The sequence below is a fragment of the Metallococcus carri genome (genome assembly GCF_011440275.1).
In the GTDB taxonomy this organism is placed as follows: Bacteria; Actinomycetota; Actinomycetes; order Actinomycetales; family Dermatophilaceae; genus Metallococcus; species Metallococcus carri.
The window spans coordinates 110,492-166,380 of record NZ_JAAOIV010000004.1; the positions used below are offsets into that span (position 1 = coordinate 110,492).

At 69.4% G+C, this 55,889-nt stretch carries 54 protein-coding genes, 1 tRNA gene, 1 pseudogene and 2 riboswitches (2 of these 58 running past the window's edge); of the genes and pseudogenes, 28 read left to right on the top strand and 28 right to left on the bottom strand.

Going from position 1 to position 55,889, the window contains the following annotated elements; genetic code table 11:
* From G9U51_RS07120 to G9U51_RS07135, 4 genes are all read left to right on the top strand, one after another.
* Nucleotides 1-749, top strand: partial view of a serine/threonine-protein kinase gene (locus tag G9U51_RS07120; protein WP_207948114.1) — the 3' end only. It extends 997 nt beyond the left edge of the window; the window shows 749 of its 1,746 coding nt (coding positions 998-1,746); its start codon lies beyond the left edge, outside the window; its stop codon occupies nt 747-749.
* Nucleotides 746-2,263 (top strand): threonine/serine exporter family protein, encoded by a 1,518-nt coding sequence (locus G9U51_RS07125; protein WP_166195283.1) that lies wholly within the window; start codon nt 746-748, stop codon nt 2,261-2,263. The genes G9U51_RS07120 and G9U51_RS07125 overlap by 4 nt, the downstream gene beginning before the upstream one ends.
* 124 nt (nt 2,264-2,387) lie before the next feature.
* Nucleotides 2,388-2,562: riboswitch (cyclic di-AMP (ydaO/yuaA leader) on the top strand.
* A 6-nt stretch (nt 2,563-2,568) separates the two neighbouring features.
* The gene (locus G9U51_RS17785) at nt 2,569-3,291 is read left to right on the top strand and encodes a transglycosylase family protein (protein ID WP_328823362.1); all 723 of its coding nucleotides are present in this window, start codon (nt 2,569-2,571) and stop codon (nt 3,289-3,291) included.
* A 106-nt stretch (nt 3,292-3,397) separates the two neighbouring features.
* A complete protein-coding gene (locus tag G9U51_RS07135; protein ID WP_166195286.1) occupies nt 3,398-4,042 on the top strand; it encodes a prepilin peptidase in 645 nt (214 codons plus the stop codon).
* 74 nt (nt 4,043-4,116) lie between these two features.
* On the opposite strand, the gene G9U51_RS07140 is transcribed toward G9U51_RS07135, so the two are convergent.
* From G9U51_RS07140 to G9U51_RS07150, 3 genes are read right to left on the bottom strand one after another with little or no spacing between them, the layout of a single operon-like run.
* Nucleotides 4,117-4,635 (bottom strand): acyl-CoA thioesterase, encoded by a 519-nt coding sequence (locus G9U51_RS07140; protein WP_166195289.1) that lies wholly within the window; start codon nt 4,633-4,635, stop codon nt 4,117-4,119.
* Complete coding sequence (locus G9U51_RS07145; protein WP_171715593.1) at nt 4,622-5,677, bottom strand: ribonucleotide-diphosphate reductase subunit beta; 1,056 nt, start codon at nt 5,675-5,677, stop codon at nt 4,622-4,624. Before G9U51_RS07145 ends, G9U51_RS07140 begins: the two co-directional genes overlap by 14 nt.
* Before the next feature lie 41 nt (nt 5,678-5,718).
* Complete coding sequence (locus G9U51_RS07150; protein WP_166195292.1) at nt 5,719-8,109, bottom strand: ribonucleoside-diphosphate reductase subunit alpha; 2,391 nt, start codon at nt 8,107-8,109, stop codon at nt 5,719-5,721.
* Nucleotides 8,110-8,238: 129 nt separating this feature from the next.
* Nucleotides 8,239-8,457: riboswitch (cobalamin riboswitch) on the bottom strand.
* Nucleotides 8,458-8,584: 127 nt separating this feature from the next.
* Here G9U51_RS07150 and G9U51_RS07155 point away from each other — a divergent pair.
* A complete protein-coding gene (locus tag G9U51_RS07155) occupies nt 8,585-8,986 on the top strand; it encodes a secondary thiamine-phosphate synthase enzyme YjbQ (RefSeq protein ID WP_166195295.1) in 402 nt (133 codons plus the stop codon).
* A gap of 7 nt (nt 8,987-8,993) precedes the next feature.
* Here G9U51_RS07155 and G9U51_RS07160 read toward each other — a convergent pair whose 3' ends face one another.
* Complete coding sequence (locus tag G9U51_RS07160; RefSeq protein WP_166195299.1) at nt 8,994-9,557, bottom strand: GNAT family N-acetyltransferase; 564 nt, start codon at nt 9,555-9,557, stop codon at nt 8,994-8,996.
* Nucleotides 9,558-9,675: 118 nt separating this feature from the next.
* On the opposite strand from G9U51_RS07160, the gene G9U51_RS07165 reads away from it, so the two are divergent.
* Nucleotides 9,676-10,251, top strand: coding sequence for a TetR/AcrR family transcriptional regulator (locus G9U51_RS07165; protein ID WP_166195302.1), 576 nt, complete (start codon nt 9,676-9,678; stop codon nt 10,249-10,251).
* Nucleotides 10,252-10,299: 48 nt separating this feature from the next.
* On the opposite strand, the gene G9U51_RS07170 is transcribed toward G9U51_RS07165, so the two are convergent.
* From G9U51_RS07170 to G9U51_RS17790, 5 genes and pseudogenes are all read right to left on the bottom strand, one after another.
* Nucleotides 10,300-10,372 (bottom strand) — tRNA-Thr (locus G9U51_RS07170).
* Nucleotides 10,373-10,403: 31 nt separating this feature from the next.
* The gene (locus G9U51_RS07175) at nt 10,404-10,790 is read right to left on the bottom strand and encodes a VOC family protein (protein ID WP_166195305.1); all 387 of its coding nucleotides are present in this window, start codon (nt 10,788-10,790) and stop codon (nt 10,404-10,406) included.
* A gap of 49 nt (nt 10,791-10,839) precedes the next feature.
* Nucleotides 10,840-11,412, bottom strand: a complete 573-nt coding sequence (locus G9U51_RS07180) for a LysE/ArgO family amino acid transporter (protein WP_166195697.1) — start codon at nt 11,410-11,412, stop codon at nt 10,840-10,842.
* Between the two features lie 50 nt (nt 11,413-11,462).
* Nucleotides 11,463-12,833, bottom strand: coding sequence for an allantoinase AllB (gene allB / locus G9U51_RS07185; RefSeq protein ID WP_407941428.1), 1,371 nt, complete (start codon nt 12,831-12,833; stop codon nt 11,463-11,465).
* 97 nt (nt 12,834-12,930) lie between these two features.
* Nucleotides 12,931-13,965, bottom strand: a pseudogene (locus tag G9U51_RS17790) (DUF6986 family protein); the annotation flags it as partial.
* Here G9U51_RS17790 and G9U51_RS17345 point away from each other — a divergent pair.
* The 4 genes from G9U51_RS17345 to G9U51_RS07205 all read left to right on the top strand — a co-directional run bounded on the left by G9U51_RS17345 (nt 13,957) and on the right by G9U51_RS07205 (nt 17,500).
* The gene (locus tag G9U51_RS17345; protein WP_235945660.1) at nt 13,957-14,115 is read left to right on the top strand and encodes a hypothetical protein; all 159 of its coding nucleotides are present in this window, start codon (nt 13,957-13,959) and stop codon (nt 14,113-14,115) included. The pseudogene G9U51_RS17790 and the gene G9U51_RS17345 overlap by 9 nt on opposite strands.
* A gap of 30 nt (nt 14,116-14,145) precedes the next feature.
* The gene (locus tag G9U51_RS07195) at nt 14,146-14,913 is read left to right on the top strand and encodes an IclR family transcriptional regulator (protein ID WP_166195311.1); all 768 of its coding nucleotides are present in this window, start codon (nt 14,146-14,148) and stop codon (nt 14,911-14,913) included.
* A 133-nt stretch (nt 14,914-15,046) separates the two neighbouring features.
* Nucleotides 15,047-16,465: a nucleobase:cation symporter-2 family protein gene (locus tag G9U51_RS07200; protein ID WP_328823363.1), complete on the top strand. Its 1,419-nt coding sequence runs from the start codon at nt 15,047-15,049 to the stop codon at nt 16,463-16,465.
* A gap of 12 nt (nt 16,466-16,477) precedes the next feature.
* Nucleotides 16,478-17,500: a GNAT family N-acetyltransferase gene (locus G9U51_RS07205; protein WP_166195315.1), complete on the top strand. Its 1,023-nt coding sequence runs from the start codon at nt 16,478-16,480 to the stop codon at nt 17,498-17,500.
* Between the two features lie 175 nt (nt 17,501-17,675).
* Here the strand turns inward: G9U51_RS07205 and G9U51_RS07210 are convergent, their stop codons facing one another.
* Together G9U51_RS07210 and G9U51_RS07215 are read right to left on the bottom strand one after the other, a co-directional pair.
* Nucleotides 17,676-18,440: a 3-hydroxyacyl-CoA dehydrogenase gene (locus tag G9U51_RS07210; RefSeq protein WP_166195318.1), complete on the bottom strand. Its 765-nt coding sequence runs from the start codon at nt 18,438-18,440 to the stop codon at nt 17,676-17,678.
* Nucleotides 18,441-18,459: 19 nt separating this feature from the next.
* On the bottom strand, nt 18,460-19,611 hold the full coding sequence (locus tag G9U51_RS07215) for an acyl-CoA dehydrogenase family protein (RefSeq protein WP_166195321.1): 1,152 nt from the start codon (nt 19,609-19,611) through the stop codon (nt 18,460-18,462).
* 110 nt (nt 19,612-19,721) lie between these two features.
* On the opposite strand from G9U51_RS07215, the gene G9U51_RS17795 reads away from it, so the two are divergent.
* The 3 genes from G9U51_RS17795 to G9U51_RS07230 all read left to right on the top strand — a co-directional run bounded on the left by G9U51_RS17795 (nt 19,722) and on the right by G9U51_RS07230 (nt 23,803).
* Nucleotides 19,722-21,836, top strand: coding sequence for a DUF6421 family protein (locus tag G9U51_RS17795; RefSeq protein WP_166195324.1), 2,115 nt, complete (start codon nt 19,722-19,724; stop codon nt 21,834-21,836).
* Entirely contained in the window at nt 21,833-22,594 is a 762-nt protein-coding gene (locus G9U51_RS07225) for an SDR family NAD(P)-dependent oxidoreductase (protein ID WP_166195327.1), read from the top strand. Before G9U51_RS17795 ends, G9U51_RS07225 begins: the two co-directional genes overlap by 4 nt.
* 153 nt (nt 22,595-22,747) lie before the next feature.
* Entirely contained in the window at nt 22,748-23,803 is a 1,056-nt protein-coding gene (locus G9U51_RS07230) for a threonine aldolase family protein (RefSeq protein ID WP_166195330.1), read from the top strand.
* On the opposite strand, the gene G9U51_RS07235 is transcribed toward G9U51_RS07230, so the two are convergent.
* From G9U51_RS07235 to G9U51_RS07265, 7 genes are all read right to left on the bottom strand, one after another.
* Complete coding sequence (locus tag G9U51_RS07235) at nt 23,796-24,173, bottom strand: thiol-disulfide oxidoreductase DCC family protein (RefSeq protein WP_166195333.1); 378 nt, start codon at nt 24,171-24,173, stop codon at nt 23,796-23,798. The two genes, G9U51_RS07230 and G9U51_RS07235, sit on opposite strands and share 8 nt — an antisense overlap.
* Complete coding sequence (locus G9U51_RS07240; RefSeq protein ID WP_328823376.1) at nt 24,170-25,162, bottom strand: sulfate/molybdate ABC transporter ATP-binding protein; 993 nt, start codon at nt 25,160-25,162, stop codon at nt 24,170-24,172. The genes G9U51_RS07235 and G9U51_RS07240 overlap by 4 nt, the downstream gene beginning before the upstream one ends.
* A gap of 236 nt (nt 25,163-25,398) precedes the next feature.
* On the bottom strand, nt 25,399-26,145 hold the full coding sequence (locus G9U51_RS07245) for an ABC transporter permease (RefSeq protein ID WP_328823364.1): 747 nt from the start codon (nt 26,143-26,145) through the stop codon (nt 25,399-25,401).
* A gap of 32 nt (nt 26,146-26,177) precedes the next feature.
* Nucleotides 26,178-26,927: a molybdate ABC transporter substrate-binding protein gene (gene modA / locus G9U51_RS07250; RefSeq protein ID WP_166195342.1), complete on the bottom strand. Its 750-nt coding sequence runs from the start codon at nt 26,925-26,927 to the stop codon at nt 26,178-26,180.
* 52 nt (nt 26,928-26,979) lie between these two features.
* Nucleotides 26,980-27,504: a PadR family transcriptional regulator gene (locus G9U51_RS07255; protein WP_166195345.1), complete on the bottom strand. Its 525-nt coding sequence runs from the start codon at nt 27,502-27,504 to the stop codon at nt 26,980-26,982.
* A 4-nt stretch (nt 27,505-27,508) separates the two neighbouring features.
* Nucleotides 27,509-28,285 carry an SGNH/GDSL hydrolase family protein gene (locus tag G9U51_RS07260; protein WP_328823365.1) on the bottom strand — a complete coding sequence of 259 codons (777 nt, stop codon included), beginning with the start codon at nt 28,283-28,285 and terminating at the stop codon, nt 27,509-27,511.
* On the bottom strand, nt 28,282-28,959 hold the full coding sequence (locus G9U51_RS07265; protein ID WP_166195351.1) for a uracil-DNA glycosylase: 678 nt from the start codon (nt 28,957-28,959) through the stop codon (nt 28,282-28,284). Before G9U51_RS07265 ends, G9U51_RS07260 begins: the two co-directional genes overlap by 4 nt.
* A gap of 56 nt (nt 28,960-29,015) precedes the next feature.
* Here G9U51_RS07265 and G9U51_RS07270 point away from each other — a divergent pair, with 56 nt between their 5' ends.
* Nucleotides 29,016-30,359, top strand: coding sequence for a pyridoxal phosphate-dependent decarboxylase family protein (locus tag G9U51_RS07270; RefSeq protein ID WP_166195354.1), 1,344 nt, complete (start codon nt 29,016-29,018; stop codon nt 30,357-30,359).
* 7 nt (nt 30,360-30,366) lie between these two features.
* Here the strand turns inward: G9U51_RS07270 and G9U51_RS07275 are convergent, their stop codons facing one another.
* Together G9U51_RS07275 and G9U51_RS07280 are read right to left on the bottom strand one after the other, a co-directional pair.
* Nucleotides 30,367-31,074: a hypothetical protein gene (locus G9U51_RS07275; protein ID WP_166195357.1), complete on the bottom strand. Its 708-nt coding sequence runs from the start codon at nt 31,072-31,074 to the stop codon at nt 30,367-30,369.
* Nucleotides 31,071-31,232, bottom strand: a complete 162-nt coding sequence (locus G9U51_RS07280; RefSeq protein ID WP_166195360.1) for a ribbon-helix-helix domain-containing protein — start codon at nt 31,230-31,232, stop codon at nt 31,071-31,073. Before G9U51_RS07280 ends, G9U51_RS07275 begins: the two co-directional genes overlap by 4 nt.
* A 140-nt stretch (nt 31,233-31,372) precedes the next feature.
* Here G9U51_RS07280 and G9U51_RS07285 point away from each other — a divergent pair, with 140 nt between their 5' ends.
* The 3 genes from G9U51_RS07285 to G9U51_RS07295 are packed head-to-tail and all read left to right on the top strand — an operon-like array spanning nt 31,373 to nt 34,773.
* Nucleotides 31,373-32,728, top strand: coding sequence for a uracil-xanthine permease family protein (locus tag G9U51_RS07285; RefSeq protein ID WP_166195363.1), 1,356 nt, complete (start codon nt 31,373-31,375; stop codon nt 32,726-32,728).
* A 3-nt stretch (nt 32,729-32,731) separates the two neighbouring features.
* The gene (locus G9U51_RS07290; RefSeq protein ID WP_166195366.1) at nt 32,732-34,072 is read left to right on the top strand and encodes an amidohydrolase family protein; all 1,341 of its coding nucleotides are present in this window, start codon (nt 32,732-32,734) and stop codon (nt 34,070-34,072) included.
* Nucleotides 34,069-34,773 carry a sulfite exporter TauE/SafE family protein gene (locus tag G9U51_RS07295; RefSeq protein ID WP_166195369.1) on the top strand — a complete coding sequence of 235 codons (705 nt, stop codon included), beginning with the start codon at nt 34,069-34,071 and terminating at the stop codon, nt 34,771-34,773. Before G9U51_RS07290 ends, G9U51_RS07295 begins: the two co-directional genes overlap by 4 nt.
* Here the strand turns inward: G9U51_RS07295 and G9U51_RS07300 are convergent.
* Nucleotides 34,747-35,793: a LacI family DNA-binding transcriptional regulator gene (locus tag G9U51_RS07300; RefSeq protein WP_166195373.1), complete on the bottom strand. Its 1,047-nt coding sequence runs from the start codon at nt 35,791-35,793 to the stop codon at nt 34,747-34,749. The two genes, G9U51_RS07295 and G9U51_RS07300, sit on opposite strands and share 27 nt — an antisense overlap.
* 121 nt (nt 35,794-35,914) lie before the next feature.
* Between G9U51_RS07300 and G9U51_RS07305 the strand changes: the two genes are divergently transcribed.
* Together G9U51_RS07305 and G9U51_RS07310 are read left to right on the top strand one after the other, a co-directional pair.
* Nucleotides 35,915-37,378, top strand: coding sequence for a hypothetical protein (locus G9U51_RS07305; RefSeq protein ID WP_235945666.1), 1,464 nt, complete (start codon nt 35,915-35,917; stop codon nt 37,376-37,378).
* 204 nt (nt 37,379-37,582) lie between these two features.
* Nucleotides 37,583-37,870, top strand: a complete 288-nt coding sequence (locus tag G9U51_RS07310; RefSeq protein WP_166195377.1) for a DUF3263 domain-containing protein — start codon at nt 37,583-37,585, stop codon at nt 37,868-37,870.
* Between the two features lie 70 nt (nt 37,871-37,940).
* Here the strand turns inward: G9U51_RS07310 and G9U51_RS07315 are convergent, their stop codons facing one another.
* Nucleotides 37,941-38,687: an SDR family oxidoreductase gene (locus G9U51_RS07315; RefSeq protein ID WP_166195380.1), complete on the bottom strand. Its 747-nt coding sequence runs from the start codon at nt 38,685-38,687 to the stop codon at nt 37,941-37,943.
* Between the two features lie 62 nt (nt 38,688-38,749).
* On the opposite strand from G9U51_RS07315, the gene G9U51_RS07320 reads away from it, so the two are divergent.
* Nucleotides 38,750-39,214, top strand: coding sequence for a tRNA (cytidine(34)-2'-O)-methyltransferase (locus tag G9U51_RS07320; protein WP_166195383.1), 465 nt, complete (start codon nt 38,750-38,752; stop codon nt 39,212-39,214).
* A gap of 18 nt (nt 39,215-39,232) precedes the next feature.
* On the opposite strand, the gene G9U51_RS07325 is transcribed toward G9U51_RS07320, so the two are convergent.
* Entirely contained in the window at nt 39,233-39,883 is a 651-nt protein-coding gene (locus G9U51_RS07325) for a TetR/AcrR family transcriptional regulator (protein WP_166195386.1), read from the bottom strand.
* A 118-nt stretch (nt 39,884-40,001) separates the two neighbouring features.
* On the opposite strand from G9U51_RS07325, the gene G9U51_RS07330 reads away from it, so the two are divergent.
* The 6 genes from G9U51_RS07330 to groL all read left to right on the top strand — a co-directional run bounded on the left by G9U51_RS07330 (nt 40,002) and on the right by groL (nt 49,197).
* Nucleotides 40,002-41,156 (top strand): CaiB/BaiF CoA transferase family protein, encoded by a 1,155-nt coding sequence (locus G9U51_RS07330; protein WP_166195389.1) that lies wholly within the window; start codon nt 40,002-40,004, stop codon nt 41,154-41,156.
* Nucleotides 41,153-42,367: an acetyl-CoA C-acetyltransferase gene (locus G9U51_RS07335; RefSeq protein WP_166195392.1), complete on the top strand. Its 1,215-nt coding sequence runs from the start codon at nt 41,153-41,155 to the stop codon at nt 42,365-42,367. Before G9U51_RS07330 ends, G9U51_RS07335 begins: the two co-directional genes overlap by 4 nt.
* A gap of 5 nt (nt 42,368-42,372) precedes the next feature.
* Entirely contained in the window at nt 42,373-44,535 is a 2,163-nt protein-coding gene (locus G9U51_RS07340; protein ID WP_166195395.1) for a 3-hydroxyacyl-CoA dehydrogenase NAD-binding domain-containing protein, read from the top strand.
* A complete protein-coding gene (locus G9U51_RS07345) occupies nt 44,532-45,674 on the top strand; it encodes an acyl-CoA dehydrogenase family protein (protein WP_166195397.1) in 1,143 nt (380 codons plus the stop codon). The genes G9U51_RS07340 and G9U51_RS07345 overlap by 4 nt, the downstream gene beginning before the upstream one ends.
* 164 nt (nt 45,675-45,838) lie before the next feature.
* A complete protein-coding gene (locus tag G9U51_RS07350) occupies nt 45,839-47,362 on the top strand; it encodes an HNH endonuclease signature motif containing protein (protein ID WP_166195400.1) in 1,524 nt (507 codons plus the stop codon).
* Between the two features lie 209 nt (nt 47,363-47,571).
* Nucleotides 47,572-49,197 (top strand): chaperonin GroEL, encoded by a 1,626-nt coding sequence (groL, locus tag G9U51_RS07355; protein ID WP_166195403.1) that lies wholly within the window; start codon nt 47,572-47,574, stop codon nt 49,195-49,197.
* 274 nt (nt 49,198-49,471) lie between these two features.
* On the opposite strand, the gene G9U51_RS07360 is transcribed toward groL, so the two are convergent.
* The 3 genes from G9U51_RS07360 to G9U51_RS07370 form a co-directional block, all read right to left on the bottom strand.
* Nucleotides 49,472-50,512: a hypothetical protein gene (locus G9U51_RS07360; RefSeq protein ID WP_166195406.1), complete on the bottom strand. Its 1,041-nt coding sequence runs from the start codon at nt 50,510-50,512 to the stop codon at nt 49,472-49,474.
* Nucleotides 50,509-51,006 carry a SigE family RNA polymerase sigma factor gene (locus tag G9U51_RS07365; protein WP_166195409.1) on the bottom strand — a complete coding sequence of 166 codons (498 nt, stop codon included), beginning with the start codon at nt 51,004-51,006 and terminating at the stop codon, nt 50,509-50,511. The genes G9U51_RS07360 and G9U51_RS07365 overlap by 4 nt, the downstream gene beginning before the upstream one ends.
* A 246-nt stretch (nt 51,007-51,252) precedes the next feature.
* Nucleotides 51,253-51,561, bottom strand: a complete 309-nt coding sequence (locus G9U51_RS07370) for a hypothetical protein (protein WP_166195412.1) — start codon at nt 51,559-51,561, stop codon at nt 51,253-51,255.
* Between the two features lie 14 nt (nt 51,562-51,575).
* On the opposite strand from G9U51_RS07370, the gene G9U51_RS07375 reads away from it, so the two are divergent.
* Nucleotides 51,576-51,746 carry a hypothetical protein gene (locus G9U51_RS07375; RefSeq protein ID WP_166195415.1) on the top strand — a complete coding sequence of 57 codons (171 nt, stop codon included), beginning with the start codon at nt 51,576-51,578 and terminating at the stop codon, nt 51,744-51,746.
* A gap of 278 nt (nt 51,747-52,024) precedes the next feature.
* Nucleotides 52,025-54,034: an NADPH-dependent 2,4-dienoyl-CoA reductase gene (locus tag G9U51_RS07380; protein ID WP_166195418.1), complete on the top strand. Its 2,010-nt coding sequence runs from the start codon at nt 52,025-52,027 to the stop codon at nt 54,032-54,034.
* A gap of 55 nt (nt 54,035-54,089) precedes the next feature.
* Here G9U51_RS07380 and G9U51_RS07385 read toward each other — a convergent pair whose 3' ends face one another.
* Both G9U51_RS07385 and G9U51_RS07390 read right to left on the bottom strand, forming a co-directional pair.
* Nucleotides 54,090-54,401: a WXG100 family type VII secretion target gene (locus G9U51_RS07385; protein WP_166195421.1), complete on the bottom strand. Its 312-nt coding sequence runs from the start codon at nt 54,399-54,401 to the stop codon at nt 54,090-54,092.
* 69 nt (nt 54,402-54,470) lie between these two features.
* Nucleotides 54,471-55,889 carry the 3' portion of a HelD family protein gene (locus tag G9U51_RS07390; RefSeq protein WP_166195424.1) on the bottom strand. Its footprint extends 675 nt past the window's final position, so only the last 1,419 of its 2,094 coding nucleotides appear in the window; its start codon lies off the right edge, out of view; the stop codon is at nt 54,471-54,473.

Below are 55,889 nucleotides of genomic sequence, written 5' to 3' on the forward strand. Positions count from 1 at the left end.
GCAATTCGCAGCCCACGACGCCCGCGCGACCGCGCCCGACGGTGGCCCCGGCATACGACCGGGGAGTGGCAGCGAGCCGCGCGGACGAGGCGGCATACCGCCCGCCGCCGATGGACCCGCGAATCGGTCAGCCGCCCCGCACGGGCACCCTCGCCGCGCTGCTCGCCGGTCTGGTCGCGCTCGGCGCGGTAATGCCGGTCTTCGCGTGGGCGCTGCTGTTTTGCTGGACCTTCGCGGCGAGGTGGGCCGACCGGTCGGTGACCTCGATGGTGCTGCGCTGGTATGCCGCGGGCCGCCGCAAGTCCGACACCGCGATCGCCGTGGTGCTCTCCCCGTGGCACGCGGTCCTGGCGGCGCTGTCGACCCTGCTCGTCGTGCTGCTGCCGGCCTTCCTCGGTGCGATCGCCGCGGCCCTCACCGCCGTCGGATGCTCGGCGCTCGGCTTCGACGGCTCGGTCATGGACCGGCCGATCCCGCTCGCCGCCGCGACCCTGGTCGCCGGCTGGACGGTGTGGTGGGGTCCGGGCGGCACCTCGACCCGCCGCGGCTCGCGCAGTCTCGTGCGGTGGACCGCCCGCAATGTGCCGATCACTCGCATCGTCGTGGGGCTCGCGCTCGCGCTGGCTGCGCTCTGCCTGCTCATCGCCTCGATCCAGCTGCACGAGGCGGCGAACTGGTGGCCCTATGCCGACAGCAGCCAGGTGCCCGGGGCTGGGCTCGTGCCCGGATTGCCGTCGCTCGGGTCATGAGCGAGCACGAGCCACGCCGACTGCCTCGCCCGCGCGAGTTCGGCCGGGAGTTGATGCGCGGTCGCACGCCGAGCGACCTGCTGCGCGGGCGGACGCCGAGCGAGCCCTTGCCCCTGTCGGAGTCCGCGCTGCGGCTCACGCCCTACCGCCACCTGCGCCCGGGAGCGCAACCCGAGCAGGACACCGGCGCGCGGCAGGCGCTCGAGCTCGCGGTGCGCGTCGGCGAGCTCATGCTGCGCTGCGGCGCCGGCACCCGGACGGTCGAGTCGACCGTCGTGGCCGTGGCGGCCGCCGCCGGGCTGCGCCGGCTGGAGGTCGACATCACCAACCAGTCGCTGCTCGTCCAGGCGCCCGCCCCGAGCGGTGAGCCGCTCACCCTGCTGCGGGTGGTGCGCTCCAGCACCCGGGACTTCGCCCGGCTGGCCGCCGTGCACGAGTTCGTCGCCGATGTCGTCCGGGACGGCATCGAGGATGTGGCCGACGCCAACGACCGGCTGAAGTCGATCCAGCGCGAGCGGCGCTTCTACCAGCGCTGGATGATCTCGGTGGCCTATGCCGTACTCGCCGGGTCGGTCTGTGCGCTGCTCGGCGGCGGTTCGATGGCCACCGTCGTCGCGGTGCTCGCCGCGCTCGTCATCGACGCCGCCGAGGTCGCCGTCGACAAATGCGGGCTACCGGGGTTCTATGCCGCCGCCGCCGGGGGTCTGATCGCGACCACCTTGGCCTGGATGGGTTATCTGATCGCTGCCAAGGGCGTGCTCGGACTGCAGATGTCCACCGCCGATTTCGCGTACGCCGTCGCCGCGGGCATCGTCATCATGTTGCCCGGACGCGCGATGGCCGCGGCGGTGGAGGACGCCATCACCGGCTATCCGGTGACCGGAGCGGGCCGGTTGCTCACCGTCGCGCTGACGACGTCCGGCATCATCGTCGGCATCGCGACCGGGCTGTCCCTCACCCTGCGGCTGGATCGCGTGCTGGGGCTCGACCTGACCTCGCCGACGGCGCTGCGCTTCGACTCGGCTCCGGCCGCCATCTGGGTGCAGGTGTTGTGCGGTGCGCTCGGTGCCGCCGCCGCGGCCATCACGATGCGCTGTCGCCCCCGCCACGTCCTGCCCTGTGCCGCCCTCGGCGCGCTCGCGCTGCTGCTCGTGTCGACCCTTCCGACCTATGCCGCGCTCGGCGCGACCACCGCGGTCGCGGTCGCCGCCGTGGCGGTGGGCCTGCTCGGTCGGCTGGTCGGCATGCGCCTCGGAGCGCCGGGCCTGGTCATCGTGATTCCGACGGTGTCGCCGCTGCTGCCCGGACTTCGCATCTTCCGGGGCATGTATGACGCCGTCGCCGGTACGATCGTCGGCAGTCAGGCGGTCGCCGGCGCCGGTCAGGCGCTCGGCACCCTGCTCGGCGCGGCGAGCGTGGCCTTGGCGATCAGCACCGGGGTGTTCTTCGGCGACGCGGTCGCCACACCGCTCGATCGGCCAGTTGTTCGCCAGCGCCGGGCGCGTCGCCGCTAATCTCACCAATCTCTTGTGTAACATCCGCCGGCCTCGGTAACGTGTCGCGCGCGTGTCTCGATGTCCGGGTCGGTTCGACCCTCGTCGAGGGCGGCTCCACAACTGCACAGGCCACCTTTTCGTTCGTGCCCCGACGCCGAATCTCCATGCGGGCACGCGGTCGCCATACCGGCGGCCGGGAGAGCGGGGGACCCACCGGGACCGACCCAGTCCCATGGGGTGAAGCCGGTTCGCCGGCCGGGCATGCCTGACGCCCGAACCCGACAGCTCACCTCGCAGGCGCTCGTCAGGAAGGACATTCCCCCGTGAGTTACACCCCCAAACACGCGGCGCCCCGCACGCCGATGAAGGGCCGCCGCACCGCCGGCGTGCTGTTCTTGTCCGCAACGACCATCGGCACCGGCATCGCGGCCACCCCCGCCGCCGAGGCCGCTACGCCTTACAACATCTGGGACAGCGTCGCCGCCTGCGAGAGCGGCGGCAACTGGGCCATCAACACCGGCAACGGTTACTACGGCGGCCTGCAGTTCTCCTACTCCACCTGGCTCGCGTTTGGCGGTGGCCGTTACGCGTCGACCGCCAACCACGCCAGCCGCGACGCGCAGATCCTCATCGCCCAGAACGTCCTGCGCTCGCAGGGTCCGGGAGCCTGGCCGGTCTGCTCGCGCCGCGCCGGCCTGACCGTCGCCAACGGCCTGGCGGTGCAGGTGGGCAGCGGCACCACGCCGACCCCGCCGCCGTCGCGCAGCGCGCCGCGTCCGACCGCCAAGCTCGCCATCGACGGCTCGTTCGGCCCGCTCACCACCCGCGCCACCCAGAAGCTGCTCGGCCTGCCGCAGACGGGTGCCTTCGACTACCGCACCCGCACCGCGCTGCAGCGCCGGGTCGGCACCGTGCCCGACGGCTCGATCGGGCCGAAGTCGGTCGCGGCGATGCAGCACTACCTCGGCATCTCCCACGACGGCGCGTGGTACCTCAACTCGCGCACCGTGATGGCCTGGCAGCGCTACCTCAACGCGCACGTGTAGGTCACCCTGCTTCGACGAACGCCCCCTTTTTCCATGGGAATGGGGGGCGTTCGCGTTTTCCCCAGAGGTTCCTGCACGGTGGTGCCGGCGGTGTCACACTCACCGCATGGGGTGGCTCGCCTGGGTGGGGGCAGGGTTGATGGCCGGCGTGGCCGGGCTCGCACTACGGACCTGGCTGCGCACCGGGTGGTACCACCTGCCCACCGAGACCGGACCGGTCCCGCCGATGCGGACCCTGCCGGTGGTGCTCGGGGTGAGCGTTGCCGGCGTCGTCCGGCACCTCGGTGACGTCGACGCCTGGCGAGCACTCCCGGCATACCTCGTGGCGGTGGTGATCGGGACACTGCTGGCGTATGCCGACCTCGATGTGCACCGGCTGCCCGAACCGCTGGTGCACCCCGGGTTCGGTGCCGCGACGCTGCTGCTGGCGTGCGCCGGGCGGTGGTCGGCGTGGCCGGTGGCGGTAGCGTGCGCGGTCGCCGTGCTGGTGGTGTTCCTGCTGGCGGCGCTCGCGGCACCCGGAGGCATCGGCCTCGGTGATGTCACCCTGCTGGGCTGGACGACCCTGCTGCTCGGCTGGTGGGGACCGGTCGTCGCGCTCGGCGGGCTGATCTGGGGATTCCTGATCGGCGGGCTGTGGGCGCTCGCGCTGGTGGTGACGCGGCGGGCAGCGCTCGCCTCGCATTTCGCCTACGGCCCGGCGCTGCTGCTCGGTGCGTTGCTGTCGCTGCTCGCCGCGCCCGCCCCCTAACCCGCGAAACGTCACCAATGCTTCGCGAAACGTCACCAATGCCTCGCGAAACGTCACTCATGCTTCGCGAAACGTCACGTATGCCGGGGCCGCTGCCCGGTCTCCCGCGGGACGAAGGTCGCCGTGGCGGCCCCCTCGGTGACGGTCTCGGCGAGCCACTCCACATCGGCCGGTGCCAGGCGGGGCACCTCGACCGGCCGGCCCTGGCCGTCGATCGCGACGAACATCAGCTCGGCGGTCGCGATCAGCACGACCGGGCCGAGTTCGTTCCAGCGCTCGGCGGTGACGACGGCGCGCACCCGCATCGAGGTGCGGCCGACGTCGACCAGCTGAGCGCGCGCCGAGACCAGGTCGCCGACATGCGCGGGCGCGAGGAAGTCCATGCCCTCGACCCGCACGGTCAGCGCGGGCACCCCTGCGTGCCGCGCCGCCGTTGCTGCGGCCGCCTCGTCGATCAGGTGCATGACCGTCCCGCCGTGCACCGACCCGTAGAGGTTGGTGTCGGCGTGGCCCATCACCCGGGCGAGGACGACCCGGCTGACCGCGGCGTCGACGCTGAGCTCGCTGACGCGCAGCAACTCAGAAGTCGTCATCGAAGCCGACCTGACCGCTGACGCCGACCTGGTAGGCCGAGACGCGGCGCTCGAAGAAGTTGGACAGCTCCTGCACGTCCTGCAATTCCATGAAGGTGAGCGGGTTCTTGCTGCCGTACTCCGGCTCGAGCCCGAGCACCTGCAGGCGACGGTCGGCGACGTTCTCCAGGTAGAGCCGCATGTCGGCGGTGGACAGCCCGGCCACGCCCTGGCCGAGCAGGTCCTCGGCGAACTGCGCCTCGGCGTCGACGGCCTCGCGGATCATCTGCCGCACCGCCTGCGCCATCTCCTCGTCGAACAGGTCGGGCTCCTCCGAGCGCACCACGTCGACCACGTCGAAGGCGAAGGCCATGTGCATCGACTCGTCCCGGAAGACCCAGTTGGTGCCGGACGCCAGACCGTTGAGCAGGCCGCGCGAGCGGAGGAAGTAGACATAGGCGAAGGCGCCGTAGAAGAACAACCCCTCGATGCATGCCGCGAAGCAGATCAGGTTGAGCAAGAAGGCTTTTCGGTCCTCGCGCGTCTCCAGGCTCTGCAGCTCGAAGACCGAATCGATCCACCGGAAGCAGAAGTCCGCCTTGTGCTTGATCGAGGGGATGTTGTCGATCGCGGCGAAGGCCTCGAAGCGCTCCTTCTCGTCGGGCACGTAGGTGTCGAGCAGGGTGAGATAGAACTGCACGTGCACGGCTTCTTCGAACAGCTGCCGCGACAGGTAGAGCCGGCCCTCGGGAGAGTTCACGTGCTGATAGAGGTTCAGCACCAGGTTGTTCGCCACGATCGTGTCGCCGGTGGCGAAGAACGCGACGAGCCGACTGACCAGGTGCCGCTCGGCGTCCGTCATACGGCGCAGGTCGGCGAGGTCGCTGTGCAGGTCCACCTCTTCGACGGTCCAGGTGTTCTTGATCGCGTCGCGGAACCGGTCGTAGAACGCCGGATAGCGCATCGGGCGCAGGGTGAGGTTCATACCCGGGTCGAGCAGCATCCGGGTCTGGCTGGCGTCGGTCGCGGTCGAACGTTCTTCGGTGGTCACGTCGGTCGTCATCGTCGAGTTCTCCTGTGGCTCAATGGGATTCGTGGTGTCTGTCACTGGCAGGCCTCGCAGGACTCCGGGTTCTCCAGCGAGCAGGCGATGGCCTCGTCGTCGGTGACCGTGGGTGCCGCGGGCCGCTCGACCGCGACGGTGGCCTGCTGGATGCGCGTAGCGGGGCGCGAGCGCAGGTAGTAGGTGGTCTTCAGCCCGGCCTTCCACGCGTAGAGGTACATCGAGGACAACTTGCCGATGGTCGGCGCCGACAGGAAGAGGTTGAGCGACTGGCTCTGGTCGACATACGGCTGCCGGGCGGCGGCGAGATCGATCAGCGCGCGTTGTGGCAACTCCCACGCGGTGCGGAAGAGGATGCGCGTCTCCTCCGGCAGGTTGGCGATGTGCTGCACCGAGCCGTCACCGCGCTTGATCGCCTCGCGGACCTCGGGCGACCACAGGCCAAGGCTTTTCAGCTCGCGCACGAGCGCGAGGTTGATCTGCAGGAACTCGCCCGAGAGCGTCTCGCGCTTGAACAGATTGCTCACCTGCGGCTCGATGCACTCATAGCACCCCGCGATCGAGGCGATGGTCGCCGTCGGGGCGATCGCAATGAGCAGCGAGTTGCGCAGTCCGTGCCGAGAAACGTTGGCGCGCAACGCATCCCAGCGTTCGGTCTGCGTCGGAGTGACGCCCCACAGGTCGGGCTGCAGGTCACCCTGCGCAGCCCGCGTGTCGGCGTATGCCGGGTGCGCGCCGACTGCTTCGGCAAGCTCGGCCGAGCGCTCGAGCGCTGTCAGGTAGATCTCCTCGGCGATCCGCGTGGACAACTCCTTGGCCTCGGCGGAGTCGAAGGGCAACCGCAGCGCGAAGAAGACGTCCTGCAGGCCCATGACACCCAGGCCGACCGGTCGCCACTTCGGGTTGCTGCGGGCCGCCTCGACGCTCGGGTAGTAGTTGATGTCGATGACTCGGTCGAGATAGGTGACGGCCATCCGCACGGTCGCGCGCAGCTTGTCCCAGTCCATACCGTCACCGGCGACGTGCCGGGCGAGGTTGACCGAGCCGAGGTTGCACACGGCGGTCTCGGCGTCACTGCTCACCTCGACGATCTCGGTGCACAGGTTGGACAGGTGCACCACATTGCCGGCGCGCAGCGTCTGGTTGGCGGTGCGATTGCAGGCGTCCTTGAAGGTCATCCAGCCGTTGCCGGTCTGGGCGAGCGTGCGCATCATCCGGCCGTAGAGCTCACGGGCACTGACCTGGCGCACGGCCAGGCCGTCGCGCTCGGCTGCGGCATACGCGCGGGTGAACTCCTCACCCCACAGGTCCGGCAGATGCGGCGCGGCGTCCGGGTCGATCAGGCTCCACGGCTCGTCCGCCTCGACCCGGCGCATGAACTCGTCCGGGATCCAGTTGGCCAGGTTCAGGTTGTGGGTGCGGCGGGCGTCCTCGCCGGTGTTATCGCGCAGCTCGAGGAATTCCTCGATGTCGGGATGCCACGGCTCGAGGTAGACGCAGGCGGCGCCCTTGCGGCGACCACCCTGGTTGACGGCCGCGACCGAGGAGTCGAGGGTGCGCAACCACGGGACGATGCCGTTGGAGTAGCCGTTGGTGCCGCGGATCAGCGCGCCGCGGGAGCGGACGCGCGACCACGAAATCCCAATGCCACCAGCGAATTTCGACAGTTTCGCGACCTGGGCGTAGCGGTCGTAGATCGAGTCGAGCTGGTCCTGTGGCGAGTCGACGAGATAGCAGGAGCTCATCTGGGTATGCCGGGTGCCGGAGTTGAACAGCGTCGGCGAGGACGGCAGATAGGCCAGGCTGGACATCAGGCGGTAGAACTCCACCGCTTCGCGCGCGGTGTGCGCGAGGCCGCACGCGACGCGCATCAGCCAGTACTGCGGCCGCTCGATGGTGGCGCGGGTCTGCGGGTGCCGCAGCAGGTAGCGGTCGTAGACGGTGCGCAGGCCGAAGTATTCGAACAGCTGGTCGCGGTCGTGGTCGACGGCGTGGTCGAGCTTGCGGGCGTTGGCCTCGACGAAGGCGGCGGTGTCATCGCCGAGCAGGCCTTCCAGATGAGCCAGGCGCATGGCCTGGGAGAAGGAGGCGATCTGCTGGCCGCGCACTTCCTTGTCGATATAGGCCGCGAGCAGCCGGGCGGCGAGCTTGGAATATTCCGGCTCGACGCCGGTCATCTCCGCGGCGGTCTGGATGGACAGCCGGTCGAGCTCGGCGGTGGTGGCGCCGTCATACAGCCCGCTGATGGTGCGGGTCGCGATCGTCATCGGGTCGACCTCGGGCAGGTCCTCACACCACCGGTCGACGGCCCGGACGATCTTCATGACATCGACCGGTTCGGCGTCGCCATTGCGCTTGCGCACCTGCATGGTGGTGCGGCGTTCGGGGGTGGTTTCGCCGACCTCGGTGGGTTCGGTGATCTCCAGACTCATCTGCTCTCTCCTCGCGAGCGATCCGAGTGGCCGGAAGCGTTCGAGGGAAAGCGACGGGGTGGCGCCGACAGCGCGACGCCACTGCTCGTCGTGCGACCCAACCCTCGAGGCCACGACCACACCGCGCACGGTCGTGCGCGGCTGCTGGCAGGTCTTCGGACTCGCGGACGATGCGACCTTGTGGGGTCGCGCGCCTACCGGCCGTCGCTTCCCAGACTGTTCGTCCAGTGCGTATGACGGCTTTCGTTTCCGCTCACCGCTGCGGGGCAGTCCCGGATTCGCACCGGGTTCCCTCTTGCCCCAGCCACATCGGGACGATGCGGCCGGACCAGCGAGCACGACTATATGGGATGCATCTCGGTGGTTGTCCACTAGATGTTGTGTTCGGCGTGTCGCTCGTCGGGAAGGGGCCGGTGTCCCGCCTCCGGCCCGGCGGGTGTATGGCGGGTGCTCACCTGCTCGTTACGGTGGCGCCATGCGTTCGCACGAGATCTCGGTCCACACCGGTGCTCGCGAGGTGGTGCACGACCTGACTCGGGAGTGCGCCGACTTCGCCCGATCCGCCGATCACGATGGGCTGCTGCACGTCTTCGTGCCGCACGCGACGGCCGGCATCGCGATCCTCGAAACCGGCGCCGGGTCGGATCACGACCTGCTCGCCGCGCTGCGCGACCTGTTGCCGGCGGACAACCGGTGGATCCACCAGCACGGCAGCCGTGGGCACGGCCGGTCGCACGTCATGCCCGCGCTCATCCCGCCCTATGCGACGGTGCCGGTGATCGACGGCCAATTGACGCTCGGCACTTGGCAGAGCATCTGCCTGGTCGACCTCAACGTCGACAACCCAGATCGGCGAGTTCGCTTGTCGCTGTTGTGAATTCGCGTCATACCTCGATGCGCATGACGCAGTTGCCGGTGCCCTTGGGTCGGATGTAGGTGAAGCCCGCGCGCTCGTAGAGGGCGCGCGTGCCGTCATACAGCACGGACTTGCGGCGGCCGTCGCTCGTGTCGTGGGGGTAGCCCTCGACAACGCCGCCACCCGCCTGCCTGATCAGGTCGAGCGCGCCCTGCAGGGCGAGGGCGCTGACGCCCGATCGGCGATGCTTCTTGTCCACGAAGATGCAGGTGATCCGGTAGTCGGGGATGCGGTCGGCCTCCTCGAGATACTGCTTGCGGTGGTAGATATTCGGCAGCTCGTCGGGGCTGCCGAACTGCGCCCACGCGATCGCCTCCTCGCCGTCGAACACGAGTGCGGCATGTGCGCGATCTGCAGTCACCAAGCGCTTTTTGAGCGCGCGGTTCTTGTCGGCGTCGTAGGTCTTCTCATCGGCCATGGTGTGAAAGAAGGTGCACCAGCAGCCGCCGAACACCCCGTTGTGCCGCTCCATCATCCGCGCGTAGGCGTCCCAGGTCGCGGGGCTCAGTGCCTCGATCGTGTAGTCGGCCATCGCCGCTCCTCCCGTTGCGATGAAGCGACGGTATGCCGAGTTGCGGACGTTTGCGCTCCACAACGCTCGCGCTGTGCGGATGTGAGTGTCGTCAACATTGCGGGCTATGCTGCGCTCTATGGCAGAGCGCGGCTATCACCATGGGGACCTGCCGGCGACCTTGGTGCGCACGGCGATGGAGATGCTCGCCGAAGACGGCGGCGCCGAGCTGTCGTTGCGGGCCGTGGCGCGGCGGGCGAAGGTCTCGCCGGCGGCGCCATACCGCCACTTCCCGGACCGGATGGCGTTGTTGTCCGCGATCGCCGCGGTCGGCTATCGCGAGCTCCTGGCCGACCTCACGGCGCGGCAGCCCGAGCCGAAGACCGCCGATGACTTGGCCGATCTGGCGGTGGCGTATGTCGATTTCGCTCTCGCGCGGCCGGGATTGTTTCGGGTGATGTTTGCCGAAGGCTGCGATCGCACCAGCCCGGACCGGGTCGCGGCGGTCGCGGCGATCCACGCCTTTCTGGCGGCCGTTGTCGAGCGGGCGATGCGCACCGACGATCCGGCGGCGGTGGCGACCGGCATGTGGGCGCTGGTGCACGGGCTGGCGTTCCTGCACCTCGACGGCAAGCTCGACGCCGAACCCGCCGCCGCGCGAACGGCGCGCGTGCGGGCGACGGTGGCCGCGATGCTCTCGGCACGGACGCGCTGAGCGGCGGTCGCTACAGCCGCCGGATTCCTCTACGACGGATGTGGTGGGAGCCGGTGACAGGAGTCGAACCCGCGACATCCTCTTTACAAGAGAGGCGCTCTACCAACTGAGCTACACCGGCGCAGCCCCGGGAAGGGGCCGCTCGATGGTACTCACTCAGTGTCGAGGTACAGACAGAACGGGTGCCCTTCCGGGTCGAGCATCACCCGGACGTCCTCTTGAGGTTGGTATGCCGCCTGCCGCGCGCCGAGCGCGATCGCGTCGGCGACCGAGCCCTCCAGGTCGGTGACGCCGACGTCCAGGTGCAGCTGCATCGACGGCGCCCCGCCCTCACTTGGCCACACCGGTGGCTCGTGCTGCTCGTCCAACATGAAGGCCAGGTTGGAGCGGCTGTCGCCGATCTGCATCGTCACCCACTCCGGGTCACTGGAGCTGATCGGATAACCCAGCAGGTCGCGATAGAACTCCGCGAGCTTCTGCGGATCGCGTGCCGACAGGGCGATGCCGAGCCAATGGGTCAGTCCACGGATGCCAGCCATGCTCGTGAGCGTATGCCGGCTACGGACAGGGGAAAGGTTCTGCGCGGGGTCAGGAACGCAGCAGTAGGACGGCGACGAGCAGCATCGTGCAGCCGATCAGGATGTCGAGGACTCGCCAGGTCGAGGGCCGATGCATGAGCGGCGCGAGACCGCGCGCACCGAAGCCGAGCCCGCTGAACCACACCAGGCTGCCGAACGCCGCGCCGCCGGCGAACCACCAGCGGCCGACGGCGCCGTGCTGGTTGGCGATATTGCCGAGCATCAGGACCGTGTCGAGGTAGACATGCGGGTTGAGATAGGTGAGGGCGAGCGTGGTGAGGATGACGCCACCTCTCGCCGGGGCGGCCGACTCGCGCAACGCCTGCGGATGGCGAGCGGCGCGGAACGACTTGATCGCGAACCACACCAGATAGGCCGCGCCCAGCCACTTGCACACCGTCAACGCGGTCGGGTGGTCGGCGATCAGCGCGCCGACACCCGCGACGCCGAGCACGATCAGCAGGGCGTCCGACAGTGCACAGATCGCCACGACGGTGCCGATGTGCTGGCGGGCGATGCCCTGCCGCAGCACGTAGGCATTCTGCGCGCCGATCGCAACGATCAGACCGAGACCGGTGAGCATCCCGGTGAGCGCAACGTCGAGCACCACCGGATCGTATGCCGGTGCGATCCTCAGTCGACGCCGCGGGTGAGGAACCGGCCTCGCGGCGTGGCGGGCTCGCCGAAGGCGTCGCGCGCCGAGACCGGCATACCGCGCAGCCAGGCGCCCGTCACGACACCCTGCAAGCTCATGCCCTGGTATGCCGTCAGCGGGTTGCGGTGCTCCAGCGCTGCGGCGTCCACCGTCCACGACCGCGACGGCGCGAAGGCGGTTAGGTCGGCCGAATGTCCCACGGCGACAAGGCCTTTGGAGCGCAAGCCGGCAATCTGAGCGGGCCGTTCGCACATCCAGCGGGCCACATCGGCCAGCGAATGACCGCGCGCCGAGGCCGCGGTCCACACCGCCGAAAACGCCACCTGCACCGAGGCGACGCCACCCCACGCGGCGGCGAAATCACCCGAGTCGAGCTGCTTGAGGTCGAGCGTTGAGGGGGAGTGATCCGACACGACGGAGTCGATGGTCCCGTCGGCGAGGGCGGCCCACAGCTCGTCCTGGTTGGCGCTCGACCGGATGGGCGGGCAGCATTTGTGCGCGGTCGAGCCGTCGCGGATCGTCTCGGCGGTGAAGGACAGATAGTGCGGGCAGGTCTCGACCGTGATCGGCAGCCCCTCCGCCTTGGCAGCTCGCAGTTGGGGCAGCGCCTGCGCGCTTGACAGGTGCAGGATGTGGGCCCGCGCCCCGGTCGCGCGCACCGCGTCGATCACCGTCGCGATCGCGGTGACCTCACTCTCGTCGGGACGGGAGGCGAGGAAATCGGCATATCTCGGACCGGGCTGGTGCGGCGCGGCATCGAGCGCCGCAGCGTCCTCGGCGTGCACGATCATCAGCGCGTCGAACTCCGCCAGCCGGGCGAGGTAGTCCCGCAGCTCGGCCGACGACAGCGGCGGAAACTCCGGCACGCCCGAGTCGACCAGGAAGCATTTGAAACCACAGACCCCTGCCTCGTGCAACGGGCGCAGGTCGTCGATATTGCCCGGCACGGCACCGCCCCAGAAGGCGACGTCGACATAGCAATTGCCTTGTGCCGCAGCCTTCTTCACGTTCAACGCGTCGACCGTCGTGGTCGGCGGCAGGCTGTTGAGCGGCATGTCGACGATGGTCGTCGTGCCACCGGCGAGCGCCGCACGCGTCGCGGTCGCGAAGCCTTCCCACTCGCTGCGGCCGGGGTCATTGACGTGCACATGCGCGTCGACCATGCCCGGCATCAGCACCTCGTCGTCGGCGAGCCGGTGCTCGGCGGCTGCGGCATATGGCGTCTCGAGATCGCCGATCGCGGTCACGACACCATCGGTGATCGCGACCGACGCCGGCCGCACTGAGCCGTCGATGAGCGCCGACGCGGCGCGGATGACCAGGTCGGGGCTCACGAGCGCTCCTCGGATCGGGGGGTGACCAGGTCGACCAGGGTCGCCACCGGCGGCCCCCCGCGGCGATGATCTCGGCTTCGTCGAAGGCGCCGCAGTGGACGCCACGCAGCAGCGCCGTCGACAGCATCCGCGCGGTGGCGGGTTCGTCCATGACGTCACCGGCGACGCGGTCGAGATAGGCACTGAGCCGCTCACAGGCCGACGGCATCGCGCGCCGGAAGAACACCCAGTTGGCCAGATAGCGCGTCGGCAGGTGGCCCGGGTGCATGTCCCAGCCCTGGTAGATGCCACGGATCAGTGAGCGCTCCACCAGTCGGTAGTGCAGTCGCCAGGTCGCGTGCGCCTGGGCCTGGTCACCGAAGGCGATGACATTGGTCGACCCGTCCGACAGCCGCACGCCGGTTTGGGCCGCGGCGACCTGCATGACCGCCTTCGCATGGTCGGCGGCCGGATGGTCCGGAGCCTGGTATGCCGCCGCGATGCCGAGACCCGCGCTGTAGTCGAAGGTGCCGTAGTGCAGCGAGCTCACCCGCCCGGCTCCGGCGTGGATCATGGCGGCGACCGCCGCGGTGCCGTCGGCGGCCATGATCGCCTGCGCGGTCTCCACCTGGACCTCGAAAGTGATTGAGCCAGAAGGCAGTCCAAGCGATTGCTCGATCCGGTCGCACGCAGTGACCATCGCGCGCACCTGATCGACGGAGGTCACCTTGGGCAGCGTCAGGGTGAGACCGGCAGGGACCTGCCCGGACCGGCATACTCCCGCGACGAAGAGGGCGAGCGTGCGCAGACCGCGCGCCCGGGTCGGCGCCTCGAAACTCTTGAACCGGATGCCCAACCAGTCCGGTCGCGGAGCCAGGCCGGCGAAGACGTCGACCGCCGCGTCGACGGCGGCATCCTCCGCGTCGTCCGAGCGCACGCCGTAACCGTCCTCGAAGTCCAGCCGCAGATCCTGGATCGGCCGGTCGCGCAGGGTCGCCGTCAGCCGCTCGACGAGCGGTTCGATGTCCGCCCCCGGCGCCCCGGTGGCGTCGGCCAGCAGGCCGGGGGAAGCGGCATACCGCGAGAGCAGGTCGAGGGACTGCTCACCCCAGACGCGCGGCAGGTCCGCCGTGGCCAGATCGGCTGCGACGTAGACGGTGTGCACGGGCTGCCGCGTGACCGGATCACCCGGATACCGTTGCGCGAGAGCATGATCGGCGGCCGCGAGCTGTTCATCGAGCTGCGCGGTCAACCCTGGCAGGAAGTCGGGCAAGGTCGGCACGGCACCGACCATAAACCTCGAACGCGCCTACAGTGAGTCCCGTCAACGAGGCGGAGAGGGCGTGCGATGGCCGGCAGTGAGGCGAGCCGAGGCGGCGGAGTGCAGTCGCTCGGACGAGCGCTCGACGTGCTCGAGACGATGCAGCAGCGAGGCGGCGAACTCGCCCTCATCGAGATCAGCGGGGCGACCGGCCTGCCTATGCCGACCATCCATCGGCTGGTCCGCACGCTGGTCGACCGGGGCTATCTGCGCCAGCTGCCGGACAAGCGCTATGCCCTCGGAACCCGCTTGATTCCGCTGGGAAATGCGGCTCAGCAGGTCTTCGGCGTGCAGGCCGCGCCGCAGCTGACCCGGATCGTGGATCAGCTCGGCGAGACCGCAAATCTCGCGACGCTGGACGGCGACATGCTCGTCTACGTCGGCCAGGTGCCGTCTCCGCACGCGATGCGGATGTTCACCGAGTTGGGCCGCCACGTGCACGCGCACTGTCGCGCCGCGGGCAAGGTTTTGCTCGCCGAACTGGCCGACGATGAGGTCCGAAATATATTGCGCCGAGCCGGTATGCCGGCCCGCACGCCCCAGACCGTGACCGATCCGGACGAGCTCCTGCGGCAGGTGCAGCGCATCCGGGAGACGGGCTACGCCTTCGAGCAGGGTGAGATGGAGATCGGCGTGGAATGTGTGGCGGTGCCGATTCCGAGTGCCACCATGCGGTTGGCGCTGTCGATCTCGGCTCCGACCGCGCGGATGGACGAGGTCGTGCGCGAGCGGGCGGTGCGCGTGCTGCGCGCGGCAGCGACCTCGATCGCGAGCACGCTCGACGCCTCGGCCTGAGGTGGGCGCGGAGGCGACCACGCTTCGGCATACCTCTTGACGGGCCCGCACAACAGGCGCAGGCTTCCTTACATCGAAATTCAGGTTTCGCGGTGTGAAAGAGCGCCCGACCTGCCGGAGGGAGCACGACCCTGTGAGCACCACCACCGAAAAGCGGCACCCGGTCGACCAGACGATGCCGGTGCCCCAGTCGCTCGTCTACGGCCTGCAGCACGTGCTGTCGATGTATGCCGGAGTGGTCGCCGTGCCGCTCATCGTCGCCGGGGCGGCCAAGCTCAGCACCGGTGACACGATCTACCTGGTGTCCGCCTCGCTGTTCATGGCGGGCATCGCGACCCTGCTGCAAACCATCGGCGTCTGGCGGATCGGTGCGCGGCAGCCGATCGTGCAGGGCACCTCGTTCGTGTCCGTGTCGACGATGCTCGCGATCATCGGCACCCAGCAGGGCGGCCATCGGTCGTTGCAGGTGATCTATGGCGCCTTCCTGGTGGCGGGCGTCTTCGGCTTCCTGATCGCGCCGCTGTTCACGATGCTGCTGCGCTTCTTCCCCGAGGTCGTCACCGGCACGGTGATCACGATGATCGGTCTGTCGCTGATCCCGGTCGGCGTCGACTGGTCGGCCGGCGGGGTGGGCGCGAAGGACTACGGCGCCCCGAAGAATTTCGCGCTCGCCGGCATCACCCTGGTGATCATCGTGCTGATCTACCGATTCGCGCCGGCCTTCCTGTCGCGCATCGCCATCCTGCTCGGCCTGGTCCTCGGCACGCTGGTGGCAATTCCCTTCGGAGTCAACAACTTTGGCGCGATCAAGGACGCCCAGATCTTCCAGGTGCCGACGCCCTTCCACTTCGGCCTGCCGTCCTTCGACGTCAGCGCGACGATCTCGATGTGCATCGTGATGCTGGTGGTCATGACCGAGGCGACGGCCGACATCCTCGCGCTCGGCGAGGTCTGCGAGAAGCCCGCGGATCGCGAGACGGTGACCGCCGGCGTGCGCGCCGACACCCTGTCGACGGCGGTGGCGGCGGTGTTCAACGGCTTCTCGCTCAGCGCATTTGCGCAAAACGTCGGGCTGGTCGCGATCACCGGCATCCGCAGCCGGTTCGTGGTCGCCTTCGGTGGCGGCATCCTGGTGGTGCTCGGTCTTTTCCCGGTGCTCGGCGCGGTCGTCGCGGCGGTGCCCGTCGCGGTGCTGGGCGGTGCCGGGTTGGCGCTCTTCGGCACGGTGACCGCGAGCGGCATCCGCACCTTGCGCGAGGTCGACTTCTCCGGCAACGCCAATATCGTCGTCGTGGCGGTGTCGCTGGCCTTCGGGCTTGCGCCGATCGTGCGGCCGGAGATCTACCAGCGCTTCCCCGAGTGGTTCCAGACGATCTTCGACTCCGGCATCACCTCGGCGGCGATCATGGCCGTGCTGCTCAACTATCTGTTCAATATCGTCGGCCGCTCGGCCACGGAAGGCCCGGTCTTCGCGCACGCGCCCGCGCCGGGTGCCATCTCCGATGAGGACGAGGCCCGGCTGGAACGCCCGCGGCATGGACCGAGCGTTTGAAAGACTGGGCGGGTGCTCGTCAATTCACCCGCTCTCCCACAGGGATATGCCGCCCGCTCGCCCGAGCCTGAGGATCTCGATGCGCTCGTCGAGCTGGAGGCGGCATACCAACGGTTCGCACACGGTTCGGCGAGCGTGGACCGACGCGCGGTCGCCTCGTCGGCGACCGGCACCGGCTCGTGGACGAGGCGGCAGCTCGTGGTCGCCGATCCGTCCGGCCGGCTGGTCGCGCGCGCCGCGATTCACGACCGCGCCGCCGGGCGGGTCGTCGTCGAACTCGTGGTCGCTCCCGACGAGCCGTCGGCCGACGCTCTCGCCGGTGCGTTGCTCGACTGGCTCGCTCACGAGGGCGTCGCGCTCGCGGCCGAGCGCGGGCTGCCCAGCACCCAGCTCGATGCGAGTGCGTATGCCGACGACGCGCGCCAGCAGCGCTGGCTCACCTCCGACGGTTATCGGTTGGTGCGGACCTGGCTGCAGATGAGCCGTCCGATCACGGCCGAGGACGGGGCACCCGAGGCGTTTGCGCCCCCGAGGGAGGGCGTGACGATCCGCCGGGTCGCGACGCACGAGGACGGGTCGCCCGTGGCCGCTGACCTGCAGGCCGTGCACCGGGTGCTGGAGGAGAGCTTCGCCGACCACTTCAACTCCTATCGCGAGAGCTTTGCCGAGTTCGTGCAGCGACTGCGGGAGGACCCGGGGCACCGCTGGGACCACTGGTGGCTCGCCGAGGTCGACGTGGACGGGCAGACCGTGCCCGGCGGCGCGCTGGTCGGCTCGGTGCTGCCGCCCGACGCCGACGGTGTGCCCGGCAGCTATATCGACTACATCGGGGTGCATCGCAACGCGCGGGGTCGAGGTGTAGCAAAAGCGTTGCTGCACACCGTGATTCGCGATGCTGCCGAGCGGGGTCGCAACCGGTTGGGGCTGGAGGTCGACGCCGACTCACCCACCGGAGCCGATGGGCTCTACACCTCGATGGGCTGGGTCACCACATATCGCACCCAGTCGTGGCACCGCGACTGCGCGACCGGCTGAGCATCGCGGTGTGCGCCGGTGGCTTCGGTGTGTCCGCGGATCTGCACGAACGGTGTTGCGCAAACGCGGACGCTGATTCGGCGCCCACGGGTGTGTCCGCGGATCCGCACGAACGGTGTTTCGCAAACGCGGACGCTGGCGGCGGACGCTGGCGCCGGACGCGGCGCGGCGCTGGTCAGCGCGGCGGCATGCGCAGTGCGCCGTCCAGCCGGATCACTTCACCGTTGAGCATCGGGTTGTCGACGATGTGGGCGACGAGCGCGGCATACTCCTCGGGCGCACCCAGGCGCGACGGGTGCGGCACCTGCTTCTCCAGGATCTGCTTCACCTCGCCCGGCAGCCCGGCCATCATCGGCGTCTCGAAGGTGCCCGGCGCGATCGTCATCACGCGAATTCCCTTGTCCGCCAAGTCTCGTGCGCTCGTCAGCGTGAGCCCGACGATGCCTCCCTTGGACGACGCGTAGGCCGCCTGGCCGATCTGCCCGTCGAAGGCCGCAACCGATGCAGTCATCACGATCACGCCGCGGTCGCCGTCGACCAGCTCGTTGCCGACCATCGCCTCGGCGGCGAGCCGGAGCACGTTGAAGGTGCCAATCAGGTTGATCTCAATCACGGTGCGGTAGTCCTCGAGGCCGAGCACGCCACGCTTGCCGATGATGCGACCCGGCGTGCCCACGCCCGCGCAGTTGACGACGACGCGCAGGTCACCGAACTCCTGCGCTGCGGCGATCGCGGCGGACACCTGACCTTCGTCGCGCACGTCGGCGGGCACGAACTTGGCCTGGTCGCCGAGTTCGGTGGCGAGTTGCTCGCCGGGCGAGCTGGGCAGGTCGAGCAACACCACCGCGGCGCCGTCGGCGTGCAGTCGTCGGGCGGTGGCGGCGCCGAGGCCGGAGCCACCTCCGGTCACGAGGGCGACCGTGCGAGCGTCGATACGCATCGATGAATCTCCTTTAGTGTCAGGCGTTTTCGCTGAGCAGGTGGCGCGCGATCACCAGCCGCTGGATCTGGTTGGTGCCCTCGAAGATCTGGGTCACCTTGGCCTCGCGGAAGTAGCGCTCGACCGGAAAGTCTGTGGTGTAACCGGCGCCGCCGAGCACCTGGATCGCGTCGGTCGTCACCTTCATCGCGGCGTCGGTGGCGACCAGCTTGGCAATCGCCGCCTGTTTGCCGAACGGTCGCCCGGCGTCCTTCAGTCGCGCCGCAAAGAGGTATGCCGCCCGCGCGCTCGCCGTGGCCGCCTCCATGTCGGCGAGCATGAAGGCCAGCCCCTGATGCTCGGCGATGACGCGCCCGAACTGCTGGCGTTCCTTGGCGTATGCCGTCGCGGCCGTGAGCGCCGACTGGGCGAGGCCGGTCGCCGCGGCCGCGATGCCGAGGCGGCCGGCATCCAAGGCGCTCAACGCAATCGCCATACCCTGGCCGCGTTCGCCGATCATCCGGTCGGCGTCGACCGGGACGTCGTCGAAGATCACCTCGGCGACGGGATCACCGGCCAGGCCCATCTTGCGTTCGGGGCCGCCGAAGCCCAGTCCCGGCGCGTCGGCGGGCACCAGGAAGCAGGAGATCCCCTTGCCTGCGGTGTCGTCGGTGCGCACGAAGGAGGTGTAGTAGTCGGCGTGCGCGGCATGCGAGATCCAGGCCTTGGTGCCGCGGATCGTCCAGCCGCCGTCGGCCTCGGTGGCGCGGGTGCGCATGCTCGCGATGTCCGACCCGGCCTCACGTTCCGACAGGCAGTAAGCCCCGAGTTGGTCGCCGCCGAGCATGTCGCCCAGCCAGCGTTGCTGTTGGGCCGCCGTGCCGAACTGCGCCAGCGGATAACAGGTGAGGGAGTGGACCGAGACGCCGACCGCCACGCTCATCCACACCGCCGCGATCTCCTCGACCACCTGCAGATAGACCTCGTACGGCTGGCCGCCGCCACCGAGCTCCTCGGCATACGGGAGGGACAGCAGGCCCGCGCGGCCGAGCGTGCGGAAGACATCGCGCGGCGGCGTCGCGGATGACTCGGCCGCGTCGACGCGGGGCAGCAGCTCCTTGCGCGCGATCTCGCGGGTGAGCGCGAGGAGGTCCTCGGCGTCCGAGGTGGGCAGGAGGCGCTCGACCGGCATGTGGACGAGACTAGACGGGCTTGTGAGGGGCACCACACCGGGCTCGACGACAGGAAATGCTTTCGCGTACGCTAGTCACAACAAGAAGAAGTTTCGTCCTAGGAGGCATCGTGGGCGTCTTTCCCAAGGTCCTGATCGAGCAGGCGCACTCCAGCGCTTGGTCCCTCACCCGTGCGGGCGCGGCGCGGATGAATCCGGCCAATCCCGACGACGCCAGCCTTGAGCGCGCCGCGACCACGCTGCGGTCGCGCGGCATCGAGGTGGCGGCCCGAGATGCCGGCGAGGTGAGCACTACCTCCCTCGGTGACGCCGATGTCTATGTCGTCGCCCACCCGGCCGAGGCCGCCTCCGAGCGCGCGACCGGCAGCCTGCCCGCGGCGTTCACGCCGGCCGAGATCGACGCCGTGGTCGAATTCGTCCGCGCCGGAGGCGGATTGATCGTGCTCGGCGACTGCGACCAGGATGTCCACGGCAACAATGTCAACGACCTGCTCACGCACTTCGGCCTGCGCATCCGCAGCACCGTCGTGCACGAGTCCGCCGACGGCGGCCGGCGTCATCAGGGCAATGCGACCTGGGTGCTCGCCGAGACCGCCGACGGACACGGGCAGGGCCTGCTGGCCGGCGTCGAGCAGATCTGCTTCTACCGCAGCGGCGTGATCGAGGTCGCCGACGGCGCCCCGGTGCAGGTGCTCGCGCGCACGTCGGCCACCGCGTTCCCCGCGGGCGAGGCGCTGGCCGTCACCACGACCTTCGGTGAAGGACGAGTGGTCGTGCTCGCCGACTCCGACATCATCGGCGACGACTCGATCGACGAGCTCGACAACGCTCGCTTCTGGAGCAACCTGGTGCTGTGGGCGTCGTCCGGCACGCGCCCGGCGGCCCTGGTCGCGAGCAACGGCAGCACCACCGCAGCTCGACCGGAATGGTTGCGGCTCAAGGGTTTTGTCGGCGAGCTGCGCGCGATGCAGAGCAAGGACGGGTCGATCGACGGCGCCGCGCACGACCACGGTCGCGCCCGCCAACTCGTCGACGGCATCCTCGCCGAGGTCGCTGCCCTCGCGCCTTCTTTCCCGTATGACGAGGCCTATCTCGGCACGCTGCCGGCGGACTTCGCCCGGTGGGTGGATGGCGGCTTCGGCATACCGGACTTCCTGGACTCGTTGATGCTCTTCCGGCCCGAGACCCATCGGGTCGACGGCGCCGAGCACCTGGTGCTGTTCCCGATGTACACCCAGAACGGCAACCCCGACCGGGTCTTCGAGGCCATCCTGCTCACGGTCAGCTGGCCGGACTGGCTGGCCCAGGTGGAGGCGGCATACGACAACCCGATGTTCCTGCCGGTGAACTTCCTGGACTTCACGCCCGGTTACGACACCAACTCCGCGGTGCTCTTCCCCGAGACCGTTGCGGTGCGCGAGGTGCCGAAGTTCACCTGGGGTGCGATCTTCTGCGACCGCGAGGGCGCGCGCTTCCGGCGGGTGGTGTCGGAGGCGGCCTCGCTGTTGTCGCTGCAGTTGCCGCCGGACGCCGAGCGCTTGGTCGCCTCGCAGTCGCTGGCGCAGTCGACCTTCGCGATGTGGGACCTGATCCACGACCGCACACACAGCCACGGCGATCTGCCGTTTGATCCGTTCATGATCAAGCAGCGGATGCCGTTTTGGATGTACGCCCTCGAAGAGCTGCGGTGTGACCTGTCGACCTTCCGCGAGGCGGTGAAGCTTGAGGCCGAGGGGCAGCCGTATGCGCGGTCGGTCCAGCTGGCGATCCTGTTCGACCGGCTGTTCCGCTTCCCGATCACTGGCGACCGGGTGCGCAATTACGACGGGCTCGGTGGCCAGTTGCTGTTCGCCTACCTCCACCAGCACGATGCGCTGCGGTGGACCGACAACCGGCTGTCCTTCGACTGGCGGCGCCTGCCGGAGGTCGTCGTCGGGCTGTGCGAAGAGGTGGAACGCTTGTACCGCAACGGAATTGACCGTTCGCGGGTTGGCCACTGGCTCGCGTCATACAAGTTCGTTTCCGGGTATGTCGCGCCGCACCCCGCCTCGACCTGGGCGCGCGGGGCGGACGCGCTGCCGCTCGACGGGAGCGTGAAGCAACTCGTCGACCTGGTGCAGCCGGATGAGTTCCCGCTCAACGTGTTCTATGAGGCATTGCGCAAGAAGCTCGCGCCGGTGATCGAGTCGACGCGCGGCATCACCGCGACCTCGGAGGCGGCATGAGTCTGGACGGCGCTGTCGTGGTCGTGACCGGCGCGAGCGGCGCGCTGGGTGCGTCGGTGGTCGACGCGCTGCTCGCGCGCGGGGCGACGGTCGTGACGGCCGACCGCTCCGCGGGAGAGACTTCCGGCCGGGTGCAGCACACCACCATCGACCTGCTGGACGAGGAGGCGACGCGCGCGTGGGGGCGTCAGATCGTCGCCGACCACGGCAGGGTCGACGGTTTGCTGCACCTGGTCGGAGGCTGGAAGGGCGGCAAGGGCATCGTCGAATCCGACCTTGCCGACTGGAATGTGTTGCACGACAGCCTGATTCGCACCCTGCAGCATGCTTCGCGGGCATTGCACGATGCGATCGCGGCGAGCCCGGACGGTCGGCTCGCGATCGTGTCGTCGGTGTCTGTCGAGTCGCCGACCGCCACGAATGCGTCGTATGCCGCAGCCAAGGCGGCCGCCGAAGCGTGGACGCGCGCGGTGGCCGACTCGTTCGCGCGCTCGTGGGCGACGGCGTCCGAGGTCTCGTCCACGGGGTCGGTTGCGGGCTCGTCCGCGGCGGACTCGGTTGCGGGCCCGTCGGGGGCGGCAGCGATCGTGCGCGTGATGGCGCTGCTCACGCCGGCGATGCGGGAGAAGAAGCCGAAGGCCACGTTCGCAGGGTTCACGCCCGTGGACGAGGTGGCCCAGGCGCTGGTGGGCTTGTGGGACCGGCCGGCGGCCGAGGTCAACGGCACCATCCTCGACCTCACCCCGAAACGTCGCTAAATCCCCGCGAAACGTCACCAGATCCCCCCGAAACGCCACTCATCCGCCGAGCGGGCACGAATCACCGCCCGAGCGGGCGCGAATCACCGCCCGAGCGGCGAGGACTTCGCGACCCGCGTCGGGGCCAGGACAACTCAGTGAGAGGATCCGAAGGTGACCGGACTCGAGCAGCTGCACGACCCCAACCTGCGCTCCTTCGCCAGCGACAATTACGCCGGCATTCACCCTGATGTGCTTGCCGCGTTGGCAGTGGCGAACGGCGGCCACCAGGTCGCCTACGGCGAGGACGTCTACACCGAGCGCCTGCAAGACGTCATGCGTGCGCAGTTCGGCACCGACGTCGAGGTGTTCCCCGTGTTCAATGGCACGGGGGCGAATGTCGTTGCGCTGCAGGCGTGCACAGAGCGATGGGAGGCTGTCGTCTGTGCCGCGACCGCCCACATCAACGTCGACGAATGCGCAGCACCCGAGCGCATGGCCGGCCTCAAGCTGCTCACCGTGCCGACACCGGAGGGCAAGCTCACCCCTGAGCTGGTGGCGTCGGTCGCCATCCGCAAGAACGATGAACACGCCGCCCAGGCCAAGGTCGTCTCGATTACCCAGACCACCGAGCTCGGCACGGCATACTCGGTCGACGAGATCCGGGCGATCACCTCGGCTGCTCACGATGCCGACATGCTGGTGCACGTTGACGGATCGCGGATCGCCAATGCCGTTGCCACGCTGGGTGTCTCGCTCAAGGAGATGTTGACCGACACCGGGGTGGACATCATGTCCTTTGGCGGCACGAAGAATGGCGCGATGCTCGCCGAGGCCGTCGTCGTGCTGCGCCCTCAGGCGGTGCACGGGATGAAGTTTCTGCGTAAATCCTCGATGCAACTCGCCTCGAAGATGCGCTTCGTGTCGGTGCAGCTCGAGGCGCTGCTCACCGATGACCTCTTCAAGCGAAACGCGTTGCACGCCAACGAAATGGCTGCCCGTCTGGCCGCCGCGGTTCGCGACATCCCGGGTTTGACGGTGCCGCGGCCGGTGCAGGCCAATGCGGTCTTCGCCATCCTGCCGCGTGAGGTTTCCCGCCGCCTGATGGAGGACTTCCGGTTCTACTTCTGGGACGAAGCGACCGGAGAGGTTCGCTGGATGTGTGCGTGGGACACCATGCCGGAGGACGTGGACGCCTTCGCCGCTGCCATCAAAGCCGCGCTCAGCTAGCGTTCGGCATCGCACACTGCGGAGTGCCTCCGGGCAGCTGGTAACGGTGCGCCGCGACCCATGCATAGGCGCGGGCGCTCAGGGCTTCGATGCCGGGCGTCACGATGAGGTGACCCAGCGGGCGCCATACAGCCCGGCCATGCGTGAGGCCGGCGGCGATCGCCCGGTGCCCCGCACTCACTCGGCCTTGATCATCGACGAACTGTGCCGCTTCGGTGCATTCCTGCGGGGTGAGGCCGAAAGCGGGCAGGTCGAGCTCCTGCCATGCGGCGACCTGGTAGCGGCCCGCACTGACGAAACGGTCGGCGAAACGCGCTGTGCGAGTGCAGAATCCGCAATCTCCGTCGAAGATCAGCACGGCGTCGATCACGCACCTCCGGTCTTGGGGTAGACGTCCACCTCGGTCGCCTTGACCGTAACCCAGATGGGCGCGCCCGGCCGAAGATCCAGGTCGGCAACCGCGGCCGTGGTCACCTCGGCGACCACGTCGACCGCACCGGTCAGGGCAACCCGCGCGGTTTGGCCTGACAATTCGATGCCGTCGACAATGAGCTGCCACAGATTGCGTGGCGAACCGTGCGGCGGAGCCGGCCACAGGGAGATTGCTGAGGGCCGTATGCCGACCCACGCGGCTCCGTCACCAATGCGCGCCGATGTCTGAATCTCGTTGCTGTTCACCAGGACCCGGCCGTCCATCACCTCGGCCGCGAGGAGGTTGAGGCCGACCATGCGCGCGGCATACGGGGTGGTGGGGCGAGCGACGACCTCTCGCGGCGACCCCGTGGCGACGATACGACCGCCCTCGAGGAAGCACAGCCGGTCGGTGACGGTGAGCGCGTCGAGCGTGTCATGGGTGACGAGAATCGTGCACCCCGGATAGCCGCGAAGTCGGTCTCGAAGCATGCCGCGGATGTCGCTGCGCGTCGCGGGATCGAGGGTCGCAAGCGGCTCGTCCAGCAGCAGGACTTTAGGGCCCGGGGCGAGCGCGCGCGCCAGTGCGACTCGAGCTGCCTGGCCGCTCGACAGCTGCGAAGGGCGTTGCGCCGCAAAGGATTCCATGCCGACGGCGGCGAGTTCGGCGTATGCACGCTGTCGCGACGCCGCGCGCTGGTGACCCCGCGATCGAAGGCCATAGGCGACATTGTCGAGGGCCGAGAGGTGGGGAAAGAGCAGTGGCTGGGCGAGCACGAGGCCGACCGATCGTTGTTGCGGGCTCCGGTCGGACCAATGTTCGCCGTCCACCGTGAGTGTGCCGTCGAGCGGGTGCAGGCCGGCGATGGTGCGCAGCAGCGTGGTCTTGCCGGAGCCATTCGGCCCGAGGAGGGCGAGCACCTCACCGGGGCCTACCTCGAGGTCGATGTGGAGTGTGAAGCCACCGGCTCCTCCGCGAAGGACTGCCCGCTCGGGCGGCGATAACTCGCCGCTCGGCGGGTGAGCAGGGACGTTTCGCGGGGAACTAGTGACGTTTCGCGAGGCATTAGTGACGTTTCGCGGGGAACTAGTGACGTTTCGCGAGGTATTGGTGACGTTTCGCGGGGAATTAGTGACGTTTCGCGGGGAGGGGGCGTAGGTCGCGCGGCCGGTCACGTGCAGGCTCATCGCAGCCACCGGCCGCGGAGGAGAGCGAGCACGGCCACGCACACCACGAGCATTACCGAGGCGAGGGCGGTCGCGGCATTCTGATCGACGTCGAGCGCTTGATAGACCGCCAGCGGTGCGGTCTGCGTCATGCCGGGGAAGGAGCCGGCGAAGGTGATCGTCGCACCGAACTCACCCAGCGCCCGGGCCCAAGCCAGCGTCGCGCCCGAAGCGATGCCGGGCAGCACCAGCGGCACCGCCACCGTGCGGAAGGTCCGCGCCGGCGACGCGCCGAGGGTCGCCGCGATGTCGTCATACCGTCGATCGAGCGCAGCCATCGCCCCCTCGACGGCGAGCACGTAGAACGGCAGAGACACGAAGGTCTCCGCGATAACGACGCGAATCCAGTTGTAGGGCAATGTGATTCCCCAGGAGTCGAGTGGCCCGCCGATCAGCCCGAGCCGGCCCCAGGTGAGCAACAGGGCCACGCCACCGACCACGGGTGGCAACACCAAGGGCACCGTCACCAGCGCGCGCAGCAGCGAGGCCCAGCGGGACTCAGCCCGGGCGAGGAGCCACGCGAGCGGCGTGCCAAGCGCCACGCACAGCAACGTGGTCACCAGGGTCGTCCGCAGCGACAGCCAGAGCGCCTCCGCAGCGCCAGCAGTGCGCAGGTCAGCGGGCAGCGAGGCCCAGTCGAGCCGCACGAGCAGCGCGGCGAGCGGCACCACCAGGATCGCTACCGCGACGGCGGCGGGGATCACCAGAGGCGACCGGACAGCGCTTGCCCGCACGCTCACGGCATACCAAATCCGAAGGACTGCAATGTCTTTCGACCCGACGCCGAGGTCACTGCGGACACAAAGAGCGCTGCATCCGGGCTGTCGGTGAGTTGCACGATCGGCAGCTGGGTGACGGTGTTCTGCGCCGCGGGGATCGGCACGCCCTTGACCGCCGAGCCAGCCGCCGCGACGTCGGTCGCGTAGACCACCGCGGCGTCGGCGTCACCCGTCCTGACCTTCGCCAGGGTGGCCTTGACATTGGCCTCGTAGGAGATCACCTGCGGACGTATGCCGGCCCGGGTGAGCACCTTGTCCGCTGCGCGCCCGCACGGCACTTGCTTCGCGCACAGCACCACGCTGGTCGAGGCCTTGGCAAGGCTCGCGAGGCCGGTGACCGCACCGGGATTGCTCGGTGGCACAGCGATTTCCAGTCGATTGGTGGCGAAGATGGTCGGCTTCTTGGACGTCGTCGACAACTGCTGTGCACTGGTGGTGTCGGCCAGCGCGACCACGTCGGCGGGCGCGCCGTTGTTGACCTGCGTCACCAGCGTGGAGCTCGCGGCATAGCTGATCTTGATCGTCAGCCCGGGATTCTGCCGCTCCAGCGAGGTCTTGAGCTGGCCGAACGCCTCGGTGAGTGAGGAGGCTGCGAGGACGGTGATCGTGCCGCGCTTGCCGCTCGCGTCGGACGAGCCGCAGGCCGAGACACCGGCCGAGGCGGTGACAACCAAGGCGACGGCGATGGCAGAGACGGAGCGCTTCATGGTGACTTCCTGTCGAGTGCGGGGCCCGACGCTCACACTAGTCACACTGTGACTAGTGCAGTCCAGTCGTCTCGTCGAGGAAGTGCAGCGCGGCCTCGGTCGACAGTGCTCGCCATAACAACAGCTGCCGGTCGAAGCCCTCTGCTGCGCGGGCTGCCGCTCGCAAATCGTCCACGCGATGCGCAAAAACCGAGCGCTGAGCGGCGAGCAACGGACCGGGGTCGCTGCCCGCCCGTTCGTGCAGCGCGAGCTTGAGGAGGAACTCCGAACGGAATTCACGCACCCGTTCGACCGGTGCACACAGCCAGGCGGCAGCGAGTGCGCGGCCGGCAGCAGTGGCCCCCAGCACCCGGCGGTCCGGCCCGGCATCGCCGTGCTCGCTGCGCCGGGCCGTGATGAGCGCGCGCTCCTCCAGCCGTCCCAGCTCGCGGTAGATCGCCGGCCGGGGGAGTGCCCACACCCGGCCGAGCTCGCCGTCCTCTCGGAAGAGCCGCGCGATGGCAAAACCATGCGTCGGTCCCTGCGCGACCACGCTGAGCACCGCTGAAGCGGCGAGCGAGAGCGGCACCTGCGGCATATCGCTAGATCGGGCCGAGGGTCGGTCGCTTCGGAGTCACTTCGTCGCCCGAGCTGCGGCCCTGCAATCGACGCTGCACCCAGGGCGCCAGATATTCCTTGGCCCACACCGCGTTGGCCTGCAGTGAGTCACGGCGGCTGAGCGGGGGCGCCGGTGGGAGCGGATCGGTCCAATCCCGTTGTCCCTCACGGAAACCCAATGCCCACCACGCCTGGGCGGCGACTCGGATGTGGCCCTCGGTCGACAGGTGCAGCCGATCGGCCGCCCACATGCGCGAGTCGCGCAGCACGCGCATCGACCAGATATCGAGGACGTGCGCGCCCTGTCGCTGAGCGATCGCCCAGACATTGGCCGTGTGTATGGCGGTGCGTGGGCGCACCTTCTTCAGCACGGGCGCGTTGCCGGGGTCGGCGGTGGTGGCGAGCAGCACGTCGGCGCCGGTGGAGCGCACCCTGATCACCGCCTCCTCCAGCCGATCCGCGATCCGGTCGAGATCGGCCTTGGGTCGCAGGATGTCGTTGCCGCCGCCGACGATCGAGACCAGGTCGGGTCGCATCTCCAGCGCGGCGTCGAGCTGTGGCCCGACCACATCGCCGAGCAACCGCCCACGCACGGCCAGGTTTGCGTAGCCGAAATCCTTTGCGGCAGAAGCGTTTTCGGCAGCAAGTCGCGCGGCCAGCCGATCCGCCCACCCAACGTAAGCGTTCTCCGCCGCGGGATCGGCGTCACTCATCCCCTCCGTGAACGAGTCCCCGATGGCAACGAAACGTCCCCAGCTCACTCCAGCCTCCAGTCGATCGGCTCGGCTCCTTGCTCTTGCAACAACGCGTTGGCCCGGCTGAACGGGCGTGATCCGAAGAATCCACCGTGGGCCGACAACGGCGAGGGGTGAGCGCTCTCGACATACGGCACGGAGCCCAGATGCGGCGCGAGATTGCGCGCGTCCCGCCCCCAGAGGATCGCCACGAGCGGGCCGCCGCGGTTGACCAGCCCGTTGATCGCGGCGGCCGTCACGTGCTCCCATCCGCGGCCGCGGTGCGAGGCGGGACGGCCGGGCGCAACGGTCAGCACCCGGTTGAGCAGCAGCACTCCGCGATCCGCCCACGGGGACAGATCGCCCGTCGACGGTCGCGGCACACCGAGGTCGGACTCCATCTCGGTGTAGATATTCGCCAGCGACCGTGGGATCGGATTCACTTGCGGCGCAACGGAAAACGACAGGCCCACCGCGTGCCCCGGAGTGGGATAGGGGTCCTGCCCCACGATCAGCACGCGCACGTCGTCGAGCGGCTGCTGGAAGGCACGCAGCACCGCGTCGCCCGAGGGGAGGTATTGCCGACCGGCGGCCAGCTCGGCCCGGAGGAACTCGCCACATGCGGTGAGATGCTCAGCGGCCGGCTCCAGGACGGGAGCCCAACTCGGGTGGACCAGCTCGGTGAGGGGGCGGGCCGTCATACCGGTCAATCTACGCGCGTGCGGCGAGGTCAGCCGCGGCACCTACACTCCGACCCGTGCACGAGTACACCGAGGTCACCGAACAGCTGGGGCGCCAGATCCTGCAGTACGCGCAAGAGCGCCTCGCCCTGGACCCCGTGCCGCTCGACCGGCCACGCACCGTCGCCGAACTCGACACCGTCGCCGGCGAGGCGTTGACGGCCGGCGGCATCGGCGGCGAGGCGGCGCTGCAGCTCTTCGAGAACGAGCTCGCACCCGCGTGCCTGTCGATCGATCACCCGTCCTATCTGTCGTTCATCCCCTGCGCGCCCACGCGCGAGGCCGCGATGTTCGACCTGGTCGTCGGCGCGTCCTCGATCTACGGCGGCTCGTGGCTCGAGGGCGCCGGAGCGGTGTATGCCGAGAACCAGGCCCTGCGCTGGATCGCCGGCCTGGTCGGGCTGCCGAAGAGTTCCGGCGGATCGTTCGTGCAGGGCGGCACGATCGGCAACCTGTCCGCGCTGGTCACGGCCCGCGAGACCGCCCGGGCCCGCACCACGACGCGCCCCTATCGCGTCGCCGCGACCGTCGGTTCGCACTCCTCGATCGCCTCGGCCTGCCGGGTGATGGATGCCGAGCTCGTGCAGGTGCCGGTCGGCGAGGACCTGCGGCTCACGGGCGAACGGCTGCGCGAGGTGCTCATCGACGAAGGTCCGGAGTCGTTCTTCGCCGTGGTCGCGACCGCGGGCACCACCAACTTCGGGGTCGTGGACGACCTGGCGAGTGTCGCCGACGTGTGCGAGGAGTTCGGTCTCTGGTTCCACGTCGACGGCGCGTATGGCGGCGCCGGGCTCGCCGCTCCGAGCATCCGGGGGAGGTATGCCGGGGTCGAGCGGTGCGACAGTTTCATCGTCGACCCGCATAAGTGGTTGTTCGCTCCGTTCGACTGCTGCGCCCTGCTCTATCGGGACCCGACGCTGGCGCGTGCGGCGCACACCCAGCACGCCTCATATCTCGATGTGCTGACCGAGGCGCCGGACTGGAATCCGACCGATTATTCGATCGGTCTGACCCGGCGGGCGCGCGGCCTGCCGTTCTGGTTTTCGTTGGTGTCCAACGGAACTGACGCCTACACGGCCGCGATCGAGCGGACACTGGAGGTGGCGGATTTCGCCGAGCAGGAGATCGCCCGGCGCGACTATCTGCAGGTCGTGCACGAGCGCACGCTGTCGGTGATCGTCTTCCGGCGGGTCGGCTGGTCGCCAGCGGACTACCAACGCTGGAGTGACCGGCTGCTCGCGGAGCAGACAGCCTTCGTGGTGCCGACCTCCCATGACGGTGAGACGCTCGCGCGCTTTGCGATCGTCAACCCGCGCACGACCGAGGCGGATATCACCCGCATCCTGGACTCGATGGCCTGAGGATGTTTCAGCCGGAGTGCACCTGCACCAGCCAGCCATCCGGGTCACGGATCTCCAGCATCGTGCCGAAGCTGGTGTCGACGCGCACCTCGTGACCGGCTGACCGCAACCGGTCGGCCAGCTCCTGCGGGTCGCCGGTCGAGCCGAAGGTCAGGTGCACCGCCGCGCCGCTGCCGAGGACGTACTGCTCGAATTCACCTGGCCGGGCCACGTGCAGCCCGACGCTGCCCCGGTCGGCGGCAAAGCTGGCGAAGGAGTCGTCGCCGCCCTCGGGGCGAAGTCCCAGGCGACGCAGGAAGTCGGCATACGGGCCGGCGGGGTCGGTGAACCGGACGGGGCACACACTGATCGCCGGGTCGGGCGTGACGTCGTGGGTCGCGTAGCCGTAGAAGTCGTACTGCGCCTCGTTGAGCGTCAGTTCAAGACCCAGCGGGTCGGTGACCAGCAGCGAACGGCCGTAGGCCTCGTCGACCGGCAGGCCACCGAACTCCTCGGCATACGGCATCAGATCGTCGACCTCGAAGGTCAGATCCGTCTGTCCCGCAACGTGTCCCGGCGTCGCCGTGCGGGTGCCGTGCAGCAGCAGGTCACCCTGGTCGGAGTGCATGACCGCCCAGTCGTCGCTAGTGACGGTCGCGACCAGGCCGAGCGTCTCGCAGAAGGCCCGCATCGCGGCCACGTCGTTGCTGAAGCGGATCGCTTGGGCGGTGATCATGCGGACTCCTCGAGGTAGGCGCGCAGGGCGCGTTCGACCAGGGCGGAGAGGCTGGAGCCGTCGTCGATCGCCCGGTGTTTGGTGGCGATGACGAGGTCTTTGGGCAGGTAGACGTTGAACTGCACCTTGGCGGCGGCATCACCGTGTTCAGTCGACATGCTCGAATGCTAGCACCCTAAGCGCGCCATAGCCGCCACATTCCTTTACTACGGATGTCGATATATCCGCCGCGCGTCTTGACGCGCCGCAAGCAGGGCGAGCAGAGTTTGCCAAATCGATTTGGCACCGAGGAGCGCCCATGATCAGCACGCACACCGCCGAACCCGTCCGGCCGGCCGAACTCGATGCGGTGCGCCCCCTGCGCCGCACCATCCTCTTCGGGCTGCAGCACTTCCTGGTGATGTCGGCGACCCCGATCTCCAGCGTCTTCCTCATCTCGGCCGTGCTTCGCCTCGAGCAGGACATCACCCTCCAACTGCTCGCCGCCTCGCTGGTGCTCTCCGGCATCGGCTCGATCGTGCAGTCGGTCGGCGTCGGCCCGTTCGGCTCGCGGCTGCCGTTCGTCATGCTGCCGGGCGGCGCGCCGGTGATCTTGTTCATCGGCATCGCCCAGGCCCATGACGCCCGCGTCGCCACCGGCGCGGTGGTGCTGACCGGGCTGATCATGTTCCTGATCGTGCCGGTCTTCACCCGGCTGCTGCGCTTCTTCCCGCCGCTGGTGATCGGCACGATGATGACCGTCGTCGGCATCAACCTGGTGCAGGTCGGCGCGAAGCTGATGTTCGGCCAACCCGGCAAACCCGGATATGGCGACGGCAGTTCGGTCGTGCTCGGGCTGATCACCATCGCCATCATCGTCGCCGCGGTGCTGCTCGGCCGGGGCGTCATCCGCCGGGTGGCGCCGATGATCGGCCTCGCGGGTGGCACGGTCGTCGCGGTGCTCATGGGCAAGACGCATTCGGTCGATGTCTTCGGGTCGGGGCTGGTGCGGCTGCCGACGCTGTTGCCGTTCGGCCCGCCCCGCTTTGACCTGATCGCGGCAATTCCGTTGCTGCTCTTCTCAATTGCGTCAATGGCCGAAGCGACCGGGCAGACCGTGATCAACTCCGAGGCCGTCGGTCGCGAGCCCCGGCTGCGGGTCGACGCCCCACGCACGATCCGCGGCGACGCGCTGGTCTCGACGGCCGCCGGCTTCTTCGGTATGCCGTTGATGGTCACCTCGGGCGAGAACGTCGGCATCGTGCGGATGACCGGTGTGCGCAGTCGTTTCGTGACGGTCGCCGCGGGCGTCGTGCTGATCCTCGTCGGTCTGATCGCGCCGATCCCGCGGCTGCTGCGCGCCGTGCCCGATGCGGTGGTCGGTGGCACCTCGGTGGTCGTCTTCGCGGTGATCATCGTGCTCGGCGTGCAGATGCTCGCCCGCAGCGCCTTGCAGGATCACGCGACGATGTTCGTCGTCGCCGTCTCGCTGGGCCTCGGACTCATCCCGATCCTGTTGCCCGCGCCGTATGCCGCTCTGCCGGACAACCTGCGCATCCTCGCCGAGAGCGGGGTGGCGGTGAGCACGTTCAGCGCCGTCCTGCTCAACGCGGTGCTGAACCACGGGCCACTTGCCCGCCGTCGTGCGGCCGACGCCACGACCACGGAGGATTGAGCGATGTTCCCGACCAGCCCGCCGCAGCGGTATGCCGTTGCGCCCGGTCACCTTTGGGACGACGGCGAGTTCGCGAGGGAGCGGGCGATCGTGGTCGACGGGGAGCAGATCGACTGGGTCGGTGCCGTCACCGACCTGCCGAGCGACCTGCCGGTGTATGCCGCCGCCGACACGGCCCTGCTGCCGGCCTTCGTGGACGCCCACCACCACCTGTCCCAAAGCCTCGGTGCCCCCTTTGCCTTCGGCGAGCCATCCGAAGTCTTCCAACGGGTGTGGATTCCGTTGGAGGGCGCGCTCACCGAGGATGAGCTGGCGACCAGTGCCCGGCACGCTGCCTGGCAGTCGCAGCGCGGTGGCTTCGCCACGGTCGCCGATGCCGGCTCGCGCAGCGGGCACGACCTCGAGGTCGTCGCCGAGGTCGCTCGGGCAGCCGGGCTGCGGATCGTGCTCGGGCTCATCTGCCACGACCGCGGGCCGGCCGCGCAGGACTCGGCGACCGTGCTCGCGGCCGCCGAGCGCCACCTGGCGAGGTTCGAGACCGACCCGTGGGTGCGACCGTCACTCGCGGTCGCCGTTCCCGAACTGGCCACCGACGCGACGCTGAAGGCGCTGGCCGGTCTGTGCGAGGACGCCGGCGCGGTGCTGCAGGTCCACCTCAACGAGCATCTGGCGAGCGTCGAACGCTCTTTGCTCTCGACCGGCCGGCGACCGCTCGAACATCTGAGCGCCGCCGGTGCCGTCGGTCCGTGGCTGCTCGCGGCGCACGCGACGATGCTGACCACCACCGAGCGCCGCATCCTCGCCGACAGTGGTGCGGCCTGGTCCTACAACCCGATTGCGAGCATGTGGAAGGGCAACGCGGTGGCCGACGCCCTGGCCTTGCAGACTGCCGGCGCCCGGACGGCGCTCGGCACCGACGGCACGCGCAGTGACGGTTTCCGGCTGATGGAGGCGGCCGAATCGGCATACCGGCTCGGTTATGCGATGGCGGCCGGCGACCCATTCGCCGGATGCGGCCGCACCTGGCTGACCGCCGCGACCGGTGGGGGAGCCGATGCGGTCGGGGTCGCGGACGTGACCGGGTCGATCCGGCCGGGGTTCGCCGCGGACTTCCTGCTGGTCGACGTGCGCACCCCGGAGCTGATCCCGGCCGTGGACCTGGCCTGGCAGCTGGTGCGGTCCGGGCACCAACACCTGGTGCGCGCGGTCGTGACCGGCGGGCGCCCGCGGGTGGTCGACGGGCAACCGACCTGGGCACGCGGTGCGGACCTGCTCGACGAAGCGGAGTCGGCGTCGCGGGCCGTGTCGCAGCGCGCGGGACTGTCCCCCAGGCGTCCGGTATGACGGCCGCTTTCCTTCTCCTGGCCGTCACCGTCATCGTCGGTGCCTTCGTCCAGGGCAGCGGCGGGATGGGTTTCGCCCTGGTCTTCGCACCGGTCGCCGGACTCGTCGCGGCCGACCTGATGCCGGTCGCGCTGCTGGCATTGATGTTGCCGCTCAACGGTTTTGTGCTGTGGCGCGAGCGGTGGGCCATCGATTGGAGCGGGGTGCGCTGGGTGAGCGTGGCCCGGATCCTGTGCACCCCGCTCGGCGTGTGGGTGCTCGCGATCGTGCCCGCGGACAAGCTCGGGCTGCTGATCGGTGGCTCGACGGTGCTCGCGGCGCTGGTGAGCCTGCTGGCTCCGGACTTCAAGCCCGGGCGAGGTGTCTACTTGGGCGCCGGCGCGGTGACGGCGGTGACCGAGACGGCCACCGGCGTCGGTGGGCCGCCGCTCGCGCTCGCCTATCAGCACCGCCCGGCTCCGGAGTTGCGCGCCACCGTGGCCGCCTGCTTCCTCGTGGGCGAGATCGTCTCGCTGGCCCTGCTGCTCATTCAGGGCAAGGGCAGCACCTCGGCGATGGCGAGCGCGGCCGCGCTGGTGCCGGCGCTCGCGATCGGGCTGTGGCTGAGTTCGATGGTGCACCAACGCATTTCGAGTGCACGGCTGCGGATGTTCGTGCTGATCTTCGCGGTGGTGTCAGGCCTGCTGTTGATGGTCCGGTGAGGACGCGCGGAAGACCAGCTCCGGCCTGGGGATCGGCGCTCGCGGCTGCGTCGTCGCGCCCAACAGTCGCAGCAACTCGTCCACGCCCGCGGTCGCGGCCTCGGGCAGATGCAGTCGCACCGCGGTCACGGCAGGCTCGCTCGCGCGGGCCCGCGGACCGTCGAACCGCGTGACGATCCGCACCGCCGGAGGCGTGCGACCGAGCGCGGTCGCGGCCTGCACCGCCCCGACCGCGAAAGCGTCGACCCAGGCGATGATCGCATCGGTCTGCGGATCGGCGGTGAGCAATCGGGTCGCGGCCTGCCGTCCGCCGTCCTCGCCGTCTGCTTCGAAGATGCGTTCCACCACCGGTGGCCAGCCGTGGTCGTCGGCCGCCCGGCGGTAGGCGTGCTCGATCGCGGCATACGAGGTGCGCGGACGATCGCCCACGATCAGGGCGGGCCGCCGCACTCCGGCGCGCACCAGATGGTCGATGACGAGTTCGGCCGCCGTATCGGACTGCAGATCGATCTGCTCCTCGGCGTCAGTCGCGCCCGGGAAGCTGCCGATCGAGACGAACGGCACGCCGTCGCGGCGAGCCAGCCGGACGATCGGGTCGTCCTGCGCCGGTTCGACCACGAGCAGGCCGTCGACGGACAGGTGACCGAGGGTCTCGATGAGCTCGTCGGGAATCGGCGGCACGAGCACCAGCGCATAGCCATAGTCGAACGCTCGCTCCGCGGCCGCGGCGGCGACCTCGAGATAAAACCCTTGGCGGGCGGCCCCGCCGGCGACCGCAGCGGACATCGAGGAGGCCACCGCGATGGTGCGGGACCGCCCGCTGCGCAACGCGGTGGCGCGCGGGCTCGGCCGGTAACCGAGATCTTCGGCCGCCCGCAGGATCCGCTCGCGGGTCTGCTCGCTCACCCGCCCGGAGTTGCTGAGCGCGTGCGACACCGTCGTCGCGGAGACCCCGGCGGCGCGCGCCACGTCGGCGATCCGCGCCCGCCGGGCTCCCGTGGTCGGTGGCTCGTCGTGCACCCTGGCAGCCTAGGCGGCCGGACGCGACCCGGCGCTGCGCTGGAGTACTCGCGGGTCACCTCGTCGGCGTGGTTGAGTCGGCGGACAGGCGCAGCCCGCGCCGCAGAAGGGAGCCATCGCGATGAACCACAGCTCCGGGGTCGTTTTCCCGGTGTCCTCCTCCGAGGCGATGGCCGAGGGCAAGGACGAACGGTCCACCAGTGCCTTCGGGCGTGGGGTCGTGGCCGACGCGCTCGAGGCGGTCGATCCGCCGGGAGCCGCCGCGGTCACCCGCGAGACCGGCTGGCGGTCGGCATACCTCAAGCATTTCCGCCGCCTGGTGGAAGTCGGGCTGGTCAAGCCCGACGACGCCGTCCAGGTCGCGCGCGACGGTCTGTCCTCGGTGCACGAGCGCATGTGCTGGCTGCCCGACGGCGAGCAGGGTGACCGGGAGCTCGCCGCGGCCTTCGACACCGCGGGCGCACCACGGCTGGAGGAGACCACCGTCCGCGGTGACGCGGCGCCCGACCGCGAGTTCACGCTGCCGTACAAGGGAAAACGGCTGCGCGGCAACGACATTCGCACTCAAGTCAGCGACTGGGTTGCCCGCGGTGTTGTCGAGCCTGGCGTCGCCACCGCGGTCGAGGCGGTGCTGGACAATCCCGACTGGCTGGACCTGAGCGACCGCGAGTTCGTCGTGCTTGGTGCGACTTCGCAGATGGGTCCGCTGCGTTCGCTGCTGCGGTGGGGTGCCAAGGTCGTCGCCGTCGATCTGCCGCGGCAGGACCTGTGGGATCGCACCTTCGAGCTCGCGGCCGCCGGTGCCGGCACGCTCACCGCACCCATGACCGACGGGGTGGTGGGTGCGGACCTGTTGCACGACCTCGGTCGAGTCGGCGCGTGGCTGGCCGATCGTCCGGCGCCGCTGGTCCTCGGCAATTACGTGTATGCCGACGGTGCCACCAACCTGCGCCTCTCGGCGGCGACCGACGCTCTCGCCCAGCATCTGCTCGATCGCCGGGATGACCTCGCGTTGAGCTTCCTCGCTACCCCCACGGACGTCTTCGTCGTGCCGGCGGCGGCGGTGGCGCAGGCCAACGACAGTTACGACCGGGCGTTCCTGGCCAAGGTGCGGGGCCCACTGCGCGCGCTGAGCGGTGGCCGACTGCTCAAGCGGCAATACGCGCCAGGCGCCGATATCTCGATCAGCGACAGCATCGTGCCGCAGCAGGGCCCGAACTACCTGCTGGCCAAGCGAATCCACCGCTGGCGCGCGACGGCGGCAGCCGCGGACGGCCGGTTGGTGTCGATGAACATCGCCCCGCCAACGCGGACCCGTTCGGTCACCAAGAACCGTGCCCTCGCTGCGGCGTATGCCGGAGCCCACCGGTTCGGCGTCGAAGTCTTCGACCCCTCGACGTCGTCGTCGCTGATGGCCGCCCTGATGGTGCACGACCTGCGCACCGGGGGCGTCGGTGCGCTGCCGGTCGGCTGGCCGGCCGAGGCCGCGCACGCCGCGCACGGGGGACTGTGGCGGGTGGCCTACGAGCCGCGCTCCGCCCTCGGCATCGCGGCCGTGCTCGGAGTGGGTGCGCTGCGGGGTTGAGCCGGTATGCCGGTGGGTCGGGTATGCCGGTGTGTCCGCAGTTGCGCACGAGCGGTGGTGCGTTGCTGCGGACACGGGAGACGGCGCCCCGCCACGGCATACCTCATGAGTCACACCCGTCACGCCACGCCGCGCGGAATGACAACGGTGTCATTTGCCGCCTAGTATCGGCGGCAGACGAGAGCCGACGAGGAAAGGTTGTCCATGGGTGCCGCCGAGCAGACCGTCCACACCGACGGCGCAGAGCTGTCCGCCAAGGAACGCCAGATCCTGGACTTCGAGCGCACCTGGTTCAAGCTGCAGGGGTCCAAGGAGGACGCCATCCGCGAGCAGCTCGGACTGAGCTCGACCCGCTACTACCAGGCGCTCAACGCTCTCATCGACAACCCCGAGGCGCTCAAGGCCGATGCGCTGCTGGTCAAGCGCCTGCGCCGGCTGCGCGCGGCCCGCATGCGGCAGCGCAACGCCCGCCGCCTCGGCTTCGACGACTGATTCGACGACTGATTCGACGCCCGATCCGGCGACTGATCGCAGCACGATCCGGGGCGGCCGGCGGGGCGCTTCAGACGCCGCCGCCCAGCAGCACTCCACCGTCGACCGTCAGCGTCTGACCGGTCATCCAGCCCGCGTCGCTGGACAGCAAAAAGGCCACCACGGAGCCGATGTCGTCCGGCACGCCCAGCCGCTTCAACGCATAGGGCTTGGACACCTGCTCCTCGCGGCCCTCGTAGAGCGCCTTGGCGAAGTCGGTCTTGACCACCGCCGGTGCCACCGCGTTGACGCGCACCGTCGGTCCGAGCTCAACCGCCAGCTCCTCGGTGAGGTGGATCAGGGCGGCCTTGCTCACGCCATACATCGCAATGCCCGGCGCTGGCCGCAGACCGGCGATCGAGGCGACATTGACGATCGCGCCACCGTGCTCGGCCATCCAGGCCGAGTGCACCGCCTTGACCCACTCCAATGCGGCAATCACGTTGACCTCGAAGATCTTTCGCGACACTTCGAGCGGCACATCCAGCAGCGGACCGTAGGCCGGGTTGATGCCAGTGTTGTTGACCATCAGGTCCACGCTGCCGAAGGTCTCCAGGGCCGTGCGGATCACCTCGTCGCGGTGCGCGGGGTCGTCGGCCTTGCCCGCGACATAGCTGGCGCGGGAGCCGAGCTGCTCGACGACCTCGCGCAGCGTCTCCTCGCCGCGGGCGGTGATCAGCACGTTGGCGCCTTCGGCGTGCAAACGCTCGGCGATCGCTCGGCCGATGCCGCGGCTGGCACCGGTCACGATCGCGGTCTTGCCCTCGAAGCGGTTCATCGTTCTCCTTCGTCGTCGGTGCGCTCATCATGCCGCGCCCCGGTCGTGGTGGAATGCCTGGCGTGCTTCACGTCGTCCTGCACGAGCCGCAGATTCCGCCCAACACCGGCAACGCGATCCGCCTCGCCGCCTGCACCGGAGTGTCCCTGCATCTGGTCGAACCGCTCGGATTCACGTTGGCGGACAACCAATTACGTCGCGCGGGGCTCGACTACCACGATCTTGCGCAGGTGAGCGTGCACCCCGATTTCGACAGCTGTATGGCGTCCCTGCCGGCCGCGCGCGTCTTCGCCTTCACGGCCGGCGGCCAGACGGCATACACCGACATCTCCTACCAACCCGGGGACGTGTTGCTCTTCGGGCGCGAGGCGGACGGGCTGCCCGAGCCGGTGCAGCAGCACCCGCGAGTGACGCAGCGGGTGGTGCTGCCGATGCTGCCCGGCCGTCGCTCGCTCAACCTGTCCAACTGCGTGGCGGTGGCGGTTTACGAGGCGTGGCGGCAGCACGGTTTCGCGCCACCCAGCTGAGGAGGTCGAACGACGCGGTCAGCGCCGCCGGGTGCGCCGCGCTGCCGTCGGCGTGGGCGCGGGCGGTCGGACCGCACCGGCGAGCGCGAGCGCCAGCTGCACGTGGTGTTCGGCGATCTCCTCGCGGCTGTCGGGACCATCCTCGCGATACCAACTGGCGATGCCCTGCAGCATCGACAGGATCGCGCGGGTGCAGTCACCCACCCAGGGGGTGCTGAACGACCCGTCGGCCAGCCCGTCTCGCAGGCACGAGCGCATCAGGTCCTCGATCTGATCCCGTTGTGCGACATAGCGTTTGCGGTTGTCCGGGGTGAGAGCGCGCGTCTCCGCGTCGAGGAAGGCCAGGCCCTGGTGATTGGTCATGTGCCCGACGATCGCGCGCACCATCGCCGCCATCCGGTCGCGCGGCACCGGCCCGGCGGCCGCTTCCGCCTCGGCGGTATGCCGCACCACGACCGCCATCGCCCGGTCGAGCAACTCGGCGAGCAACGCCTGCTTGTTCTCGTGGTGGTAGTAGAGCGCCGGCACCGTGACACCGACGCGAGCAGCGATGGTGCGCACTGAGGTGCCGTCATAACCGTGCTCGACGAACTCCTCCAGCGCGGCCCGCAGGATCGGGGTCAGCTCCGCCTCCGGGTCGCTGCTGGCTGCGATCGGCTGCTCGGCCATCGGCCCTCCTTGTCGTCCGGTCGGTAGGACAGCGGTCCCGAAACCCCTGTCGAGTCCCGGTGCAGTGTGCTAGACAAGCAACTTAGCGAGCGTTCAGTAAATCATCCAGGAGGCGCGTATGGCGGGTCCGCTCACCGGAGTGCGAGTCATCGAGCTCGGCGCCATCGGGCCGGCACCCTTCGCCGGCATGCTGCTCGGCGACTTGGGCGCCGAGGTGATCCGCGTCGCCCGTCACGGCGACGACGCGGCAGCCCAGCGGGCGGTGCACGGGGTGCTGTTGCGCGGCCGCCGGTTCGTGCAGGCTGACCTCAAGGCACCGGGTGGCGCGGAGCTGGTGCGTCGGCTCGTCCAGGGTGCGGACGTGCTCACCGAAGGGTTCCGGCCCGGGGTGGCCGAGCGGCTCGGGATCGGACCCGACGACCTGCTCGCCGGCAATCCGCGGCTGGTTTACGGCCGGATGACCGGCTGGGGGCAGGACGGGCCGCTCGCCGCCTCGGCCGGCCACGACATCAACTACATCGCGCTGAGCGGTGCGCTCGCGCCCTGCGTGGGCAGTGATGGTGCCCCCGTCGCGCCCCTCAATATGCTCGGCGATTTCGGTGGCGGCGGCATGCTGCTCGCGGTCGGCGTGCTGGCGGCGCTGCTGCACGCCCGCGCCACCGGCGAGGGTCAGGTCGTCGATGCCGCCATCGTCGACGGTTCGGCGCTGCTGACCGCGATGCACCAGGCGATGCTCGGCAGCGGGCTGTGGGCGGCGCCTCCCGGCGGCAACATCTTCGACGGCGGCGCGCCCTTCTATGGCGTCTACCGCACGGCCGACGACCGCTGGCTCAGCGTCGGCGCGATCGAGCCGGCCTTCTATGCCGACTTCGTCCGCGGACTCGGTATGCCGGGGCTGCCGGACCGTGACGACCCGGCGAACTGGCCGCAGCTCAAGCAGCAGGTGGCTGCTCGCATCGCGGAACGCTCGCTCGAGGAGTGGACCGATGCCTTCGCCGGGCTGGAGGCCTGCGTGGCGCCGGTGCTCGACCCGGCCGAGGCCCCCGACCACCCCCAGCTCGCCGCTCGCGAGGTTTACCGCGAGTGGGACGGCCTGCGCCATCCGGCGCCCGCGCCCCGCTTCTCCGCGACCACGGTGGACTGGCCGCCGACCGCGGAGGCGACCGACTCGACATACGACGTGTTGCGCGAAATCGGTTGCAGCACAGACGAACTCGACCAATGGACAAGCAGCGGCGTGATCACCGCCGCGCCGAAGGGAGACCAGGAATGAGCACCGAAGCCTTCGTCTACGAGGCGATCCGCACGCCGCGCGGTCGCGGGAAGGCCAATGGATCACTGCACGAGATCAAACCGATCTCGTTGGTGACCGGCCTGATCGACGAGTTGCGGCGACGCGCCCCCAACCTCGACCCCACGGGCATCGACGATGTCGTGCTCGGGGTGGTCAGCCCGCTCGGTGACCAGGGCTCCGATATCGCCAAGACCGCGGCCCTGGCGGCCGGACTGCCCGACACCACCGCGGGCGTGCAGCTCAACCGGTTCTGTGCGAGCGGTCTCGAGGCGGTCAACACCGCGGCCGAGAAGGTGCGCTCGGGCTGGAACCAGTTGGTCCTCGCCGGTGGCGTCGAGTCGATGTCGCGGGTGCCGATGGGCTCCGACGGCGGCCCCTGGGCGATGGACCCGCAGACCTCCTTCGCCACCGGCTTCGTGCCCCAGGGGATCGGTGCCGACCTCATCGCCACCCTCGAGGGCTGGTCGCGCACCGATGTCGACGAATACGCCGTGGAGAGTCAGCAGCGCGCAGCCAAGGCGCAGGCCGACGGCCGGTTCGACCGGTCGCTCGTGCCGGTCGTTGACCAGAGCGGCATCCCGGTGCTGGACCGGGACGAGTTCGTCCGCCCGGAGACCACGGTCGAATCCCTGGCCGGGCTCAAGCCGTCCTTCGCCCAGATGGGCAAGGACGGCGGCTTCGACGCGGTCGCGCTGGCGAAATACCACCAGGTGCCCGCGATTGACCACGTCCACCACGCCGGCAATTCCTCGGGCATCGTCGACGGTGCCGCGCTGGTCGCGGTCGGCTCTGAGGAGGCCGGCCGCCGCCACGGGCTGACCCCGCGTGCCCGCATCGTTGCGGCCGCGGTCTCGGGTGCCGACCCGACGATCATGCTCACCGGCCCGGCGCCGGCGGCCCGCAAGGCCCTGGCGCTGGCCGGACTCGAGGTCGGCGATATCGATCTGTTCGAGGTCAACGAGGCCTTCGCCGCGGTGCCGATGCGCTTCATGCGCGATCTCGGTGTGGATCACGAGGTCGTCAACGTCAACGGCGGGGCCATCGCGCTCGGCCACCCGCTGGGCGCGACCGGGGCGATGATCCTCGGCACGCTCATCGACGAGCTCGAGCGGCGATCACTGCGCCGCGGCCTCGCGACGCTCTGCGTCGGCGGGGGCATGGGCATCGCCACGATTATCGAAAGGCTTTGAGGGACATGACGATCGAGCAAGCACCGACCACCGAGACGATCCGCATCGAGGTCGACGACCACCAGGTCGTCACCCTCACTCTGGACGACCCGTCCGGCTCGGCCAATGTGATGAACAGCGCCTACCGCACCTCGATGCACCAGGCGGTGCAGTGGCTGCAGCAGGTGCGCGAGGAGATCGTCGGCGTCATCGTCACCTCGGCCAAGAAGACCTTCTTCGCCGGCGGCGACCTGGCCGGCCTGCAGTCGGTCAGCCCGGCGACCGCGGCGGCCTTCTTCGCCGAGGTGGAGTCGGTCAAGGCGGACCTGCGCGCGCTGGAGACCCTCGGCCGCCCGGTCGTGGCCGTGCTCAACGGCTCGGCCCTCGGCGGCGGGCTGGAGATCGCGCTCGCCTGTCATCACCGCATCGCGGTGGACACACCGGGTGCGCGCTTCGGCACCCCCGAGGTCACCCTGGGCCTGCTGCCCGGGGGTGGCGGTGTCACCCGCACCGTGCGCATGCTCGGCCTCGCCGACGCGCTGATGAAGGTGCTCGGCCAGGGCACGCAATATCCGCCGGCCCAGGCCCAAGAGGTCGGGATCGTCGACGAGGTCGTGCCCACGGTCGAGGACGGTCTGCGGGCAGCCCGTGCGTGGATCGCCGAGCACCCGGACGCCGTGCAGCCTTGGGACACACCGGGATTCAAGATCCCCGGCGGCACGCCCGCCGGTGGTCCGATCAAGGCGTTCCTGCCGTCGCTGCCGGCCCTGCTCACCGCCCAGCTGAAGGGCGCGCCCTATCCGGCCCCGCAGGCGATCCTGTCCGCCGCCGTCGAGGGATCGCAGGTCGACTTCGACACCGCCTCGCGGATCGAGAGCCGCTATCTCACCCAGCTCGCGGCCGGGCCGACCAGCACCAACATGATCCAGGCCTTCTTCTTCGACCTGCAGGCGATCAAGAAGGGTGCCTCCCGACCGGACGGCATCGAGCCGCGCTCGGTGACCAAGGTCGGGGTGCTCGGCGCAGGGATGATGGGTGCCGGCATCGCCTACGTGCTGGCCAAGGCTGGGCTGCCGGTCGTGCTCAAGGACGTCGATCAGGCCGCCGCCGATCGTGGCAAGGACTACTCGAAGTCGTTGCTGGACAAGGCGATCGAGCGCGGCCGCTCCACCCGGGAGAAGGCCGACGAGTTGCTCGGCCGGATCACCGCGACCACCGACCCGGCGGATCTGGCCGGCTGCGACGTGGTGGTGGAGGCGGTCTTCGAGAACCCCGCACTCAAGCAGCAGGTCTTCGCCGAGGTGATGCCGCACCTGGCAGCCGACGCGCTGTTGTGCACCAACACCTCCACGCTGCCGATCACCTCACTCGCCGAGGGCGTCGACCGACCCGAAGACTTCATCGGGCTGCACTTCTTCTCACCGGTCGACAAGATGCCGTTGGTCGAGATCATCCGCGGCGAGCGCACCAGCGACGCGGCGCTCGCGCGTGCTTACGACCTGGTCCTGGCCATCGGCAAGACGCCGATCGTGGTGCAGGACTCGCGAGGCTTCTTCACCAGCCGGGTCATCGGCACCTTCACCGGTGAGGGGTTGGCGATGCTCGCCGAAGGCGTCCACCCGGTCAGCCTCGAGCGGGCCGCCACTCAGGCCGGCTACCCGGTCGGCACCCTGCAGATCTCCGACGAGCTCAATCTGGAGCTGATGCAACGCATCCAGCGCGAGACGATCGCGGCAGGTGCCGGCGAGCATCCGGCATACGCCGTCGTGGACGCGATGGTCGAGCGGGGCCGCACGGGCAAGAAGGCCGGCCAAGGCTTCTACGAGTATGACGAGAACGGTCGCCGCGGGGGCCTCTGGCCGGGGCTGGCAGACCTGTATCCGGTTGCGGCAGAACAGATCCCGTTCGAGGACATCAAGGACCGGTTGCTCTTCGTGGAGGCGATCGAGTCGGCTCGGTGCTTCGACGAGGGCGTCGTCACCTCACCTGGTGACGCCAACATCGGCTCGATCTTCGGCATCGGTTATCCGGCCTGGACCGGGGGAGTGGCGCAATTCGTCACCGGCTATCCGGACGGCGGCGTGGCCGGGTTCGTGCGCCGCGCCGACGAATTGCGGGAACGCTATGGCGACCGGTTCGCCGTGCCCGACAGCCTGCGCGCGCGGGCCACGAAGGAGGAAGCAGCATGAGCCGCACACTCTTCGAGGAGGACCACGAAGCCTTCCGCAAGACCGCCCGCGCGTTCTTCGAGCGCGAGTGCGTGCCGCACCGCGAGCAGTGGGACGCCGACGGCATCGTCAGCCGCGACGCCTGGCGGGCGGCGGGTCAGGCCGGCCTCATCGGCATGGCCGTGCCGGAGGAGTTCGGCGGCGGCGGTATGCCGGACTTCCGGTTCAACATGGTGATCACCGAGGAGTCGGTCGCGACCGAGACCACCGGCCTGGCGATCAGCCTCACCAACGATGTGATCCTGCCGTATTTCCTCGAGCTCGCCACCGACGAACAGAAGAAGCGGTGGCTGCCGGACATCTGCTCGGGGGAGAAGGTCGTCGCCATCGCGATGACCGAACCGGGCGCCGGCAGCGACCTGCAGGGCATCACGACGACCGCCGTCGACAAGGGCGACCACTACTTGGTGAACGGCCGAAAGACGTTCATCTCCAGTGGAATCCTCGCCGACATCGTGATCGTGGTGTGCCGGACCGACAAGGACGCCGGGCACCGGGGGATCAGCCTGATCGTGCTGGAGCGCGGCATGGACGGCTTCGAACGAGGCCGCAATCTGGACAAGATCGGCCTGCACGCGCAGGACACCGCCGAGCTGATCTTCGACGACGTGCAGGTGCCCAAGGACAACCTGCTCGGTGCCGAGGGCGACGGGTTCATCGCGCTCATGCAGAACCTTCCGCAGGAGCGGCTGTCGATCGCGACCATCGCGGCCGCGGCGATCGACCGGGTGGTGGACATGGCGATCGACTACGCCAAGCAACGCCAGGCCTTCGGCCGCTCGATCGGGTCCTTCCAGAACACCCGCTTCACCATCGCCGAGATGGTCACCGAGGCGCGGGTCGCCCGGGTGTATGTCGATGACTGCGTGCGACGTCACCTGAGCGGAGAGCTCGACGCGGCCGAGGCGTCCGGGCTGAAGTACTGGAGCACCGAGCTGCAGAAGAAGATCGTCGACCAGGCGGTGCAGATCCACGGTGGTTACGGCTTCATGGCGGAGTATCCGGTGGCGCGTGCCTACCTCAATACCCGCGTGCAGACGATCTACGGCGGCACCACGGAGATCATGAAGGAGATCGTGGGGCGCTCGCTCGGGCTGTGATTCGGTGCTCTGTCGGTGGCTGATGCGACAATCGGGTGAGTTGCTGCGCGCCTGATCGATTCTGTTGCGGCACAACGAAATTGGTGGCGCACGGGCCTTCCCATTGGCTCCGAACAGATGTATGATGAGGTGGACGAAGGAGCTCTGGGGAGGGGGTTTCGGTCATGTCGTTCACTCAGCACACGCGGCTGCCAGACGAGCCGCTGCGGCCCTCACCGGTGCCGGTGGTCCCGGCAGCACCCGGTCGAGCGGCTGGGCTGGCGGACCAGACGCGGCGGTTCGTCGAAACCCTCGGCGAGTGGTCCGGAGCCCTCCATCAGCTTGGCGACGATGCGCTGAGCGACGTGGCCGTCGACCTGCTCGCGGTGCTGCAGCGGTCCGAGGCGGTGCTGGTCGACCTCGCGCGTGAGGCGATCGACCGAGGCGTCGTCCAGCGGTCCACCGCCGCAAGCCCGACCGCCTGGCTGGCAGCGGCCTCGCAGGGCGATCCGTCCCGACCGTCGTCCGATGCCGGCCCTCTGCAGCCGGCCGCGCCGGTTGGTGACGATGGGCCTGCCGACGCTGCCGACGCTGCCGACGGGTGGCGGTCGCCCGGCATCGAACCTGCCCACGCTCGACGGATCTGCGAGGTCGCTGACGCCACCCGCGCGCCCGGCAACGAGATCGTCGCCCGAGCGGTGCGATCTGGTGCCGCGAGCGTGTCGGTCGCGCAGGTGTGCCTGCGCGAAGCCCCACAGGCCCTGGCCGTCCTGCCGGACGCGGACCGAGCAGAGGTGCTCGGCTGGTATCTCGCCCTGGGCTCGGGTGCGTCGCGCAGCACGCTCAAGGCGCTCACCCGGCGCATCATCGCCCGGTTCGATCCTGATCGGCTGGATGCCGACGAGGCTCGTCTTGACCCGGTCGAGCGGCTGCGGTGGAGCGACCTGCCCAATGGCATGAGTCGCCTCGAGGCCGATCTGACCTCCGCCCACGCCGCCCAGCTCAAGCAGGCGATCGATGCCTTCTCCGCGCCGCGGCCCACCGAGGACCCGCAGGGCAGCGGCACGACGGCACCTGACGATCGCACGCCGGGCAAGCGCCGACTGGACGCGCTCATGCTGCTCGCCTGCCACGGCGCAGCCGCGCTCGACCGCGACCGGCCTCGCCTCGGTGCGCTCGCGCGGCTTGTGGTCACCGTCGACCTCGCGACCCTGATCGGTGAGCTGGGGTACGCCTCGAGCGGCTGTTGCCCGGCCTGCGGCGCAGCGGAACCGGCCACCCGGGTGCCCGGGGCGGGCAGCACGCCATACGGCGACATCATCGACGCCGGCACCGTGCGCAGGCTCGCCTGCGATGCGGAGATCGTGCCCGTCGTGCTCGGCGGGGTGAGCGAACCGCTGGACGTCGGCCGGATGCAGCGACTGTTCACCCCCGCTCAGCGAGTGGCCCTCGGCGAACGAGATCAGGGGTGCAGCTTCCCTGGCTGCGACCGGCCACCACCCTGGTGCGAAGCCCACCATCTGAGGCCGTGGACCGCCGGCGGGCGATCCACGCTCGACAACGGCGCACTGCTGTGCGAACGCCACCACACGGTGGTCCACCGAGATCGACTGCTGGGTGCTGTCGTGGCCGGCCGGGTGGTCTGGGATCTCACCCCCGGACGTATGCCGCTCTCCCAGCACGCCGCTGCGGCAGACCCGGCGGCCTGACTTTGCCCGATCGGGTGACCAGAGCGTTTGCACTCGGCATACCAGAGTGCCAATAATGGCGTTAGCACTCTCGGCTTGAGAGTGACAGACAAGCTGACCGAGGGCGAGGGCCGTCCTCGACGGGCCGCGTAAGCCCGTCGGTGAGGGTCCGCACCGTCGCGGGCGTCCGAGGTCAGGCCGTTACGCACTCCACCTGGAGGACATCGCAGATGGCCAAGACCATTGCTTTCGACGAGGAGGCCCGGCGCGGGCTCGAGCGGGGCATGAACACCCTCGCCGACGCCGTGCGGGTCACGCTCGGCCCCAAGGGCCGCAACGTCGTGCTGGAGAAGAAGTGGGGCGCCCCCACCATCACCAACGACGGTGTCTCGATCGCCAAGGAGATCGAGCTGGAGGACCCCTACGAGAAGATCGGCGCCGAGCTGGTCAAGGAGGTCGCCAAGAAGACCGACGACGTCGCGGGCGACGGCACCACCACCGCCACCGTGCTGGCGCAGGCGATGGTCCGTGAGGGCCTGCGCAATGTCGCCGCTGGCGCGAACCCGATGGCGCTGAAGCGCGGCATCGAGAAGGCCGTGTCGGCCGTCGCCGACTCGCTGGCCAGCCACGCCCAGGAGATCGAGACCAAGGAGCAGATCGCGGCCACCGCGTCCATCTCCGCGGCCGACCCGCAGATCGGCGAGCTGATCGCCGAGGCGATGGACAAGGTCGGCAAGGAAGGCGTCATCACCGTCGAGGAGAGCAACACCTTCGGGCTCGAGCTCGAGCTCACCGAGGGCATGCGCTTCGACAAGGGCTACATCTCGGGCTACTTCGTCACCGACACCGAGCGGATGGAGACGGTCCTGGAGGACCCCTACATCCTCGTGGTCAACTCGAAGATCTCGAACATCAAGGACCTGCTTCCGCTGCTGGAGAAGGTCATGCAGTCGGGCAAGCCGCTGGCGATCATCGCCGAGGACGTCGAGGGCGAGGCCCTGTCGACCCTGGTGGTCAACAAGATCCGCGGCACCTTCAAGTCGGTGGCCGTCAAGGCCCCCGGTTTCGGTGACCGTCGCAAGGCCATGCTTGGCGACATCGCCATCCTCACCGGTGGTCAGGTCATCTCCGAGGAGGTCGGCCTCAAGCTCGACACCGCCGAGCTGGACCTGCTCGGTCGGGCTCGCAAGATCGTGGTCACCAAGGACGAGACCACCATCGTCGAGGGTGCCGGCGACGCCGACCAGATCGCCGGCCGGGTCAACCAGATCCGCGCCGAGATCGAGAACTCCGACTCCGACTACGACCGCGAGAAGCTGCAGGAGCGCCTGGCCAAGCTGGCCGGTGGCGTGGCCGTCATCAAGGCGGGCGCGGCGACCGAGGTCGAGCTGAAGGAGCGCAAGCACCGCATCGAGGACGCCGTCCGCAACGCCAAGGCTGCGGTTGAGGAGGGCATCGTCGCCGGTGGTGGCGTGGCGCTGCTGCAGGCGTCGAAGGACGCCTTCGGTGGTCTGTCGCTCGAGGGTGACGAGGCGACCGGCGCGAACATCGTGAAGGTGGCGGCCGAGGCCCCGCTGAAGCAGATCGCGCAGAACGCCGGGCTCGAGCCGGGCGTCGTGGTGGAGAAGGTCCGCAACCTGCCTGCGGGCGAGGGTCTCAACGCCGCGACCGGTGAGTACGTCAACATGGTCAAGACCGGCATCATCGACCCGGCCAAGGTGACCCGCTCCGCGCTGCAGAACGCCGCCTCCATCGCGGCGCTCTTCCTCACCACCGAGGCCGTCATCGCCGACAAGCCGGAGAAGGCCGCCCCGGCCGCTCCGGGTGGCGACGACATGGGTGGAATGGGCTTCTGACGAAACACGCACGCGAGGGTCGGCCGCGTCCGCGACGTAGGAGCGGCGCGGTCGGCCGGAGCGAAGTGTGAGGAAGAGGCCCAAAGGACATCGGGGCTTCTGACGAAACACGCAGCGGAGGTTGCGGGCGACGAAGGAGCACGCGGCCGGAGCGGAGTGTGAGGAAGAAGCCCAGAAGGAATTGCTTCTGACCAGGCAACTCCTGACGAAGCAAACGTTGGGGCGGGGTTCGCGAGAACCCCGCCCCTTCGTCACCCCTGCCGGCGTATGCCGGTCAGTTGCTCGCCGTGGTGTGCTGCTTGCCCTGGGCGTCGGTCCAGCGGAACAGCAAGATCGGCGCCGCGCCCTGGTTGGCCTTGGAGAGTTTGACTGCGGCCCGGACGATCTGCCACTCGCCACCGGGCACCGGGTAGGTGGTCACCTTGGGGGCACTCACGGTGTTGGCCGGACGGATTGCCTCGACGGAGCGGGCACTCGCGGGCAGCACCGCCTCGGTCATCACGTCCTGATCGGACATGCTGTTAGTCCTCACCTCGGTCCACCCCGATCCGTCGCCGACCGCAAAGGACATCGGGTCCCCGCTACCGCCCGGGTCGAGTGATGGCACCCAGGTCTGAAGGGCAGGGAAGACCACCGTGTCACCGGTCTCTGGCAGCTTTACCCGCACCGGTTGTTCCCCGGAGGACGAGGACCAGTCGCCTCCGCCGTTGACCCACACGACACCGCGCACGCGCTGTCCCGTGAAGAACGGCAGCACGGCATAGGTCTTCCCGCTGCCGGTGCGCAGCCCGAACTGCACGGAGCCATGGGTGCCGGCTGCGGCGACAAAGGCCGCGTCGGCGGCGACGGGGTAGACGAGATACCGATTGTTGTAGCTGTCCTGGTAGGTCACGCCGCCGTTAGGGCTGTCAGCAATCTTGGGCATCGCCTCCCAGGCCCGACCACCGGAGTCGCTGTAGAGCTGCAGGCCGGCTGTGGTCTCCTTCGCATGGATCGCGGCTGGTGCACCGCCCGGCAGGGTGATCCGGTCGCCGGAGACCGTGATGCCCGAGGCGCCGCCGAAGGTCAGGCGCAGGGCCGCGGCCGTGGGGGCCGAGGTTGAGGACGTGGCCGGTTGCACCGGCCGGCTGAGTACATTGTGCAGGCCGGCCGCGCCGGCCGTCACTGCGATGACCGCGGCGGCGAGGCCACCGGCGATCGCCATACGGCGTCGACGCACGCGAGTGCGACCACCCGCGGCGACCCGCTGCGGATCGATCGACAGCGGTGGAATCTCGCTGTCGCGCAAGAGCTCTCGGATGTCGAGGTCGCTCATCGCTTCACCTCCGAGTTCGAGTTGAGGGCGTCGCGCAAGGCGGCCAGCCCCCGTGAGGCGGATGACTTGACCGTGCCGACGCTGACGCCGAGCGTGTCGGCGGTCTCCTGTTCGGACAGGTTGGCGTAGTAGCGGAGCACGACGACTTCGCGCTCGCGCTTGGGCAGGGTCTGCAACAACCGGACGATCTGGTCGCGGTCGTCGCTCGCCGTCTGCACGGACGGTGCGGCGCGCTCGGGGAGCGCGGCCATCGCGACCTCACCGTGCCGCCGTCGCCAGCGATCGGTGTGCAGGTTGACGAGGGTGCGGCGGACGTAGCCATAGGGCGAGCCCGTGCTGATCCGGCGCCATGTGACGTAGGCGCGCTCGTAGGACTCCTGGACGAGTTCCTCCGCCAGGTGACGGTCACCGGTGAGGAACCAGGCGGTGCGCAGCAGGGCAGGCGACGAGCTCTCGACGAAGGCCACGAAGGTGGCTTCGTCGGTCTTGTTCATCGCGGCCCCCTGATGACTGTTGCGATCATGCCCCTGGAACGCAGCGGCTGCCCGAAAGGTTGAGTCCGGCCTTCTCCCACCGTATGCCGACCGCCTCGCTCGCCCGAGATCGGCGTCTCCGCACGGTGGTCGACGGCGTGACGAGACGTGCGTTGCGCGGACTGTCGGTGCTGGCTTGCAAGATCGACCGCGATCGGTGAGCGTGGAGAGGAGCAGCACATGGGTCCTTGGCTCACGCCAGTGCTGTCATTTGTGGGGGGCCTGCTGGGTGCTGGGATCCCGGCCTGGGTGGCGCTCAGAGGTCAGCGACAAGCAGCTCGCAGCGAATGGCGTGAGCGATTCGATCGCGCGCTCGAGAATCTGACGAGCGCTGAACCGCCGAAGCGACGCATCGGTGAGGAACTCCTCGCTGACCTGATCGACTCCGACCTTGGCAGTGAGGCGGACCGCGACCTTGCTCGTCGGATCGGGCGCCTCAGTCTCAGCGTCGATGAGCGGCAGTTCGCTGTGGACGTGGATTCTGGGGCGCCTGCGAGTGACAATGGAAGAGATCACATCGTGGAGGACTCATGAGCACTGTTCTCAACGGGCGCCAGGCGACGGTTCCGGCGTCCAAGATCCGCCTCGCTCGCGCGCTCGTGCGTGATGCTGACCGCCGAGGCGTGACCGAAGACGATTGGATCGTGCGCCTCGCACAACGCCCGCTCCCGGGTGAATCGCGCTCCAAGGTGATGCGGTAACGCGCTGGACCGGATCAGAGACGGCTTGGGCCTTTGGCCAGAACGGGCCGTATCCACGAGACGGCAACTGGCGCGGCGGGAGGCAACTGGCACGGCACATGATGACTGGCACCGGGTGGCGTGCCAGATGCGTCGTGGCGTGCCAGACCTGCGACGCCGTACCAGAGGCGCACGGCCGCGCCAGATGTGCTGGCCTGCTACTCATCGGTAACACCATCGTTTAGGGTGGCCGGGACCGCTCGCCCATCGCGGCGACGACGAGACCGACGAGGCAACCGATGACCTACGACCACCTGCTCGCGCCCATCACGATCAGCGGTGTGACGCTGCGCAACCGCGTGGTGATGGGGTCGATGCATACCGGTCTGGAGGACCGGCGGCGGCATTTCAAAGACCTCGCCGCCTATTACGCCGAGCGGGCCAAGGGCGGCACGGCGCTGGTCATCACCGGCGGCTTCGCACCGAACCGCACCGGCTGGCTGCTGCCGCTCGGCTCACTCCTGCACGACAGGCGGGCGGTGTCGGCACATCGGAAGGTCACCGACGCGGTGCATGAGCACGGCGGCCACATCGCACTGCAGATCCTGCACGCCGGACGCTACGGCTATCACCCGTTCATCAAGGGCGCGTCGCGGCGCAAGTCGCCGATCACGCCGTTCCGGCCGTTGGCGCTCACCACACGAGGCGTCGAGCACACGATCAGCGACTTCGGGCGCACCGCTCTGCTCGCCCAGCAGGCGGGCTACGACGGCGTCGAGATCATGGGCTCCGAGGGCTATCTGATCAATCAGTTCCTCGCCGCGCGCACCAACAACCGGGCCGACCGCTATGGCGGATCGGCGAGCAACCGGATGCGCTTCCCGGTCGACATCGTGCGGCGGGTGCGCGAGGAGGTCGGCGACGACTTCCTGGTGATCTACCGACAGTCATTGCTCGATCTGGTGGAGGACGGCCAGAGCTGGCAGGAGACCGTCGAGCTCGCCCAGAAGATCCAGCAGGTCGGCGCCTCGCTCATCAACACCGGCATCGGCTGGCACGAGGCCCGGGTGCCGACGATCGTCACCTCCGTCCCGCGCGCAGCCTTCGTCGAGCAGACCGCAGCTCTGCGCAAGGAGGTCGACCTGCCGGTGATGGCCTCCAACCGGATCAACGACCCCGAGGTCGCCGAGCAGATCCTGCGCAGCGGCCAGGCCGACCTGGTGTCGATGGCCCGGCCGCTGCTGGCCGATCCTGAATTCGTCAACAAGGCGCGCGAGGGCCGGGCCGATGAGATCAACACCTGCATCGCCTGCAACCAGGCCTGCCTTGACCACAGCTTCGCGGGCAAGCGGGCATCGTGCCTGGTCAACCCGCGCGCGGGGCGCGAGCGGGAGCTGGTGCTGCTGCCGCTGCCGTCGCCGCGCAGCCGCAGCGTCGCGGTCGTGGGCGCCGGGCCGGCCGGTCTCGCGGCAGCGACGAGCGCCGCGGAGCGCGGCTTCGCGGTCACCCTCTTCGAGGCGCGCGACGACATCGGTGGCCAGTTCCAGCTCGCCGCGCGCATTCCCGGCAAGGAGGAGTTCGCCGAGACGTTGCGCTATTTCCGCCGACGCCTGGAGGTCCTCGGCGTCGACGTGCGCCTCGGTCACCGAGCGACCGACGCCGACCTGAGCGGGTATGACGAGGTGATCGTCGCCACCGGTGTGCTGCCCCGCGTGCCGGACATCCCCGGTCTCGACCGCCCGAATGTCGTGGCGTATGACGCCCTCGTGCGTGGCGAGGAGGTCGCGGGTGAGCGCGTCGCGGTGATCGGGGCGGGCGGCATCGGCTTCGACGTCAGCGAGTTCCTGCTGCACGACCCGGGTGAGTCGCTCGAGCACTGGCGCCGCCGCTGGGGCGTGTCCGATCCCGCCGTCGACCGGGCCGGCCTGGGCGAGAAGGTCAAGCAGACTCCGCGCCGGCAGATCTACCTCGTCCAGCGCAAGACCACCCGCCACGGCGCTGGCCTCGGTCGCACCACCGGCTGGGTGCACCGGCAGACCCTCAAGGACGGCGGCGTCGAATTCGTCGGCGGCGCGACCTACGACCGGATCGACGACGCCGGCCTGCACCTCACCATCCGTAAAGACGACAAGGCCACGCCCGAGCGGCGGGTGCTCGAGGTCGACACGATCGTGGTCTGCGCCGGCCAGGAGTCCGTGCGCGACCTCGCGGCCGATGGCCGGCACGTCATCGGGGGAGCAGACGTGGCCGCCGAGCTCGATGCCAAGCGGGCGATCCGCCAAGCGACCGAACTGGCGGCCCGCCTCTAGCCCCCTGACGCCGAGGCGGTGCCGTCCCCACGCACCGACCCGGTGCCCGCCCGGCTCAGCGGCCGGGGATCTGGAAGGCCCGCATCACGTCGTCCTCGGTCGTGGAGTAGACCTTGCTGGCACCGCCGACCGCGAGGCCGATGGCATCAAGCGACGTCTGCACCTTCTTGGTGGCCTTGATCCAGTCGCCGTGCAGCACCTCGTACTGCGACGCGGCCGCACCCTTCCAATTGCCCTTGAGCGACTCAAGTCGCCGCTGCATCAGCCCCATCAACTCCTCGATCTGCTTGGAGACCTGGCCGATGTCACTGCTGTGGCTGTCGAGCGCGCCGCTGTCGACGGAGAACGATCCCTTGGGGTAGCTCATGATGTCCCTCCCTGTCCGGCCCACCCGGCTGGCGAGCCTCGATGGACAAGGACGGTATGCCGATCCGCCTCACCCCCGCAGATCTCGATCCGCAGCCTGTGGATGAAGGGCGGCGGGCAGTGGCTGGGTGTGCAGAACCGTCAGCGCGGACACGGCGCGGGTGAGCACGACATACAACCGCCGCAGGCCGGTGCGTTCGTCCGGTTCGGCGGCCGCGATCGCGGCGGGCTCGAGCACCAGCACTTCGTCGAACTCCAGTCCCTTGGCGATCGACGCGGGCACGAGCTGCACCGGGTGGTCCTCGTCGTCACCATGCGACGAGTCGACCCGGCCAAAGGCAATCCCCTTGTCCCGCAACACCTTTGCGACCACATCAAGGTCAGACGGTATGCCGATCACCCCGAACGAACCGGCTCCCCGAGTGTCCACCACCTCACCTGCAGCCGAGCCCAGGTCGTCGACCGACCGCACGTCCAGCGCGCCTCGTGCGGTCCGGACCGATACCGGAGCGCCCAGCCCGGGAGCCATCGCGGGCAGCAGGCGGGCGGCATACTCGATCACCGCGGCCGGCACGCGGAACCCGCGGTCGAGCACTTCGAGGTGGTGGTCGGGCTTGCCGAGATGGCGCATCGTCTCCTCCCAGGAGGAGGTCGCCCACGGCGTGGTGCCCTGCGCGATGTCGCCGAGCACGGTCGCTGAACCGGTCGAGCAGCGGCGGCCCACCCCGCGCAATTGCATCGGCGACAGATCCTGGGCTTCGTCGAGGACGACATGCCCGAGGCTCGGTCGTCGCTCCAGCAGGTCGTCGATCTCGTCGAGCAGCACGGCGTCGGCAGTCGTCCAGCGGGCGGATCCTTTGCTGCGAACTGGCTTGTCCCACAACAGGATCCGCTGTTCGTCGGAAGTCAGGACACCGTCGGCGCAGGCCGCCAGGTGCGAGGGCGAGGACCACAGCTCGAAGAGCACTTGCCGGGCATCGATGACCGGCCATAACTGCTTGAGATAGGCCTTGACCGGTGCGGATCGGGCCACCGCGTCCTGCACCCGGTCGTCAGGCGACTCGCCCGCCCGCTCCAACTTCAGCAGCACCTCGTGGGCGAGCCGGTCGGCGCACATCGCCCGCCCGGACAGATAGCGCACTCCGCGCTCGCGCAGCCTGGCCAGGACCTCGGCGACGTCATAGGCCGGCACCCGCCATTTGCGCACGCCCCGCGGCACGACCAGTGCTTCGGTCGGAGCCGCGACATGCGACCAGACCGCCCGTTCCACCACCGTCGCCATCCGCGCGTCGCCCTTGAGGGTGGCTGCCGCGGTGTTGTCCTCGGCGCGCACCGGCACCGAGGTCAGCAACTCGGCCGCGGTCGTATGCCGCACGCGCACCTCGCCGAGCGCGGGCAGCACCGCGGTGATGTGGTCCAGGAAGGCCTGGTTGGGGCCTACCACCAGCACTCCCGCCCGCTCGAGGCGCTGCTTGAAGGCGTAGAGCAG

Coding starts and splice junctions, on each gene's coding strand:
- G9U51_RS07125 (WP_166195283.1), top strand. CDS start 746: ATGAGCGAGCACGAGCCACGCCGACTGCCTCGCCCGCGCGAGTTCGGC.
- G9U51_RS07135 (WP_166195286.1), top strand. CDS start 3,398: ATGGGGTGGCTCGCCTGGGTGGGGGCAGGGTTGATGGCCGGCGTGGCC.
- G9U51_RS07140 (WP_166195289.1), bottom strand. CDS start 4,635: ATGACGACTTCTGAGTTGCTGCGCGTCAGCGAGCTCAGCGTCGACGCC.
- G9U51_RS07145 (WP_171715593.1), bottom strand. CDS start 5,677: ATGACGACCGACGTGACCACCGAAGAACGTTCGACCGCGACCGACGCC.
- G9U51_RS07150 (WP_166195292.1), bottom strand. CDS start 8,109: ATGAGTCTGGAGATCACCGAACCCACCGAGGTCGGCGAAACCACCCCC.
- G9U51_RS07155 (WP_166195295.1), top strand. CDS start 8,585: ATGCGTTCGCACGAGATCTCGGTCCACACCGGTGCTCGCGAGGTGGTG.
- G9U51_RS07160 (WP_166195299.1), bottom strand. CDS start 9,557: ATGGCCGACTACACGATCGAGGCACTGAGCCCCGCGACCTGGGACGCC.
- G9U51_RS07165 (WP_166195302.1), top strand. CDS start 9,676: ATGGCAGAGCGCGGCTATCACCATGGGGACCTGCCGGCGACCTTGGTG.
- G9U51_RS07175 (WP_166195305.1), bottom strand. CDS start 10,790: ATGGCTGGCATCCGTGGACTGACCCATTGGCTCGGCATCGCCCTGTCG.
- G9U51_RS07180 (WP_166195697.1), bottom strand. CDS start 11,412: ATGCTCACCGGTCTCGGTCTGATCGTTGCGATCGGCGCGCAGAATGCC.
- G9U51_RS07195 (WP_166195311.1), top strand. CDS start 14,146: ATGGCCGGCAGTGAGGCGAGCCGAGGCGGCGGAGTGCAGTCGCTCGGA.
- G9U51_RS07210 (WP_166195318.1), bottom strand. CDS start 18,440: ATGCGTATCGACGCTCGCACGGTCGCCCTCGTGACCGGAGGTGGCTCC.
- G9U51_RS07215 (WP_166195321.1), bottom strand. CDS start 19,611: ATGCCGGTCGAGCGCCTCCTGCCCACCTCGGACGCCGAGGACCTCCTC.
- G9U51_RS07225 (WP_166195327.1), top strand. CDS start 21,833: ATGAGTCTGGACGGCGCTGTCGTGGTCGTGACCGGCGCGAGCGGCGCG.
- modA (WP_166195342.1), bottom strand. CDS start 26,927: ATGAAGCGCTCCGTCTCTGCCATCGCCGTCGCCTTGGTTGTCACCGCC.
- G9U51_RS07255 (WP_166195345.1), bottom strand. CDS start 27,504: ATGCCGCAGGTGCCGCTCTCGCTCGCCGCTTCAGCGGTGCTCAGCGTG.
- G9U51_RS07265 (WP_166195351.1), bottom strand. CDS start 28,959: ATGACGGCCCGCCCCCTCACCGAGCTGGTCCACCCGAGTTGGGCTCCC.
- G9U51_RS07275 (WP_166195357.1), bottom strand. CDS start 31,074: ATGATCACCGCCCAAGCGATCCGCTTCAGCAACGACGTGGCCGCGATG.
- G9U51_RS07280 (WP_166195360.1), bottom strand. CDS start 31,232: ATGTCGACTGAACACGGTGATGCCGCCGCCAAGGTGCAGTTCAACGTC.
- G9U51_RS07285 (WP_166195363.1), top strand. CDS start 31,373: ATGATCAGCACGCACACCGCCGAACCCGTCCGGCCGGCCGAACTCGAT.
- G9U51_RS07290 (WP_166195366.1), top strand. CDS start 32,732: ATGTTCCCGACCAGCCCGCCGCAGCGGTATGCCGTTGCGCCCGGTCAC.
- G9U51_RS07295 (WP_166195369.1), top strand. CDS start 34,069: ATGACGGCCGCTTTCCTTCTCCTGGCCGTCACCGTCATCGTCGGTGCC.
- G9U51_RS07305 (WP_235945666.1), top strand. CDS start 35,915: ATGAACCACAGCTCCGGGGTCGTTTTCCCGGTGTCCTCCTCCGAGGCG.
- G9U51_RS07310 (WP_166195377.1), top strand. CDS start 37,583: ATGGGTGCCGCCGAGCAGACCGTCCACACCGACGGCGCAGAGCTGTCC.
- G9U51_RS07315 (WP_166195380.1), bottom strand. CDS start 38,687: ATGAACCGCTTCGAGGGCAAGACCGCGATCGTGACCGGTGCCAGCCGC.
- G9U51_RS07325 (WP_166195386.1), bottom strand. CDS start 39,883: ATGGCCGAGCAGCCGATCGCAGCCAGCAGCGACCCGGAGGCGGAGCTG.
- G9U51_RS07330 (WP_166195389.1), top strand. CDS start 40,002: ATGGCGGGTCCGCTCACCGGAGTGCGAGTCATCGAGCTCGGCGCCATC.
- G9U51_RS07335 (WP_166195392.1), top strand. CDS start 41,153: ATGAGCACCGAAGCCTTCGTCTACGAGGCGATCCGCACGCCGCGCGGT.
- G9U51_RS07340 (WP_166195395.1), top strand. CDS start 42,373: ATGACGATCGAGCAAGCACCGACCACCGAGACGATCCGCATCGAGGTC.
- G9U51_RS07345 (WP_166195397.1), top strand. CDS start 44,532: ATGAGCCGCACACTCTTCGAGGAGGACCACGAAGCCTTCCGCAAGACC.
- G9U51_RS07350 (WP_166195400.1), top strand. CDS start 45,839: ATGTCGTTCACTCAGCACACGCGGCTGCCAGACGAGCCGCTGCGGCCC.
- groL (WP_166195403.1), top strand. CDS start 47,572: ATGGCCAAGACCATTGCTTTCGACGAGGAGGCCCGGCGCGGGCTCGAG.
- G9U51_RS07360 (WP_166195406.1), bottom strand. CDS start 50,512: ATGAGCGACCTCGACATCCGAGAGCTCTTGCGCGACAGCGAGATTCCA.
- G9U51_RS07365 (WP_166195409.1), bottom strand. CDS start 51,006: ATGAACAAGACCGACGAAGCCACCTTCGTGGCCTTCGTCGAGAGCTCG.
- G9U51_RS07375 (WP_166195415.1), top strand. CDS start 51,576: ATGAGCACTGTTCTCAACGGGCGCCAGGCGACGGTTCCGGCGTCCAAG.
- G9U51_RS07380 (WP_166195418.1), top strand. CDS start 52,025: ATGACCTACGACCACCTGCTCGCGCCCATCACGATCAGCGGTGTGACG.
- G9U51_RS07385 (WP_166195421.1), bottom strand. CDS start 54,401: ATGAGCTACCCCAAGGGATCGTTCTCCGTCGACAGCGGCGCGCTCGAC.